General features: G+C 40.6%; 37 protein-coding genes and 2 pseudogenes. 25 read left to right on the top strand and 14 right to left on the bottom strand.

Going from position 1 to position 52,191, the window contains the following annotated elements; genetic code table 11:
* Positions 1–750 precede the first annotated feature (750 nt).
* The 3 genes from HMPREF2794_RS11125 to HMPREF2794_RS11115 all read left to right on the top strand — a co-directional run bounded on the left by HMPREF2794_RS11125 (position 751) and on the right by HMPREF2794_RS11115 (position 6,650).
* Complete coding sequence (locus HMPREF2794_RS11125; RefSeq protein ID WP_010536082.1) at positions 751–1,953, top strand: glycoside hydrolase family 88 protein; 1,203 nt, start codon at positions 751–753, stop codon at positions 1,951–1,953.
* A gap of 256 nt (positions 1,954–2,209) precedes the next feature.
* A complete protein-coding gene (locus tag HMPREF2794_RS11120) occupies positions 2,210–3,736 on the top strand; it encodes a sulfatase family protein (RefSeq protein ID WP_083312061.1) in 1,527 nt (508 codons plus the stop codon).
* A 52-nt stretch (positions 3,737–3,788) separates the two neighbouring features.
* On the top strand, positions 3,789–6,650 hold the full coding sequence (locus tag HMPREF2794_RS11115) for a chondroitinase family polysaccharide lyase (protein ID WP_070751524.1): 2,862 nt from the start codon (positions 3,789–3,791) through the stop codon (positions 6,648–6,650).
* A gap of 98 nt (positions 6,651–6,748) precedes the next feature.
* Here the strand turns inward: HMPREF2794_RS11115 and cysS are convergent, their stop codons facing one another.
* Both cysS and HMPREF2794_RS11105 read right to left on the bottom strand, forming a co-directional pair.
* Positions 6,749–8,230, bottom strand: coding sequence for a cysteine--tRNA ligase (cysS, locus tag HMPREF2794_RS11110; RefSeq protein ID WP_010536085.1), 1,482 nt, complete (start codon positions 8,228–8,230; stop codon positions 6,749–6,751).
* Between the two features lie 89 nt (positions 8,231–8,319).
* A complete protein-coding gene (locus HMPREF2794_RS11105) occupies positions 8,320–9,141 on the bottom strand; it encodes a Cof-type HAD-IIB family hydrolase (RefSeq protein WP_010536086.1) in 822 nt (273 codons plus the stop codon).
* A gap of 146 nt (positions 9,142–9,287) precedes the next feature.
* Between HMPREF2794_RS11105 and HMPREF2794_RS11100 the strand changes: the two genes are divergently transcribed.
* The 3 genes from HMPREF2794_RS11100 (at position 9,288) to HMPREF2794_RS11090 (ending at position 13,965) form a co-directional block, all read left to right on the top strand.
* Positions 9,288–10,457: an ATP-binding protein gene (locus HMPREF2794_RS11100; RefSeq protein WP_010536087.1), complete on the top strand. Its 1,170-nt coding sequence runs from the start codon at positions 9,288–9,290 to the stop codon at positions 10,455–10,457.
* 437 nt (positions 10,458–10,894) lie between these two features.
* A complete protein-coding gene (locus HMPREF2794_RS11095) occupies positions 10,895–12,667 on the top strand; it encodes a hypothetical protein (protein ID WP_010536088.1) in 1,773 nt (590 codons plus the stop codon).
* Positions 12,668–12,684: 17 nt separating this feature from the next.
* Positions 12,685–13,965 (top strand): OmpA family protein, encoded by a 1,281-nt coding sequence (locus tag HMPREF2794_RS11090; protein WP_010536089.1) that lies wholly within the window; start codon positions 12,685–12,687, stop codon positions 13,963–13,965.
* A 136-nt stretch (positions 13,966–14,101) separates the two neighbouring features.
* Here HMPREF2794_RS11090 and HMPREF2794_RS11085 read toward each other — a convergent pair whose 3' ends face one another.
* Positions 14,102–17,185 (bottom strand): DEAD/DEAH box helicase, encoded by a 3,084-nt coding sequence (locus tag HMPREF2794_RS11085; protein ID WP_022300749.1) that lies wholly within the window; start codon positions 17,183–17,185, stop codon positions 14,102–14,104.
* A 52-nt stretch (positions 17,186–17,237) separates the two neighbouring features.
* Here HMPREF2794_RS11085 and mnmA point away from each other — a divergent pair, with 52 nt between their 5' ends.
* Positions 17,238–18,368 carry a tRNA 2-thiouridine(34) synthase MnmA gene (gene mnmA, locus HMPREF2794_RS11080; protein ID WP_010536091.1) on the top strand — a complete coding sequence of 377 codons (1,131 nt, stop codon included), beginning with the start codon at positions 17,238–17,240 and terminating at the stop codon, positions 18,366–18,368.
* A 283-nt stretch (positions 18,369–18,651) separates the two neighbouring features.
* Here the strand turns inward: mnmA and HMPREF2794_RS11075 are convergent, their stop codons facing one another.
* Positions 18,652–20,163: a GH3 auxin-responsive promoter family protein gene (locus tag HMPREF2794_RS11075; RefSeq protein ID WP_010536092.1), complete on the bottom strand. Its 1,512-nt coding sequence runs from the start codon at positions 20,161–20,163 to the stop codon at positions 18,652–18,654.
* 137 nt (positions 20,164–20,300) lie between these two features.
* On the opposite strand from HMPREF2794_RS11075, the gene HMPREF2794_RS11070 reads away from it, so the two are divergent.
* Positions 20,301–21,311: an ATP-dependent 6-phosphofructokinase gene (locus HMPREF2794_RS11070; RefSeq protein ID WP_022300747.1), complete on the top strand. Its 1,011-nt coding sequence runs from the start codon at positions 20,301–20,303 to the stop codon at positions 21,309–21,311.
* A gap of 96 nt (positions 21,312–21,407) precedes the next feature.
* On the opposite strand, the pseudogene rnc reads toward HMPREF2794_RS11070, so the two are convergent.
* From rnc to HMPREF2794_RS11055, 3 genes and pseudogenes are all read right to left on the bottom strand, one after another.
* Positions 21,408–22,411 (bottom strand): annotated as a pseudogene (gene rnc / locus HMPREF2794_RS11065) (ribonuclease III).
* Positions 22,377–23,639 carry a beta-ketoacyl-ACP synthase II gene (gene fabF, locus HMPREF2794_RS11060; RefSeq protein ID WP_010536095.1) on the bottom strand — a complete coding sequence of 421 codons (1,263 nt, stop codon included), beginning with the start codon at positions 23,637–23,639 and terminating at the stop codon, positions 22,377–22,379. The pseudogene rnc and the gene fabF overlap by 35 nt, the downstream one beginning before the upstream one ends.
* Before the next feature lie 18 nt (positions 23,640–23,657).
* Positions 23,658–23,894 carry an acyl carrier protein gene (locus HMPREF2794_RS11055; protein ID WP_004291965.1) on the bottom strand — a complete coding sequence of 79 codons (237 nt, stop codon included), beginning with the start codon at positions 23,892–23,894 and terminating at the stop codon, positions 23,658–23,660.
* 98 nt (positions 23,895–23,992) lie between these two features.
* Between HMPREF2794_RS11055 and purN the strand changes: the two genes are divergently transcribed.
* On the top strand, positions 23,993–24,610 hold the full coding sequence (purN, locus tag HMPREF2794_RS11050; RefSeq protein WP_010536096.1) for a phosphoribosylglycinamide formyltransferase: 618 nt from the start codon (positions 23,993–23,995) through the stop codon (positions 24,608–24,610).
* Positions 24,611–24,616: 6 nt separating this feature from the next.
* Here the strand turns inward: purN and pdxB are convergent, their stop codons facing one another.
* Complete coding sequence (pdxB, locus tag HMPREF2794_RS11045) at positions 24,617–25,666, bottom strand: 4-phosphoerythronate dehydrogenase PdxB (RefSeq protein WP_010536097.1); 1,050 nt, start codon at positions 25,664–25,666, stop codon at positions 24,617–24,619.
* A gap of 117 nt (positions 25,667–25,783) precedes the next feature.
* Between pdxB and HMPREF2794_RS11040 the strand changes: the two genes are divergently transcribed.
* The 8 genes from HMPREF2794_RS11040 to HMPREF2794_RS11005 all read left to right on the top strand — a co-directional run bounded on the left by HMPREF2794_RS11040 (position 25,784) and on the right by HMPREF2794_RS11005 (position 34,959).
* Positions 25,784–26,389 carry a DUF4254 domain-containing protein gene (locus tag HMPREF2794_RS11040; protein WP_055269332.1) on the top strand — a complete coding sequence of 202 codons (606 nt, stop codon included), beginning with the start codon at positions 25,784–25,786 and terminating at the stop codon, positions 26,387–26,389.
* A 3-nt stretch (positions 26,390–26,392) separates the two neighbouring features.
* Positions 26,393–27,424 (top strand): glycosyltransferase family 9 protein, encoded by a 1,032-nt coding sequence (locus tag HMPREF2794_RS11035; RefSeq protein WP_010536099.1) that lies wholly within the window; start codon positions 26,393–26,395, stop codon positions 27,422–27,424.
* Between the two features lie 31 nt (positions 27,425–27,455).
* The gene (locus tag HMPREF2794_RS11030) at positions 27,456–28,430 is read left to right on the top strand and encodes a glycosyl transferase family 90 (protein WP_010536100.1); all 975 of its coding nucleotides are present in this window, start codon (positions 27,456–27,458) and stop codon (positions 28,428–28,430) included.
* 40 nt (positions 28,431–28,470) lie between these two features.
* A complete protein-coding gene (locus HMPREF2794_RS11025) occupies positions 28,471–29,214 on the top strand; it encodes a BUD32 family EKC/KEOPS complex subunit (protein ID WP_029425198.1) in 744 nt (247 codons plus the stop codon).
* Positions 29,215–29,234: 20 nt separating this feature from the next.
* Entirely contained in the window at positions 29,235–31,277 is a 2,043-nt protein-coding gene (locus tag HMPREF2794_RS11020) for a glycosyltransferase family 2 protein (protein WP_070751522.1), read from the top strand.
* 162 nt (positions 31,278–31,439) lie between these two features.
* Complete coding sequence (locus HMPREF2794_RS11015; protein WP_070751521.1) at positions 31,440–32,450, top strand: glycosyltransferase family 2 protein; 1,011 nt, start codon at positions 31,440–31,442, stop codon at positions 32,448–32,450.
* Position 32,451: 1 nt separating this feature from the next.
* Positions 32,452–33,693 carry a glycosyltransferase family 4 protein gene (locus HMPREF2794_RS11010; protein WP_010536104.1) on the top strand — a complete coding sequence of 414 codons (1,242 nt, stop codon included), beginning with the start codon at positions 32,452–32,454 and terminating at the stop codon, positions 33,691–33,693.
* A 24-nt stretch (positions 33,694–33,717) separates the two neighbouring features.
* Positions 33,718–34,959 carry a glycosyltransferase family 4 protein gene (locus HMPREF2794_RS11005; RefSeq protein WP_029425200.1) on the top strand — a complete coding sequence of 414 codons (1,242 nt, stop codon included), beginning with the start codon at positions 33,718–33,720 and terminating at the stop codon, positions 34,957–34,959.
* 4 nt (positions 34,960–34,963) lie between these two features.
* On the opposite strand, the gene HMPREF2794_RS11000 is transcribed toward HMPREF2794_RS11005, so the two are convergent.
* On the bottom strand, positions 34,964–36,205 hold the full coding sequence (locus HMPREF2794_RS11000; protein WP_010536106.1) for a glycosyltransferase: 1,242 nt from the start codon (positions 36,203–36,205) through the stop codon (positions 34,964–34,966).
* A gap of 132 nt (positions 36,206–36,337) precedes the next feature.
* Between HMPREF2794_RS11000 and HMPREF2794_RS10995 the strand changes: the two genes are divergently transcribed.
* Positions 36,338–37,327: a glycosyltransferase family 2 protein gene (locus HMPREF2794_RS10995; protein WP_010536107.1), complete on the top strand. Its 990-nt coding sequence runs from the start codon at positions 36,338–36,340 to the stop codon at positions 37,325–37,327.
* Positions 37,317–38,306 carry a glycosyltransferase family 2 protein gene (locus tag HMPREF2794_RS10990; RefSeq protein WP_010536108.1) on the top strand — a complete coding sequence of 330 codons (990 nt, stop codon included), beginning with the start codon at positions 37,317–37,319 and terminating at the stop codon, positions 38,304–38,306. The genes HMPREF2794_RS10995 and HMPREF2794_RS10990 overlap by 11 nt, the downstream gene beginning before the upstream one ends.
* Before the next feature lie 51 nt (positions 38,307–38,357).
* On the opposite strand, the gene HMPREF2794_RS10985 is transcribed toward HMPREF2794_RS10990, so the two are convergent.
* Genes HMPREF2794_RS10985 through HMPREF2794_RS10965 form a run of 5 tightly spaced genes read right to left on the bottom strand, consistent with a single transcriptional unit; the run spans position 38,358 to position 43,264 of the window.
* Positions 38,358–39,338, bottom strand: a complete 981-nt coding sequence (locus tag HMPREF2794_RS10985) for a glycosyltransferase (protein WP_010536109.1) — start codon at positions 39,336–39,338, stop codon at positions 38,358–38,360.
* Between the two features lie 6 nt (positions 39,339–39,344).
* Positions 39,345–39,788 carry a GNAT family N-acetyltransferase gene (locus tag HMPREF2794_RS10980; protein ID WP_010536110.1) on the bottom strand — a complete coding sequence of 148 codons (444 nt, stop codon included), beginning with the start codon at positions 39,786–39,788 and terminating at the stop codon, positions 39,345–39,347.
* A gap of 3 nt (positions 39,789–39,791) precedes the next feature.
* The gene (locus HMPREF2794_RS10975) at positions 39,792–40,991 is read right to left on the bottom strand and encodes an ATP-grasp domain-containing protein (RefSeq protein WP_029425202.1); all 1,200 of its coding nucleotides are present in this window, start codon (positions 40,989–40,991) and stop codon (positions 39,792–39,794) included.
* 1 nt (position 40,992) lies between these two features.
* Positions 40,993–42,153 carry a pyridoxal phosphate-dependent aminotransferase gene (locus tag HMPREF2794_RS10970; protein ID WP_010536112.1) on the bottom strand — a complete coding sequence of 387 codons (1,161 nt, stop codon included), beginning with the start codon at positions 42,151–42,153 and terminating at the stop codon, positions 40,993–40,995.
* Between the two features lies 1 nt (position 42,154).
* A complete protein-coding gene (locus HMPREF2794_RS10965; protein ID WP_010536113.1) occupies positions 42,155–43,264 on the bottom strand; it encodes a DegT/DnrJ/EryC1/StrS family aminotransferase in 1,110 nt (369 codons plus the stop codon).
* Positions 43,265–43,474: 210 nt separating this feature from the next.
* Between HMPREF2794_RS10965 and HMPREF2794_RS10960 the strand changes: the two genes are divergently transcribed.
* The 6 genes and pseudogenes from HMPREF2794_RS10960 (at position 43,475) to HMPREF2794_RS10935 (ending at position 51,371) form a co-directional block, all read left to right on the top strand.
* On the top strand, positions 43,475–44,386 hold the full coding sequence (locus tag HMPREF2794_RS10960) for a beta-1,6-N-acetylglucosaminyltransferase (RefSeq protein ID WP_074759599.1): 912 nt from the start codon (positions 43,475–43,477) through the stop codon (positions 44,384–44,386).
* Positions 44,387–44,605: 219 nt separating this feature from the next.
* Positions 44,606–44,986, top strand: a complete 381-nt coding sequence (locus HMPREF2794_RS10955) for a GtrA family protein (RefSeq protein ID WP_029425205.1) — start codon at positions 44,606–44,608, stop codon at positions 44,984–44,986.
* Positions 44,983–45,918: a glycosyltransferase family 2 protein gene (locus tag HMPREF2794_RS10950; protein WP_070751520.1), complete on the top strand. Its 936-nt coding sequence runs from the start codon at positions 44,983–44,985 to the stop codon at positions 45,916–45,918. Before HMPREF2794_RS10955 ends, HMPREF2794_RS10950 begins: the two co-directional genes overlap by 4 nt.
* 8 nt (positions 45,919–45,926) lie before the next feature.
* Complete coding sequence (locus HMPREF2794_RS10945; RefSeq protein WP_010536117.1) at positions 45,927–47,258, top strand: DUF6056 family protein; 1,332 nt, start codon at positions 45,927–45,929, stop codon at positions 47,256–47,258.
* Between the two features lie 192 nt (positions 47,259–47,450).
* Complete coding sequence (locus HMPREF2794_RS10940; protein ID WP_010536118.1) at positions 47,451–49,148, top strand: DUF5722 domain-containing protein; 1,698 nt, start codon at positions 47,451–47,453, stop codon at positions 49,146–49,148.
* A gap of 30 nt (positions 49,149–49,178) precedes the next feature.
* A pseudogene (locus HMPREF2794_RS10935) lies at positions 49,179–51,371 on the top strand (DUF5722 domain-containing protein).
* Positions 51,372–52,191: the final 820 nt, after the last annotated feature.

Below are 52,191 nucleotides of genomic sequence, written 5' to 3'. Positions count from 1 at the left end.
TTCTGCCAAAACCGATGAGACCAACTTTAATCTTGGTATCTACAGAAATATGTGTTTTCATAAATATAGAAAATTTAAATACAAATAATTAATGTGTAACAGCCTTTCATTAAGGAAGAAAATGACTGAAAACAAGACATGGCAAAGCTAGATAAATAAGTAATGCTGTATTAGCTTTACATGTTTTTTTGTAGGGGTAGCAATCGTAATTAATATTAACAAACAATTAGTTAGTTACAAATAAATATAATAAAAATGTAGAAGAGTTAGAATGCTTTTTTTCTTGAAATGGCAAGAATCTATTATATATTAGTCAGATTATTATAATTATACTTTCAGGTTCATCATAATCAACAATCGCTTTATTGTTTATTTGAGTATAGTAATTATGTACAATACTTGCAGAATCGTGAGGGCAATTAGCTATCTGCCCTTTTGTAGTTACTGGATTTTTATTATGTTTCTTATTTTTATAGTTATGTATAATGATTATGTGGATACTTTTGTGGTGTTCTTTAGTACTTATCTTTTTAAAATTAGATTTTAGAATCCCTCTTTTGAGGGGTGAATATCAATTTGCTCTGTAAGTAATCAGACTAGTTTTTCAGGAATACTTGTACAAATATGATGTTTTAGTGGGAAATGTACCAAAATTGTCCTTGAATTGGATTATTTGGGAGGGTCTATTCTGTTTGAATGTGCTATTTTTGCCACCAGATAATTATTAACTTAACAAATAATCCATGTATTATGAAAACAATTCTTAGCGCATTGGGGCTTTCGCTTCTGATCTTTACGAGTTGCGGTGGACAAAAAAAGGTTGAAATAGATTTTATTCAAGACAACATCGACAACGCTGTGGCACAAAACACAATTCAAACAGACGTTATCGAGAAATCCGGTAAAATTCTGAATCCAAGAACAATTAATGCGGATGGGAGTATCTCGTATATACCTATTGAGGACTGGTGTTCCGGCTTTTTCCCTGGTAGTATGTGGTTGACTTATAACCTGACAGGAGATAAGAAATGGCTGCCTTTGGCTGAAAAGTACACAGAAGCCCTCGATTCTGTGAAATACCTGAAGTGGCACCATGATGTCGGCTTTATGATTGGATGCAGTTATCTTAACGGTTACCGTTTTGCAGATAAAAAAGAATATAAAGATGTGATTGTAGAAGCCGCAAAATCATTGTCTACCCGTTTCCGTCCCGGAGCTGGTGTTATCCAGTCATGGGATGCTGATAAGGGCTGGCAAGGTACACGCGGATGGAAATGTCCGGTAATTATCGATAATATGATGAATCTAGAATTGTTGTTTGAGGCTACGGCTTTTTCCGGTGACTCTGCCTTTTATAATATAGCAGTGAAACATGCGGATACAACGATGGCTCATCATTTCCGTCCGGACAATAGCTGCTATCATGTAGTAGACTATGATCCCGAAACAGGAGAGGTAAGGAAGAGACAAACAGCACAAGGATATGCGGACGAATCAGCATGGGCTCGCGGACAGGCTTGGGCATTATACGGTTATACAACTTGCTATCGTTATACTAAAGACAAGAAGTATCTCGATCAGGCACAGAAAGTATATAACTTCATCTTTACTAATAAAAATCTGCCGGAAGACCTCGTTCCTTACTGGGATTATGATGCTCCTAATATCCCGAATGAACCTCGTGATGCCTCCGCTGCAGCATGTACGGCTTCTGCTTTGTATGAACTCGACGGCTATCTGCCGGGTAATCATTATAAAGAAACTGCTGATAAAATTATGGAAAGCCTCGGTTCACCGGCTTATCGCGCCAAAGTGGGTACAAACGGAAACTTCATACTGATGCACTCTGTTGGCAGTATTCCTCACGGTCAGGAAATCGATGTTCCGTTGAACTATGCTGACTATTACTTCCTGGAAGGATTGATGCGTAAGAGAGATCTGGAAAAAAAGTAAGCCCTGTCTTACTTATACTTTAGCCGGCTATGTGCATGCATTAATGCCTTCCGGTATATAAATTAGTTCGTCCGGCTATAGGCAATGTTGCGTTTGCCTATAGGTAACGTATCGTTTGACTATAGGCGATCTTTCGTTTGCCTATAGCCGGACGGATAAAGCGATGAACCGGAAAGAATTATTTGTTGCGCCGAAACAGGTTGGTGCATTAACTGTTATTCCTTGTATCATGACAATCAAATCAGTAAACTTTTTAATGGGTGGTCTGGCCCTCTTTGCGGCACAAGGCTGTAAGTCTCCTAAGCAGGTGGCAGAACAGGCGGAACATCCAAACATTATCTATGTATTTCCCGACCAATATCGCAATCAGGCGATGGGATTCTGGAATCAGGAAGATTTCAGAGATAAAGTAAACTTTCGGGCAGATCCGGTGCATACTCCTAATCTGGATGCTTTCGCACGTGAGTCTGTGGTACTGACTTCTGCTCAAAGCAACTGTCCGTTGAGTAGTCCTCATCGTGGGATGTTGCTGACCGGCATGTATCCGAATCGCAGTGGTGTACCTTTAAATTGTAATTCTACACGCCCTATCAGTTCTTTGCGCGATGATGCGGAATGCATAGGAGACGTATTCAGCAAGGCAGGTTATGATTGTGCTTATTTCGGCAAACTTCACGCTGATTTCCCGACTCCGAATGATCCGGAAAATCCGGGACAATATGTAGAAACACAACGTCCGGTTTGGGATGCTTATACTCCGAAAGAACGGCGTCACGGATTTAATTATTGGTATTCTTATGGTACGTTCGACGAGCATAAGAATCCGCATTATTGGGATACGGACGGTAAGAGACATGATCCGAAAGAATGGTCGCCTCTCCATGAATCAGGCAAAGTTGTTTCTTATCTCAGGAATGAGGGTAATGTGCGTGATACGAAGAAGCCTTTCTTCATTATGGTAGGCATGAATCCCCCGCATAGTCCGTACCGTTCGTTGAATGATTGCGAAGAGCAGGATTTTAATCTTTATAAAGATCAGCCGTTGGATAGTCTGTTGATCCGCCCGAATGTAGACTTGAAAATGAAGAAGGCGGAGTCTGTCCGTTATTACTTTGCTTCCGTGACCGGAGTGGACCGTGCATTCGGACAAATTTTGGAAACGCTGAAAGAACTGGGATTAGATAAAAATACAGTGGTTATCTTTGCGTCCGACCATGGTGAAACAATGTGCAGCCAGCGTACGGACGATCCTAAGAACTCTCCTTATTCCGAATCGATGAATATACCGTTTCTAGTCCGTTTTCCCGGTAAGATTCAGCCTCGGGTGGATGATCTGCTGCTTTCTGCTCCTGATATTATGCCTACTGTACTGGGATTGTGCGGACTGGGTGATTCTATTCCTTCCGAAGTACAGGGACGTAACTTTGCACCTCTTTTCTTCGATGAAAAGGCGGAAATTGTTCGTCCGGCAGGTGCCTTATATATACAGAACCTAGATGGAGAAAAGGATGAAAAAGGATTGGTACAATCTTATTTCCCTTCTTCGCGTGGAATTAAAACTGCACAGTATACATTAGCTTTATATATCGACCGCGATACGAGACAACTGAAAAAGAGTCTTCTGTTTGATGATCTGAAGGACCCTTATCAGTTGAATAATCTCCCTCTGGAAGAAAATAAGGAAGTGGTGGAACAACTCTACCGTGAAATGGGAGCGATGCTAAAGGAAATTGATGATCCTTGGTATACGGAGAAGATTCTTTCCGATCGTATCCCTTACTAATTTTTAGTCTGTATATGATTAAATGATCATCTGCTGTAAATAATCTGTAATGATGAAAGATATTTGTTTTATATTCTTATTCCTGTTTAGCTCTTTATCTTCTTCTTATGCCCAACTGGTCGGTTTTGAAGAGAGTGTTCCCCAGACTTTTAAAGTTGCGGGGAAAGGTGAATTGAAGACATCTTCCCTTTTTTATAAAGAGGGAAAAAGTAGTCTGGAATGGGACTTTCAGCCGGGGTCAACATTGGACGTTCAAGTGTCCCCTTTATCTCTGAATGCCAAGAAGGAGCAACAGTTTGGCATCACTCTATGGATATACAATGAAAAGCCGCAGCAAGACTCTGTTCGTTTTGAATTTCTGAATGAGGCTGGGGAGGTTTCCTATTGGTTTTCTTATCATTTACAGGCTGCTGGCTGGCGCGCTTGCTGGATTTCTTTCGCCTATATGAATGGAAATAAGAAAGATAAAAATATCGTAGGCTATCGTCTGGTTGCTCCCCAACGGGAAGGACGTATTTTTCTTGACCGCCTGACTTTTCCGGAAAAGAAGATGAACTTGCGGACAACTCCCGACCAGCAATTACCCACTAATAACGGGCTTTCCAATCGTGACCTCTGGCACTGGTGTCTCGTCTGGAAATGGGAAAAGCAATCTTATGATATCCCTTTGCTCAGCAAACTGACTAGCCGGCAGAAGAAAGACTTGAAAACCATCGAACAGCGTCTGACTGACTTTCTGGATGTGAAGAAGGCTCCGCAAGGACAGGTCAATGCTGCCTACAAGACTTTTGAAAAGGCTGCCATTACTCCTTCCGCAGCCGGAACCGGATTCACAGGAATGCCTGTTGTCGCTCCCGACGAACAGGATAAAAAGAAAGGAGAAATGTCATGGAATGATATTGAAACGATGCTCGCCGGTTTTGCCTATGATGCCTGTTACAATCAGAATGAGACATCAAAGAAGAACTATTTTACGGTATTCGACTATGCGATAGACCAAGGCTTTGCCTTTGGCAGCGGGATGGGTACTAATCATCATTATGGTTATCAGATACGTAAGATCTATACTACAGCCTGGTTGATGCGTAATGAAATCTACAAACATCCTCATCGGGATGTGTATCTTTCTACTTTGCGTTTTTGGGCAGCTTTGCAGGAAACCCGCCAGCCGTGTTCGCCCGGGCGGGATGAATTACTGGATTCCTGGCATACTCTTTTGATGGCAAAGCTAATTTCTGCCATGATGTTTCCCGATGCAAACAGACAGGAGCAGGCCTTGAATGGCTTATCTCGTTGGTTGTCTTCATCATTGCGCTATACTCCGGGGACGATTGGCGGAATTAAAGTAGATGGAACGACTTTTCATCACGGTGGGTTCTATCCCGGCTATACAACCGGCGTATTGGCCACTATCGGACAGTTTATCGCCTTCACGAATGGAACCGAATTTGAACTGACCGAAGAAGCCCGCCAGCATATCAAGTCCGCTTTTATTGCGATGCGTAATTATTGTAACTTTTACGAATGGGGGATCGGAATTAGCGGTCGCCATCCGTTTGGTGGAAAGATGGGTAGTGAAGATATTGAAGCATTTGCCAACATTGCGCTGTCCGGTGATCTTTCCGGTCGGGGAGACGCGTTCGATCATGGATTGGCTGCCGATTATTTGCGTCTGATACGCAATGGAGACACTCCCAATGCACGTTTCTTTAAGAAAGAAGGCATTCAGCCGGCTCAGGCTCCTCAGGGTTTCTTTGTTTACAACTATGGTTCGGCAGGTATTTTCCGCCGGGCAGACTGGATGGTGACGCTGAAAGGATATACAACAGATGTCTGGGGAGCCGAGATTTATGCGAAAGATAACCGGTACGGACGATATCAAAGTTATGGATCGGTTCAGATCATGGGAAAGGGGAATCCGGTTTCCCGTGCTGGAAGTGGCTTTGTACAAGAAGGATGGGACTGGAACCGCTTGCCTGGAACGACTACCATTCATCTTCCTTTCGAACTTTTGGATAGTCCTTTGAAAGGTACGACTATGGCGCGTTCCGAAGAGAATTTTTCCGGAAGCAGTTCTTTGGGTGGTATGAACGGAATGTTTGCCATAAAACTGATGGAACGGGATTATGATAACTTTACTTCTGACTTCGTTGCCCGTAAATCGGTATTCTGTTTCGATAATCGGATGATTTGTCTGGGGACAGGTATTACGAACAGCAATGCTGACTATCCTACGGAGACGACTCTTTTCCAGACTAAGTTTAATGGTAAGGAACCGAAGGCAGATAATGATGACTACTGGCTGCACGATGGCTATGATAATTATTATCATGTGGTAGATGGAACGGTACGTTCGCAAGTGGCAGACCAGGAATCGCGTCACGAAAAAACTCGTGAAAAGACTGCCGGTAAATTTTCATCTGCCTGGATTGAACATGGAAAGGCTCCGAAAGACGGAACTTATGAATATATGGTATTGATACAACCGTCTGCTGCTGAACTGGATGAATTACAGAAACCCCCTGCTTACGAAGTATTGCAACGTGATCAGATGGCTCATGTGGTATATGATAAGAAAACAGGAATCACAGGGTATGCTACCTTCGAAGCGTATCAGCCTGTAAATGATCAATTCATCGTTTCCATTCCGGCAGAAACGATGGTGATGTATGACAAAGAAAGCGATAACCGGATTCGTCTGAGCGTGTGTGATCCGAATCTGAATCTGGCGGAGAAGACCTATACAACTAAGGAGCCCAGCCGTCCGATTCGTAAGAAGATCGTTGTAAAGGGCATTTGGATGTTACCGAGTCCGCAAGAGGGGGTACAGCTTGAGTATGAAGGTAACAATACCCTTCTGAATGTAACCTGTCAGCACGGGCAACCGGTGGAAATGCTCTTGACAAATAAATGATTAAGGAAGAGAGAATTTAATGGGTATTGGTTAATTATGTTTCTATGAAAGAAGAAGGGTCAGTTCATTGTGAACTGACCCTTTATTCTTATTTGCAATTACTTATTCAGTCTCCATTCAAAGCCATCTTTCGTATCTTTAACTTCGAATCCGAGTGCAGTCAATGTATTACGGATTTCGTCCGAAGTAGCCCAGTCTTTATTGGCTTTTGCTTTCATTCGTTGCTCCAATAACATATCCACTACCTTACCGTAGGCAGCCTCGCGACCGTCCGAGGAACCTTTCTCTTCTTTCAGTCCCATAATATCGAAGCTGAAGAGCCGGAACGTTTCTTTCAGGTTATCCAGGTCTTCTGCAGAAATGGCAGCATTTCCGGCGATGATGTTATTAATGATGCGGGCACCTTCGAAGAGTTGTGCAATAACGATAGGTGTATTCAAGTCGTCATTCATAGCTTCATAACATTTTGCGCGGAGCTCTTTCACATTGATGCCTTCTGAAGTCGTTGCAGAAGGAGTGATCTTATCCAATGCGTCGATTGCTTCCATCAGGCGTTGCAATCCCTTCTCCGAGGCTTGCAGTGCCTCATTGCTGAAGTCAACTGTGCTGCGATAGTGAGCTTGCAGAATGAAGAAACGGATCGTCATCGGAGTATAAGCCTGTGCCAGCAGTTTGTGGGTGCCGTTGAAGAACTCATCCAGTGTGATAAAGTTTCCGAGTGATTTACCCATCTTCGTTCCGTTGATGGTAATCATGTTGTTGTGCATCCAGTAATGAACCATGTCGTCCCCTTGTGAAGCTACCGACTGTGCAATTTCGCACTCGTGGTGCGGGAAAATCAGGTCCATTCCTCCTCCGTGAATGTCGAAATGCTCACCCAGATACTTACGTCCCATAGCAGTACATTCGGCATGCCATCCCGGGAAACCGTCACTCCATGGCGAAGGCCAGCGCATGATATGCTCCGGTTGTGCTTTCTTCCAGAGGGCGAAATCGGCAGGATTGCGTTTTTCGCTTTGTCCGTCGAGGTCGCGGGTTGTATTCAGTACGTCGTCGAGGTTGCGACCGGAAAGTTTTCCGTAGTGATAATCCTTGTTATATTTGGCTACGTCGAAGTAAACAGAGCCTTCGCTTTCGTAAGCGTATCCGGCGTCCAGAATCTTCTGTACCAGCTGAATCTGTTCGATGATATGTCCCGAAGCATGCGGTTCGATGCTTGGTGATAATACGTTGAGTGCTTCCATTGCCTTGTGGTAACGGTTCAGGAAATACTGAACGACTTCCATGGGTTCCAGCTCTTCCAGACGTGCTTTTTTGGCAATCTTATCTTCTCCGTCGTCGGCATCATGTTCCAGATGGCCTACATCGGTAATATTGCGTACATAACGTACTTTGTATCCTAAATGAGTCAGATAACGGAAGAGTACGTCAAATGTGATGGAAGGACGGGCATGTCCCAGATGAGCGTCACCGTAGACTGTCGGTCCGCAGACATACATGCCTACATGAGGCGCGTGAAGCGGTACAAACAGTTCTTTTTTTCTATCTAGAGTGTTGTAAATGGTTAGTTGATGTTCCATAACGTTTACTATTTGATTCTTTTTAGGAGCCACAAAGGTAGAATAATTCTTTGATATATGCTGTAAATCAGCTTGAAATCTGCTCGTTTTTACATGGGGCAGGATAGCTGAATATGTTTTTCTATGGCTACCGCTACTCCGTCTTCATCATTGCTCAGTGTGATCTCATTGGCCGCTTTCTTCACGGGTTCCTGTGCATTTCCCATTGCAATGCCCATGCCTGCAAACTTGATCATTGACAGGTCATTGTATCCGTCGCCTATGGCTATGACTTCTTCCCGTGATACTCCTGTCGCTTCCAGCAGGACAGTGAGAGACAAGGCTTTATCAATTCCCTGTGGAACTAATTCCAGGAAATAGGGTTCCGAACGGAAAACATTGATCTTTCCTTGCAGGCGGATACACAGCTCAGACTCGACAGGAATCAATTGGTCGGCATCTCCTACGATAAGGCATTTGGCTACCGGAAGAGTGATGTCGGTCAGGAAGTCATTTGTTTCCCGTACTGCCATTTTATTGAGGAAGGCTTCTTTCTGTACATATGGGTCTTGCGAGTTTTCGGTCACTATCTCTGCCCCGTCATAGGTCAGTATGCTTAGATGATTGGTACGGGCACATTCGTAGAGCACCGGAATCACTTCATTGGGAAGCACATTCTCGTACATCATTTCCTTGCTTTCCCAGTTGATGATCTCGCCGCCGTTATAGGACAGGATAAATCCGCCGAACTCATTTATACGCAGCTCATTGGCGAGCGGCACGATGCCATAGGTTGGCCGTCCCGAAGCGAGTACCAGACGGACTCCTTGTTCTTGTATGCGTATCAGTGTTTCCCGGTTGCGGGCAGTTATTTCTTTCTTAGAGTTGGTAAGCGTACCGTCAAGGTCGAGGACTACGAGTTTATATTTCATGTGATGTTGTTTTTAGGCTGCAAAGATAGGAGAAAAACAGGTTGCTGCAAGGAATATGGAACTATTTGCACTCTCTCAGTGCAAATCTTCTTAAATAATGCACTCCTATAGTGCAAATTTTATATCTTTGTCTAAAAAGAAGGCATATGGAGAAGTTATTCGAGTATTATCGGAAATTAGTGCGGGAAACTGATATTGAGTTTTATCGTTATATTTATTCCAAAATAAATTGGAATAGCCGTATGATAGGGCTCACCGGACCGAGAGGGGTTGGAAAGACGACCTTGGTACTTCAGCATATCAAGGAGAAACTGAATTTGAATGAGGCTTTATATGTTACGGCAGAAGACTTTTATTTTGCCAGCCATCGCCTCCTTGATTTGGCCGATGCGTTTGTGAAGATGGGAGGGAAATATCTGTTTATCGACGAAATTCATAAATACAAGGATTGGTCGAAAGAACTTAAATTGGTTTATGACTATCACCCTGAATTGAATATTGTATTTACCGGTTCGTCCGTATTGGATATCAATAAGGGAGCGTCTGACCTTAGTCGTCGTGCAGTTATGTATCAGATGCAGGGGCTTTCTTTCCGTGAATATTTACAGTTATTTCATCATATATCTTCCGAAGTGTATACTTTACAGGATATGGTGACGCACAAGGTTGATATTCCGGGTTTAGAACATCCGCTTCCGCTTTTTCATGAATACCTGCAAACAGGCTATTATCCGTTTGCTTTGGAAGATGACTACGATATCCGTTTGCGGCAAATCATTAACTTGACTTTAGAATCAGATATTCCTCAATTTGCAGATATGAATGTATCTACAGGACGGAAGCTCAAACAGCTTCTTGCCATTATTGCTAAAAGTGTACCGTTTAAACCGAACTTTAGCAGTATCGCTAAAGTGCTGGAGATAAGCCGCAATAATATTTCAGATTACTGCCTTTATATTGAGGAGGCGGGACTTATAGCACAATTGCGGGATGCCACCGGTGGAGTTCGGGGATTGGGAAAGGTGGATAAAATCTATTTGGATAATACGAATCTTATCTATAATTTGGCTCAGGAAAACTCTAATATCGGGAATGTCCGGGAAACTTTCTTCTTGAATCAGACCAGAGCGTTTTCGGATGTCGTGACTTCTCCCGTTTCTGACTTTTTGATTGATAAGATGACTTTTGAAATAGGAGGTAAGAAGAAGGGGCAGAAGCAAATACAGGGAATAGAAAAGGGTTTCATCGTAAAAGATGACATTGAACAAGGTTTTATGAATGTGATCCCTTTGTGGCAGTTTGGTATGGGATATTAGGGTATACTTTATTAATCACTATTGCAGCAAGTCCGCCCACTGTTCATTGCTCAGTGCCGGCAGTGCGAAGAACAAAAAATAAATAAGCATTAATTTCTTGTTATTTAAAATAGTTTCTATAATTTTGTACCTAATTTCTAATGCCTAGTAAGTAGAGGCATTGAAAGGACATATTAGTAAACGAAGAGCGTTTGACATATTATCTCATCATGGAATCTCGACAATTTCACGGTCAGGAGGTAATAGGCAAGAACGCTCACGTCAGTGGTATATATTTCTGCTTTGCGGTAGACTATATAACATTCTGGCGTGGGCTATTGTTTTATTATCCTGATCGGGCAGTCGAGAGCCTCATGGTGGTAATAATTCAGTAGTTCCCACGCTTTTTACATTTAACCGCTAACGAGGGGGCTGTTAGCACTTCCAATGAACAAAACATGAAAAAGGTGTTAATTCCTTTCTTAGTTGCGGGTATGTTATGTACTACCTCGTGTACAGAATTATTTGAACCATCAGTTGATTATGGTGACCAGACCTATATCAATGATTATTCAGCTCTTGTGTCGGTTATAAATGACCTTAATAAGTCTATTAGTGAAAGATTTGAAGCGTTGAATAAGCTTCTGGATAAGAATTTGGCTGATATTAAATTGTCGGTAGACGAAAATACCGGTGCTATTAAAATTCTTGGAGAAAATGTGGAGAATGGTTTGTCGTCTATCAACAAAACTCTGTTCGATGGTTTCTCTGCATTGAGTACACAGATAGATGAAACAGGGAAGCAGATTGTATATGCAATCAATGAAAACGGAGAACTATTACGCCTTGAAATAGATGAAACAGGTAAGCTTATTTCTGCACAAATAGAGAAGTCAGCAACTAAATTGGTTGAAACTATCAATAGTTTGACAGCGACTTTATCAGAGAAGTTTGATGCGTTGACGATTATTACTAAAGCAGGGTTTGCTGAAGTATCTGTTAAAATTGACGATTTGGACAAAACGCTGGATGCACAACTTACCAATGTAAATACTAATCTTGGAACGCTTAATACAACAATGTTTGATGGATTCAAAGCGCTCAATACAACGCTTGATGCGAATGGCAACAAGATTGTTACGGCTATGAACGAAAATGGTGAACTACTGCGTCTTGAGATAGATGAAACAGGTAAACTTATTTCTGCGGAAATAAAGAAAACGGCAGATGCTCTTGTTGCAGTTATCAATAGCCAGACTGCGACTATCAGCGAGAAATTTGACGCATTAACTGCGATGATAAATACTGGATTTGCTAATGTGACTACTCAGATAGGTAAGGTTGGTGACCAGTTGCATTTGGATATTCAAGGCGTTAATGAAAGTCTTGGAGCACTTAATACTACTATGACTAATGGTTTCACAACGCTGGGTACCAAGATTGATGCGAATGGCAATACGATTGCTACCGCTATCAATGAGCAAGGTGAGAAGCTGGAACTTGTGATAGATAATAATGGTAAGGTTATTTCTGCAGAAATAAAAGATTTCAAAGATGCTTATAATACAGCTGAAGCAGCAGAACTCGCTAAAATGGCAGAGATTATTGGTGCTGTCAATGATTTGACGGCAGCAAATAATACAAATTCTGCGAATCTCCTGGCAAAACTGGAACAGTTGCTCACGGATAAGGGTATTTATTATGATGAAAACAATGCCGAGCAGATGTATATGACACCGGAGAATTTCGCAGCAATTCAGGATGCCGGAGTAAATTCAAATGTTTATAAGCTTTATGCAGATCAGTTGAATGTATTGTCTGTTACATTTACTTCAAAGCAGGTTGTGGATGCTACAGGAAGCACTCATGAACATGCGGTTTTTACTCCTAATACGGCAGCTGATGCTGCACCTGTACTTGTTGCATCGAGAGCTGAAATCGTAGATGGTATTGCTAATGGCAAGAAGGTGGTAAAGGTTGTCAAGACAGCAGTAAATCGTAATTATACCGTTACAATTACGACTGGTTGTAATTATCGCAGTATGTTTGCGATGAGGCTTACTGATGCTAATGGTACCAAGGATGTCACATTCACACCTACATTATCACATAGTTTTGAGTTGATAGTTTATAATGCTTCAACTAGTGTTATCAAGAATGGTATTAATGCAATTGTTTATTGTTGTGAAACAGGCACTAATAATACTTACTCATTAGTTGACCCCAAATAACTAATCTTTTCTCAAATATGATGAAATTAAAAAATATACTTGGTATAACCGTAGTCCTCATGGCTACGGTTACCCTCCAAGCCCAAACCTACAATGATAGTGTACGAGTCCGCACTTGGTCTGTATATATGCAAGGCGGTATCAGTAGTTATCACGGGGTGAGGAGTGAACTGTTCGATAATTCGAAGAGAACCATGGCGCCTGATTTAAATTTAGGCGTGAAGTACAATATTCAACCTTGGGTGAGATTAGGTGTAAATGCGGGATATACCATGTTGAAATCTAGCGGTAATCATAGCTTATCGATCACTACTACGGATCATAATTTTCTGATAGGTGATCGTACCGGTACGCTTGAATTGAAATCCGACCGATTGCAAAATCTCAATAACACGTATTTGGCGGGGGTGGATGCCAATGCGGATTTTAATATTCTTGAAATCTGGCCTAAGCGGAAAGCGCAATGGCTGAGTTTGTACGCTGGTGCGGGAGTGGGCTATATGCGTGGCTGGAATCGGAACTCACAGACATGGTCTTACAACGAAAGAGCGACAGCTACAGGTGACGCCTATTTTAATGGGTATAGCCACTCTTATTTGAAATCATCCGAAGATAAGAAACACTTCAATGCTTTGTATATACCTCTCTCCTTGTCATTAGAGTTTGACATACAGCGTCAGTTGACATTAGGCGTTATCGGTCAATATAAATGCATACCTACGAAATCGGATTTTAGTCCCAAAGGTATTTATAGTGCAGGCGTTGTCATACGATATAATTTTGTAAAGAGCAAAAGCAAGTTACAGAGGAAGCAGATTGCCGATTTATATAGTGAATTGGATGCCAGTCAAGTAGACTGTGCCAGTGCAAAAGCCACTCTTCAGCGTCAGTCCAGAGAAGAAATGGAGCGGCTGAAAAAAGAAGCGGATGAATTGAAACGCCAAATAGAAAGCATAAACAGTACTGCTGCCGGAAAAGGTGAAGAAACGAGTGCGATAATCTATTTCGAAAACGATTCATGGGAACTATCCTCAAAAGGTGGTGAACAATTGCAAGTGTTGGCGGAAAAGTTGAAGACCCATCCTGAAAAGAAGATTATGCTTATCAGTTCCGCCAATACGGTGGGGCATGAGAACAGAAATAAAAAGCTATCGTCCAATCGTTTGAATACTGTGAAGCAGTTTTTGCTTAGCCAAGGTGTCAGTGACACTCAGTTTAAGACTGAAGTAAGCCTTGGCGATTATGGAATGACAACTTCTTCAGATTGTCGACGTGTTATAGTTATCACCCAGCCGTAGGGTAATTAGTCTTTTTCAAAAGAAAAGGAACTTAAATCCCGGAATAACGTCGCAGAAGAGATTATAAGACGTTTGGAGTTTAAGTTCCTTATTTTAATGTTTGGTGTCTATTGTTCGATTTGGCGTTATTAGAGCATTATTCCAGCAAGTCTGCCCACTGTTCATTGCTCAGTGCAGGCAGTGCGTCGCTGTCAGTGATGAATGTTTCCGCCAGTCTCCTTTTATCTTCCTGTAGTTGGAGAATTTTTTCTTCAATGCTGTTCTGGGTAATAAAGCGATAGGCGATAACCTGTTTATCCTGGCCGATGCGGTGTGCACGGGCAATGGCTTGTGCTTCGGCGGCAGGATTCCACCAAGGGTCGATGATAAATACATAATCGGCTTGGGTAAGGTTAAGTCCTACGCCTCCGGCTTTTAAAGAAATCAGAAAGGCCTGCACGTCCTTTTGTTCGGTGAAATGGGCGATTTCTGACGGACGGTTATTGGTGGAACCTGTCAGTAATGCATACTTCCAGCCTTGTTGGCGGAAGACATCGGCAAGGATTTCCAGATGCTTCACGAAAGAGGAAAAGATAAGTACTTTATGTCCTTCACTTCTCAATGTATCGAATGTTTCGATGATTTGCTCGGTTTTCCCGGATATCCCGTTGAAATCGGGAAAAATGAGCTGTGGGTGACAGGATAGCTGGCGAAGACGCAAGATACCGTTCAGGATACTGAACGTATGGAACCTGTCTCTGTTTTCGGGTTGTTGGAGCAATATGTTGCGCAGACTGTTTTTCTCCTGTTCGTAGCTCTCGCTTTGTTCTTCGGACATATCACAATAAATCGTTTCTTCAGTAAGCGGAGGAAGTTCCGGTGCTACCTCACTTTTGCTTCTGCGAAGAATAAACGGAGCGATTAACTGTTGCAGCCTTTTCTCCATGCGGGTGTTTCCTTGCTTGATTGGAATGATGAACTGCTTTTGGAAAGTGCTTTCTTCCCCCAACAGGTCCGGTTGCAGAAAACGGAACTGCGCCCACAGATCTTTAAGGGAGTTCTCGATAGGCGTTCCGGTCAGTGCGATCCGGTATTTGCTCTGCAACTGGATGACTGAACGGAAAGTGAGAGAATCATTGTTTTTGATATTCTGGCTTTCGTCGAGTACGATATATTCGAATGTGTAGGAGCGAAGAATATCAATATTATTTCTCATCATCCCATAGGTCGTGAATATCAGATGAAAACGCCTGAAGAACTTCTCGGGATGCCCTTTGGGGAATACCGTGCTGCTATTATATTCTGCTATCGATAGAGTGGTGAAACGTTTCGCCTCTTGCCTCCAGTTGTGGAGCAGGGAAGTGGGGACCACAATCAGAGTGGCGGGTTTACGGGAATTTTTTCCGTATTCTGCTCTTGGGGCGTCTTCTTTGGGTATGTTTTTCTCCCTGATTTTCCGCGCCTCCGGCAGTAACTCATCTTCGGAAGAGAATGAAAATAAGGAGAATTGTCCTTCGGCGTCTGCCGCTTGCTCTCTGGCAGGCGGAGTTCCGGTAGTACATTCCTTATCCGGCTGACTGTCAGATGCCGGGATTTCTGTAGATACAGACCCCATAGGAGCAGTAGCTGTATCGGTGGAAAACGGTTTGTATATATATTGTAGCAGGGTAAGCGTCTGGAGTGTCTTCCCAAGCCCCATGTCATCTGCCAGACAACCGCCGAATCCTTGTTTGTTCAACTGTACCATCCACGAGAATCCTTTCTGCTGATAGGGGCGTAGCTGTGCTTTCACTCCTTGGGGAACGGGGATATTGTGTATCTCTCTCCTGAAAGGCAGGTTTTGGGGACTGCTTTCTTCTAAAGCCGATTGTACGGCACCGACAAAAGTGGGCTTCAGGCGAATCCCTGTTTCTGTTTGCGTTCCTAATTCCAGCAGGTTTCCATATTTGCTGAACCATTCTTCCGGCAAGAGAATCATGCGTCCGTCCGGTAGCAGAAATTCTCTTTTCTCTTCGAGGATATGCTTGCGGAAACGTGAGAAAGGGATACGCAGCTGCCCGATGACAACTGTGATATGCAGTTCAAACCAGTCCGGTTCGTCATCACAGCTTTGTTCGATGTGGATTTCGTCCAGACAGTAGGGAGTATTCCCCATATTTCCGGTCAGCAGGAAGGATTGTTGGAGCATTGCCCGATAGGTGCCGATCCATTCGGTAATTGTCTTTTCGGAGGCATCGGGCGACAGCTTGAAGTGGACGTCGCTGACCTGTTGCAAACCGGAATCCGTTAACATTCGGAGTTTCTCTTTTTCGGCATTACTATCCCGGCGGAAGAAAAATATCTCGCCGAAGTCGTTCCGGTAAATGATCTTCTTCATTTCGGTCACGGTGTCGGGAGTAAACGTCTGGTCGCCATAACGGAAACTGAGTCGCAACATTTGTTCGTCGTAAATGGTATCTTCGAGAGACAGGACGGCTTCGCATGCGTACGTCTTTTCAACGATATTCAGTCCCTGAGTTGTAATCTCATGATAGCGTGCTATCGGAATCACGATGTTATCGATATATTTCTCAATTTGGGAGGCTGGAACGCTGATCTTCTTTTTCTTGGTGAAAGGCAGGATGCGTACACTCTCGATATGGGGGAAAAAGTATAGTTCCATCCCCAATAAGAGAGCAGACGGCGAGGAAGTCAGCACGATGACAGGTTTCTGCTCACTCAGTGAGAGTGGCTGTCCGTCATAATAACATTGCAGCTGATAACGGAAAGTTGTCTCGTCAGCAAGAAACATGAAGTGAATTTCCACATCGTGAGGATGAACACGGTAGGCGTGATGGGCATATAGCAGTTTGCTCCCGACCTGTTTTTGGTACAGAGGAAGGTTGTGATAGCGTATCAATGCCAGCATCTCCTGTAGCTTTTTCTCGATGAATGGGCGGATATTGTTCTTTATCCGTTCCGGATCTTCGGACAATTTACGCAGAAAACGGGATACTGTTTTCTCTCGTGAGTAGACTCCCATCAGATATTTTTCTGTATAATGAGAGGCGATGTCGATGGCCTGCCGTTCAGCCTCGTTCATCCGGCTGATTGCTTCGGGAGAAGCGTGAAAAGCCTGCTCTATGAGTTGCCATGTGCCGTCGTCAGATTGCTCCGCCATGTAAGGTATCAGCAGTGTGCCGAACGTCAGATGCTCGGTTAAAACGATGATAACTTGTCCGGTAATTGCTTTCTCTTCCATTCTCTTCAGGCTTTAACAAACAAAGATACGGGAAAATCCTTAATTTTGCAGCATGATGGAAGAAAACAAACGAGTATTGTTGGGAATGAGCGGTGGTACGGATAGTTCCGTAGCTGCCATGCGATTGCTGGAAGCCGGATATGAGGTGACCGGAGTTACTTTCCGTTTCTATGAGTTGAATGACTCGACCGAGTATCTGGAGGATGCCCGTCACCTGGCAGGGCGTTTGGGTATTCGTCATATTACGTATGATGCCCGTGAGATATTTCGTGAACAGATTATTGAATATTTTGTACGTGAATATATGGTGGGGCATACTCCTGTGCCCTGCACGTTGTGCAATAACTATCTCAAATGGCCTCTTCTTTCCAAAATAGCCGATGAAATGGGGATTTTTTATATTGCTACCGGGCATTATGTCCGGAAAGTAAAGGTGGATGATACTTATTATATCACTTATGCTGCAGATTCGGACAAAGATCAGACCTTTTTCTTATGGGGACTCAAACAGGATATTCTTCAGAGAATGTTGCTGCCGATGGGGGATATTACTAAAGTGGAGGCACGTGCTTTTGCTGCCGGACGGGGATTTCAGAAAGTAGCGGTGAAAAGGGACAGTTTGGGCGTTTGTTTTTGTCCGATGGATTATCGGAGCTTTCTGAAAAAGTGGTTGGTCAGCTTTGGTCAGCACCAGGTCAGCTTTGGTCAGTTTTGGTCAGCGCAGGTCAGCCGTGGAAGATTTGTCGATGAAAAGGGGGATTTTATAGCTTGGCACGAAGGCTATCCTTTTTATACCATCGGACAGCGGCGTGGCTTGGGGATTCATCTGAATCGGCCTGTCTTTGTGAAGGAAATCCGTCCCGAGAAGAATGAGGTAGTGCTCTCTTCCCTTCAGGCGCTGGAAAAAACGGAGATGCTGCTTAAAGATTGGAACATCGTTAGTCGGGAACGTTTGTTGGGACATCCCGATGTGATTGTGAAAATACGCTATCGGAAACAGGAAAACCATTGCACGGTAACGATCACACCTGATAATCTCCTGCATGTACAGCTTCACGAACCATTGACGGCCATTGCTTCCGGGCAAGCTGCTGCCTTCTATAAAGATGGTTTGTTATTGGGTGGTGGAATCATTACGGAGGCACTGTCTGCAACACATCAGCTTCATCAACAGAAGGAATAATATCGAAAAGCATTCTCTTATAGGACGGAGAAATGCGGCCGGTAGTTTCACGACTTGTTTCAACCGTTGAAACAATGTGTTTCATGCCTTGAAACAAAGTGTTCCAAGCAATGAAACAGAGTGTTTCACCGCATGAAACAAAGTGTTTCAAGCATTTGAAATTGTTTGAAACACTTTGGTGCCTGTTTTCAAGCCGGCACATTAGATTGCCCTGCGGTGAATACTTTGCGTAACACCGTAGGGAACCTCCTGTAAAATAATGATTTGATTACTCGAATAAGGTTTATTCGTTATTCAGCGTAAGCATTGCTTCGATATAATTGCGTGTATTGCTTAGTCTGGGTACCTTATGCTGTCCGCCTAACTTGCCTTTCTGTGCCAGCCAGTCATGAAACAGTCCCGGACGGGCTACGATCACTTCCAATGGCTGCAGGGCAATATCTTTCCAGCGTTTCGCCTCATAGTCCGAATTGACCTCTTTCAAGGTGGCGTCGAGTATGGCGGCAAATTTCTCTACGGAATCCGGCATCTTGGCAAATTCTATTAACCATTGGTGACGGCATTTGGCATGTTCGTCCATAAATACCGGTGCGGCAGAATATTCGCAAATCTGCGCTCCTGTTTCGGCGCAAGCCTTAGCCAGCCCTTTCTCGGCATTATCCACAATCAATTCTTCACCAAAAGCATTGATGAAGTGCTTCGTCCGTCCTGTGATGACGAACTTATACGGATTTTTGCTGGTAAACTTCACCGTATCGCCGATCATGTATCGCCATAATCCGCACGACGTAGAAATCACCATCGCATAATTCTTGTTAAGTTCCACCTCTTCGAGGCAGTAAGCATGTGGATTCTCTTCATCGACTTCTTCCAGTGGAACGAACTCGTAGAAGATACCATAATCGATCATCAACAGCATAGACGGGTCCGAAAGGTCATTCTGCGTACCAAAGTATCCTTCGGAAGCATTGTAAGTCTCTACATAATGCATCTTTGGCGAGTGAATGACCTGTTTGTACTGTTCACGGTAAGGAGTGAAAGCCACCCCACCGTGGAAGAATACCTCCAGATTCGGCCATACTTCTTCCAGTGTTTGCTTACCGGTTTTCTCGAGAATACGCTTGATAAGTACCAGCATCCACGAAGGCACGCCGGACAAACTGGTCACATTGACCGGGATGGTACTGTTGGCTATCGCCTCTATTTTAGTCTCCCATTCGCTCATCAAAGCGATTTTCTTGCTCGGTACGCGGATGAAATTGATCAGCGGATTGACATTCTGAATCAGAATGGCTGACAAGTCGCCTACTAAACTATGATTGGAATTGAGGTTCGGACTGTGGCTTCCTCCCAGAATCAACCCTTTTCCCGAGAAAAAGTGGCTGTCCGGATTGATACGAAAATAGAGTGCCGCAGCGTCTTTACCGCCTCTGTAGTGAATGTCTTCCAGTGCTTCTTTGCTGACAGGCAGGAATTTGCTCTTATCATTGGTCGTTCCGGATGATTTGGCAAACCAGCGAATTTCCGAAGGCCAAAGCAGATTCTGTTCCCCTGCCCGCAAACGCTCTACATAAGGTTTGATTTCCTCATAAGTCTGTATTGGAAGGCGCTTTCTGAAATCCTCGTAGCTACGGATGGAGGCGTAGTCGTACTTTTTTCCCCACTCTGTCTGTGCAGCTTGGTTCACTAAGCGACTCAGCACACGATGCTGTATCTCACTAGCCTGACTAGCATAAAGGTCTATCTGTTTTAAACGGGAATCGAAAGTCTTACTAATAATCTTTGTAATATTCATTTCTGCTTTAACATAATAATGTTTAGTCGTGCAAAAGTAACCTTATTTATCTTTTTTTTCTATCTTTACGTCGGAAATAATCGTTAAAAATTGGCGACTTTCCTTGAATCCCGAGTTTCTGACTAAAAAAAACGACAATGAGAATTGGAATCCTGACTTCCGGAGGAGACTGCCCCGGTATAAATGCCACTATTCGTGGCGTGTGCAAAACTGCTATCAATCACTATGGGATGGAAGTAATAGGAATTCATAGTGGTTTTCAAGGTTTGCTGACAAAAGACATAGAGCCCTTTACTGATAAATCCTTATCCGGACTGTTGAACCAGGGCGGAACAATGCTGGGTACTTCGCGCGAGAAACCTTTTAAAAAGGGAGGCGTCGTCTCGGATGTCGACAAACCGGCACTGATTCTTCAGAATATTAAGGAAATGGGGTTGGATTGTGTTGTCTGTATCGGAGGAAACGGAACGCAGAAAACTGCCGCTAAATTTGCTGCAATGGGCGTTAATATCGTGTCAGTCCCCAAAACCATCGATAATGACATCTGGGGAACGGACATTTCCTTTGGATTCGACTCTGCTGTAAGTATCGCTACAGATGCCATCGACCGTTTGCATTCCACCGCCAGTTCTCACAAAAGGGTCATGGTCATTGAGGTGATGGGGCATAAAGCCGGCTGGATTGCTTTGTATTCCGGTATGGCAGGTGGGGGTGATGTCATTCTTGTCCCCGAAATCCCTTACAATATCAAGAATATAGGAAATACAATTCTCGAAAGACTGAAAAAAGGAAAGCCCTATTCCATTGTAGTGGTAGCGGAAGGTATCCTGACGGATGGCAGAAAACGTGCTGCGGAATACATCGCGCAGGAAATAGAGTATGAAACGGGGATCGAGACGCGTGAGACCGTATTGGGATATATTCAGCGTGGCGGTTCGCCTACTCCTTTCGACCGTAACCTTTCCACCCGTATGGGAGGGCATGCGACAGAACTGATTGCCAACGGACAATTCGGGCGTATGATTGCCCTGAAAGGAGATGATATTTCGTCTATTCCTCTCGAAAATGTTGCCGGTAAGTTGAAGTTAGTCACTGAAGATCACGATTTAGTGATCCAGGGTCGCCGTATGGGAATCTGTTTCGGTTAACTTAAGCTTTTATAGTAGCATCTCATCTATGGTCTGTCTGTCGTTTGACTGTTGGTAGACTTTTTACCTGTAGCTTTTTGTTTGTGGCTGCTTCATTTACGAAGCAGTCTTGTCATTTACAGTCCCGGTTTCATCATTAACAGTCTCAGTTTGATCATTAACACTCTCGGTTTCATTTGCAGTCCCGGTTTCATCATTTGCGATTTCATCTGTAACTTCAGGTTCCGCAATCTCAGCTTCCAATGCTTCAGCCTTTGTTTCCAATGCTTCAGCCTCTGCTTCAGGCGGCATCGAATGCTGCGCTTTTGCTTCATTGACTGTATCCATGAAAGCCTGGTCTTTTACCTTCTTTATAGCCATCTGTGCGGCATTCTGCTGAGATTCTTTCTTGGAATATCCCGTACCTGTTCCGGCTGGAAGCCCTTCGATGCGAACTTCTGTCTGGAATACGGGGTTGCTGTCGTGGTCGAGGAACTGCTCAATCAACTCAAAGGAAACCTCCATCTTATTCTTCTGGCTCCATTCGATGAGCTTGGACTTGAAGTTGACCTCTTTACGGGAGATTTTGTCCAGATCGATATAGCGGTTGATGATCCGCTGCTCCATAAACTGTTTGCAACGTTCATATCCCTGGTCCAGATAAATGGCCCCGATAAATGCCTCGAAAGCATTTCCGTACATATAACTATTGTGGGAAGAAGAGCGGGTAGAATATTTGATCAGTTTGTCCAGACCGATTTCCACGGCTAACTTGTTCAAGGTCTCCCGTTGTACGATCTTGGAACGTGTGTTGGTCAGGAAACCTTCCCGTTTCCCTTCGAAACGTTTGTAGACAATATCTCCTACGATGGCGTCAAGAATGGCGTCACCCAAGAACTCCAGTCGCTCATTATTCAACAGACGTCCCATTTCGGAGCGGACGGCAGATGACTTGTGCAGGAGCGCTTGTTCGTAGATCCGGATATCGCGCGGATAAAATCCGAGTATCCGGTAAAAACAAAGATAAGACTCTCTGTCCTTGCGGAACAGGAGCCTTATCTTATTTATTTGGTTACGTAGCACGTTTTATTCAGCGTATTTCTTGAAGATAACGCACGCATTGTGACCACCAAATCCAAAAGTATTGGACAGGGCAACATTAACCTCACGTTTCTGAGCCTTGTTGAACGTGAAATTAAGGTCGTAGTCAATGTTCTCGTCGTTGTCACCTTCTTCATGGTTGATAGTCGGAGGAACAATGCCGTTCTTGATGGCAAGGATACTGGCGATAGATTCTACCGCACCGGCAGCTCCCAGCAAGTGACCCGTCATTGATTTTGTAGAACTGATGTTCAGTTCGTATGCGTGATCACCGAATACTTCTTTAATCGCTTTCGCTTCTGAAATATCACCTACCGGAGTAGATGTTCCGTGAACGTTGATGTAATCTACTTCTTTCGGATCCATTTCTGCATCTTCCAGTGCATTCATCATTACCAGTTTGGCACCAAGACCTTCCGGATGAGAAGCTGTTAAGTGATGAGCATCCGCAGACATACCTACACCGGCAACCTCTGCATAGATTTTCGCACCACGGGCCTTAGCGTGTTCCAGTTCTTCCAGGATCAGGCAACCGCCACCTTCGCCCATGATGAAGCCGTCGCGGCTTGCACTGAATGGACGTGAAGCCTTGCCAGGCTCATCGTTGCGTGTTGACAGAGCGTGCATAGCGTTAAAACCGCCTACACCTGCCGGGAAGATAGCTGCTTCCGAACCACCTGATACGATTACGTTTGCTTTGCCCAGACGAATCAGGTTGAAAGCATCCGCGATAGCATTGGTAGAGGTAGCACATGCTGAACAAGTCGCGTAATTAGGACCATGGAAGCCATACATGATAGAAATCTGTCCGGCAGCGATATCCGAGATCATCTTCGGGATGAAGAACGGATTGAACTTGGGACCTATTTCCTGGTGAGTGTAGTAGTTGCCTACTTCTTCCTCGAATGTATGTATACCACCGATACCGGCGCCAAAAATAACACCGATTCTGTTCAAATCTTCTTTTTCGACGTCAAGACCGGAGTCTGCTACCGCTTCTTTGGCAACGGCGACAGCATACTGGGTGTATAAGTCCATCTTTCTTGCCTCTTTACGGTCGATATATTTAGTTACATCGAAGTTTTTCACTTCGCATGCAAACTGGGTCTTGAATAGCGACGCATCAAAATGAGTAATAGGCCCTGCTCCACTAACCCCGTTCACTAGATTCTCCCAAAATTCGGGAACGTCATTGCCAACAGGAGTAATGGCGCCAAGGCCTGTTACTACCACTCTTTTTAATTCCATATTGATGAAATCGGATAATTACTTAGCGTGTTCTTCGATATAAGATACAGCATCACCTACAGTACCAATCTTTTCTGCTTGGTCATCAGGAATAGAGATACCGAATTCTTTTTCGAATTCCATGATAAGTTCTACAGTGTCAAGAGAATCTGCTCCCAGGTCGTTAGTGAAGCTTGCTTCGTTAGTAACTTCTGATTCTTCTACGCCTAATTTATCAACGATAATCGCTTTTACTCTTGATGCAATTTCAGACATAACTTTAAGTTTTTAATTAATAATTAGTTTTATTTCTTTAAATTTGCGGTGCAAAGGAATGAATATTTATCGTTTTGCGCAAATATTTGACTAAATAAATGCAGTCTTTTGCACATTTTTCACTGTTTTGTGCATTGAATTCGAGTATAATGAAGAAAAACATCGCCATTTTCGCTTCCGGTTCCGGCTCAAATGCCGAGAATATCATCCGGTATTTCCAAAAGAGCGACTCCGCTACGGTGTCGTTAGTACTTTCTAATAAAAGTGACGCCTACGTTTTGGAACGTTCGCATCGCCTGAAAGTGCCCTGTAACGTGTTCCCAAAGGAGGACTGGATTGCCGGAGATGAAATTCTGGCTATTTTGCAGGAATATCGTATTGACTTTATTGTGCTGGCAGGATTCCTTGTTCGTGTGCCGGATTTACTTTTGCATGCTTATCCCGGTAAAATCATAAATATACATCCTGCTCTTTTGCCTAAGTTCGGCGGCAAAGGTATGTACGGAGACAAAGTTCACGAAGCTGTGGTGGCTGCGGGCGAAAAAGAAAGTGGTATTACTATACATTATATTAATGAACACTATGACGAAGGAAGCATTATCTTCCAGGCTACCTGTCCTGTACTTCCCGATGATTCTCCCGAAGAAGTCGCAAAGAAAGTACATGCTTTGGAATATGAGCACTTTCCCCGTATTGTGGAAGAAATATTAGGTTAATAAGTATTAGGTATTACCTAATACCTGTATATATGCCTTTTCCTCTCTCCGCAATGGATAATCTCCCCGTAATGTTTCGAATAGTTCCGGTTGGGATTTTAACCGGTTGCTGTCTTCGGCGGGATTGTACATCTTCAGCAGAGCTTCTTCCCGGTCTTTGGCTTCGATGACAGGTGAGAGTGGGGCGGGAGGGTTAATCTCGTAAGTTGCATTCAGGTGGAAAAAACGGCAGATGGAGTCCAGTGACATTCGGGTTGCATTCGCTTTGCCATCGGCAGAGTATCCGGCAATATGCGGAGTACCTATAAGTACTTTATCCAGTAACTCGCGGTTGATTTCCGGTTCGTGTTCCCATACATCGATCACTGCGTCTGAGATTGTACCGTTGTCAATGGCTTCCAGCAGGGCATTTGTTTCGATCACTTCTCCCCTTGAAGTGTTGATGATAACAGGTTTCCGTTGGAGAGACCGGAAGAATTTCTCGTCTGCCAGATGGAACGTTTTATATTTCCCTTCTTTATATAAAGGTACGTGAAAGGTGATGATGTCACATTCTTTGGCTATTCTCTCTAGTGGAGTGAATGTTGTGCCCCCTTCTTTCTCTTCTCTGGGCAAATCATTCAGCAGTACACGCATGCCGAAATCCTGTGCTGCTTTGGCTACCTTGCTTCCTACATTACCTACACCGATAATGCCGATAGTCAGCTCGTCTAATTTTTTATTTTGAAGAGATTTCCAGACCAGAAGAGATGACTGTATATATTGAGCTACCGAAGCGGAATTGCATCCCGGAGCATTCGCCCACTCGATACCCGCCTGCTTGCAATATTCGGTGTCGATATGGTCGAACCCGATGGTTGCCGTAGCGATGAATTTTACTTTGCTGCCTTCCAGCAATTCCCGGTTGCAGTGAGTGCGGGTCCGGATGATGAGTGCGTCCGCATCCTGTATCAGTTCCCGTGTAAAATCCTTTCCCGGTGCGTAAATTACCTCGTCGGCAATTTTCTCTGCTGCCTCTTTTATATAAGGTATCTTATCGTCTATAATAATTTTCATATACAATTCCATTTTAGCTCAGACAAAGGTAAGAAATAAAAAAGTAAGAAACGGTTGCTTGTCTGAAAAATATTACATAGCTTTGTCCTATTATACATCTATTAGCTAGTTAAGATTATGACATTTAGTAACCTTTGCAATGATATTTTTTGGAAATCGACAACAGATTACCATGTGACGGATAGCGTAGATGCGCCGATGAACAATCCTTACGAGTTGAAGTCGATAGAGTATTACTTGTATCTGAAAAACTGGATTGATGCCGTACAATGGCATTTCGAAGATATTATCCGTGATCCTCAGATAGATCCGGTAGCAGCCGTAGCTTTAAAGAGAAGAATCGATAAATCCAATCAGGACCGTACGGATTTGGTTGAGTTGATCGACAGCTATTTCCTTGATCAATATAAGGATGTAAAGCCTTTGGCAGATGCTACAATCAATACAGAAAGTCCCGCCTGGGCAGTAGACCGTCTCTCTATTCTTGCTTTGAAAATTTACCACATGCAGCAGGAAGTGGAACGTACGGACACTACGGAAGAACATCGTGCACAATGCCAGACGAAACTGAGCATTCTGCTGGAACAACGGAAAGACCTTTCTTCAGCTATCGATCAGTTACTGTCTGATATCGAATCAGGGAAGAAATATATGAAAGTATACAAACAGATGAAGATGTATAATGACCCGGCATTGAATCCGGTGCTTTATGCAAAAAAATAACGAATGGCGCGTATTCTCATTATCCGTTTTTCAGCTCTTGGCGATGTAGCCATGACGATACCGGTAGTACATTCGCTGGCAGTGCAATATCCTCAACTTGAAATTACTGTGTTGAGTCGTGCTGTGTGGCAACCGCTTTTTCAGGGACTTCCTGCTAATGTGAGTTTTATCGGTGCTGATCTGACGGGTAAACATAAAGGACTGTGGGGGTTGAATACCCTTTATTCGGAACTGAAGGCAAAGCGTTTCGACTATGTGGCGGACTTTCATCATGTGCTTCGTACGAAATACTTGTGCCTGAGATTTCGGCTTGCTAATATACCTGTGGCATCTATATGCAAAGGTAGAGCGGGAAAAGAAAAATTGGTTCGCCGTCGGCATAAAGTTCTGGAGAACCAGAAAAGTTCTTTCCGCCGCTATGCCGATGTGCTGGAGAAACTGGGCTTTCCTGTATTACTGAACTTTTCTTCAATTTATGGAGACGGAAAAGGGAATTTTGCAGAGATAGAACCTGTTGCGGGTACAAAAGATAATTTGAAATGGATTGGTATAGCTCCTTTTGCCAAGCACGTAGGTAAGATTTATCCTATTGAGTTGCAGGAGCAGATAGTAGCCCATTTTGCCGCTGATCCGAAGGTGAAGGTTTTCCTTTTCGGAGGTGGTAAGAGTGAACAGGAAGTATTCGATAGTTGGGTGGCGAAATACCCTTCCGTCGTTTCCATGATTGGTAAGCTGAATATGCGTACCGAGCTGAATCTTATGAGCCATCTGGATGTGATGCTCTCGATGGATTCGGCAAATATGCATCTGGCTTCGCTGGTCAATATTCCGGTGATCTCTGTTTGGGGAGCTACTCATCCTTATGCCGGATTTATGGGATGGAAGCAATTGCCGGTCAATACAGTACAACTCGAACTGTCATGCCGCCCTTGCTCCGTATACGGACAGAAACCATGCTGGCGAGGCGATTATGCCTGCCTGAGAGAAATAAAACCCGAACAGGTAATAGCGAAGATTGAAGGAATAATCAATTAGGAGACAAATACTCCTGATATATGAAACAAGAATGAAGAATAAACTTTTATATAAGTTGCGTAGCGGGAAAAATCCTAAGTTCATTTACTATTCGGTAAATGCTCTCAGACTTATCATTCCGAAAGGTATTTTCCGGTTACGGTTACAAGGGAGGTTGTCTTCATTATCCCGTCGGAAGGACAAAGACTATATCGAACGTCGTGTTGACTATTACAATAAACTTTCCGGAACGGTGCCATTACCTTCCTCTGCTCCGCGTCTTTCAGAGCATAAGATGAGCAAGCAAAAAGTGTATTTCTTTGATACTTATCAATATACCCGTTGGTTTTCCGATCAGTTTCAGTGGGGCTTCTGTCCTGGTGATGTGACATTTGTCCCCGACTATCCCTCTATTGTGAAAAGCCGTCCTCTGACAGAGGATAATGCGAATTCGATTGTGATGAAACTGGATAAGGTTCGTCATTTTATATTTGTAGACGATAAGAAGGCTTTTACTGAGAAGAAAAATATGGTAATCTTTCGCGGAAAGGTAAAAGGAAAACCTTCCAGGAAGATGTTTATGGAGATGTATTTTCATCATCCGATGTGCGATTTGGGAGATGTCAGTAAAAATACGACCGACCCGGTAGAGTGGCGCACGGAGAAGAAAACGATTAATGAGCATTTGGATTATAAATTCATAATGGCTCTTGAAGGAATCGATGTGGCCAGCAACCTGAAATGGGTGATGTCATCGAATTCAATAGCAGTGATGCCTCGACCTACCTGTGAGACATGGTTTATGGAAGGCACGCTTATTCCCGATTATCATTATATTGAAATAAAGCCGGATTTCTCTGATTTGGAAGAACGGTTGAATTACTATATAGAGCATGTAGACGAATCATTGGAGATCATCAGACATGCTCATGAATATGTGTCGCAATTTAAAGATAAGAGAAGAGAAAATTTGATATCACTGCTTGTGTTGGATAAATATTTTAAGATGACCGGGCAAAAGAGTTGAGAGATGAAGAGAAGTATGACCATTCTTGTTTTTTCGTAAGATGAAGATAATGATTAACCCCAAATACGAATATCTGAGAGAATATGTAGAACGTATTCCTGAGGACTTTGAGACATTAGGAACGGTAATTCATTCCGGGCGGAATTTGATAAAGATGATCACGGTGGATGGATTGGATATTAACGTGAAACGGTATGCCATACCTCCGCTGATAAATAGGATTGCTTATGCTTTTTTTCGTCCGTCAAAAGGGAAGCGTGCTTTTGTTTATCCCGAGAAACTGCTGGAGAAAGGATTTGAAACCCCTTGTCCTATTGCATATATAGAAGAAACAAAGATGGGATTGATTGGTCATTCATATTTTATGAGCATACAATCTCCCTATCGATATAACTTTTGCCAGTTTGGCAATGCAGATATAGAAAGCTGTGCAGATGTAGTGACCGCTTTTGCGGAATTCACAGCGCGCTTGCATGAAGCCGGAATTTTACATTTGGACTATTCACCGGGAAATATCCTGTATGATAAGATAGGAGAAGAATATCATTTCTCACTGGTGGATATTAACAGAATGCATTTTGGTGAAGTGGATATTAAGAAAGGTTGTGCGAATTTTGCCCGTTTATGGGGGCAGACGCCCTTCTTTATCCTGTTGGGAAAAGAATATGCCCGTTCGAGAAAGATGGATGAGGAAGAATGTGTGCGTTTGATTCTGCATTACAGAAAGAAATTCTGGAACAGATACCGACGCAGACATCAGGTTTGGTTTCAGTTGGATATTTAATGGCTAAAGGAGGATAATTAATGATAGTTGTTTTTGAAAATAATGTTATTTGCCCGGATAGCAAAGTACAGGACTACTTGCTGGCTCATCATGCAGATCTGGAAGAAATGCCGGATGAGGATTATGAATTATGCCTGGTCCGTTTGCATAAGGAGGAAAACGTTCATAACGCTGTTCGTATGGATTTGACCCTTTGGAAGGAAATCTCGAGAGAACTTTATTGGGCTGAGGGAGAGATGGAGTGCAATTATTCTATTATCCGTTTTAGCCGGAAAGCTGCTCCTTTGCAGATGTCAGTCGTGTTGTCAACTTGTAATCAGCCTGCATGGCTGGAGAAGGTGTTGTGGGGATATGAAGCCCAGGATACTAAAAGCTTTGAATTGATTGTGGCCGATGATGGTTCGCGAAAAGAAACCTATGATATGTTACAGAGGGTAACTCCGCAATTGACTTTTCGGGTAAAGCATGTATGGCACGAAGATAAGGGATTCCGTAAATGTGATATCCTGAATAAGGGGATACAGGCTGCACAAACAGATTATCTGCTTTTTAGTGATGGTGATTGTATTCCGCGTAAAGATTTCGTATCAACTCATCTGCGTCTTCGCCGCAAAGGACGTTTCCTGTCCGGCGGATATCATAAGTTGAGTATGGATTTGTCGAAAGATCTTACGAAAGATGATATATTATCCGGCAGATGTTTTGACCTGCAATGGATGAGAGGAAAAGGAATGCCTGCTTCTTTTAAAAATAATAAACTGACTGCTACAGGATTTAAAAGATGGCTGTTAAACACATTTACACCTACCAAAGCAAGCTGGAACGGACATAATGCTTCCGGTTGGCTAAACGATATTCTGGCAGTGAATGGTTTTGACGAGCGCATGCAATACGGTGGACAAGATCGTGAATTTGGAGAGCGTCTGGAGAATTATGGGATTCATGGTATGCAGATACGTTATTCTACCGTATGTCTTCATCTGGACCACGCAAGGGGGTATAAAACGAAAGAATCCATCCAGAAGAACCGTGATATAAGGAAGCATACCCGTAGTGCAAAAGTGAAATGGGCCTCTTTGGGTATTGTGAAGGGTGAGTTACGAGGTAAAACAGTTGAGGCGAACAGTTATTACGACCGCTATACACGGGAAGAGGAGAAACTGGTCTCCTATAAAGAAAAAGGAGGTTTTTATCGGCATATATATTCCTTGCCTTGCAGATGGAGAAGGGCAAAATACCACGATAAGGTCGTTCGTGTCTACCAACAGGGTTTTGATGCTCCGGCATTATTGAATAACTCGGAAGTCATAGTTTCATTGACGACATTTCCTCCTCGTATTTCTCAACTTCACTTGGTGTTGAAGTCAATTCTGTGGCAGACATATGTTCCCGCAGATATAATTGTGTGGTTGTCAGAACAGGAGTTTCCCGGACGGTTGAACGATCTGCCGGAAGAACTCAGAAAACTGACAGCTAATGGAGTGAAATTTAAATTTGTACCTGAGAATTTCCGTTCTCATAAAAAGTATTATTATGTTTTTCGGGAATACCCGGATCATAAAGTGATTACAGTAGATGATGATCTGATTTACCCCCGAAATACGATTGAGCGTTTGCTTTCTTTGTCATATCAGTATCCGGACACGGTTTGCGGAAATGTTATCCGGAAAATTCGTATGGATGGGAATACTTTTTCGGTGTATAGAAAATGGCCGAAGGTGTTTATGATGCCGGTGAATAGCTCTTTGCAGAATGTAGCCATTGGATGCGGAGGAATTTATTATCCTTCCCGTTGGTATGGAGAGGAGCTGTTCGACTGGAAAATAATCAGTGAACATTGCCCGTTTGCGGATGATTTGTGGTTGAAAGCGAATGAATTAAAGAGGCGGATCAATGTGACGGGAGGCGGAGAATTTTATCCCCGACCGATAGAATTGCCGCAAACACAGAATAATAGCTTACAAAAGAAAAATAACGGGAAAATTAACCTGAATGATAAACAGTGGAAATCTTTGAATGAACTTTGGAAACTAGACGAATTATACTGTATAAATGGCAAATAAGAGGTAATTGTTTGATTTGAGAGTGTTTAGATTGTATTATCGAATCACAGAAGAGTGTGAAATTTATTTAAATTTGAGGGTAGTTTTGCAGTATTCCTTGTTATATAGCATTCTATATAGAAGGGGCTGCAGTAAAAATAAAAAGTTGACAAGTAGAATAATATGAATGCTAATATCTCTGGACCATTGATTAGTCTTATAGTGCCTGTTTATAATGTAAAGGACTATTTGAGGACTTGTCTGCAATCTATACTGGAGCAGACCTATAAGAACCTTGAGATTATCTTAGTTGATGATGGTTCTGACGACGGCTCCTCCAGTATTTGTGATGAGTTTGCGCGTATGGATCAGCGCATTAAGACTATTCATTTACCTCATAGTGGGGTGAGTGCTGCCCGTAATGCCGGTTTGGCTGCAGCTACGGGAGAACTCTTGGGCTTTGTAGACAGTGATGACTGGATTGATCATGATATGTATCAGTATCTTTACACATTGATGGTAGAGCATGATGCGGATGTCTCTGCTTGTACTTATCTCCTTGAGCAAGAAGGAAGGCCCTCCAAGATAATCAACAATACCGGTAAGTTGCATATCTTTTCCAAGAAGGAAATTATACGTGCTTTGGTGAAGAATGACTTGGTAAAGAACTATTTATGGGCGAAACTTTTTAAACGTAAATTGTTTGACCGCCTTTCATTCCCTGTCGGACGAGTTTATGAAGACGTGGCGGTATTATATAAAGTATTCTATAGCTCTCAGAAAGTGGTATTGAGTTGTGTCTCTAAATACCATTATATGATTCATAAGAATGAGAGTATTACTCGTGGAGGTTATGACCCGGTAAAGGAATATCATTATTTCCTGAGTCTTTATGAGCAGGATAAGTTTATTCAGAATGCAGAGCTTGGAGACGAATCTTCTGTTGGTGTACTTAAGAGAGGTATTCATTTGGTTAACCACACTTTATTGTGTCCTCCATCACCGGCTTTTGAAGATATAATAGATGAAACAATGCTGAAAATGCGCGAATATCGTCATATTACTCCTTGGCAATTAGGCCCGAGTATGTCAATCAAACGATATTTTATGTGTAAACACTTCGGTTTCTATAGAATGCTATATCGTGGTTATCGTGCTATATTCAAGAGAAAGCACAAATTGTTGATTGACTAGAATGACTAAGGAAAAGATAGCTTTTGTAGTAGTTCGTTATGGAAAAGATATAAACGGGGGTGCTGAATATCATTGTCGTATGCTGGCAGAAAGGCTTGTGAATGATTATGATGTTGAAGTATTAACTACGTGCGTCAAGAATTATGTTACCGGTGAAAATGAATACCCTGAAGGAAAAGAAACTTTGAATGGTGTTTTGGTACGTCGATTCTATTCGGACCCTGTTGAGCCGGACTTACATAAGAGCTATGTGCGACAAGCGGCTCCGGCAAAGAAGTGGAGACACTTTCTGTATAGATGTCGTCTTTTGAAACCATTGTCCTATGTGAAGCCAATTTGGCATTATAAAGAGGAAGAAGAAATAAAAGCTTTGAATAGTCAGGTCTTTTATTCATCCTCGATGTATACCTTTATAAGAGAAAACAAAGCTTTTTATAAAGCATTCATTCCACTTTCTTTTTTTCCTCACACCTATTATACTGCGATGTATGCACCGGAGAAAACGATCCTTATTCCTACCATGCATAATAACGGTTCTTCTTTTCGTTCTATTATTACATCTGTTTTTTCTAAGGTTGCATATATTGGGTTTAATATAGAAGCAGAACAGAAGTTAGTCGAGAATATCGTTGGAAAACCTTTAGCTGCTAATGGTATTATTAGTGTAGGTATAGAGAAGACGAAGGCTGCTGATTGGAAGCAAACAAAGGTAAAATATAATTTGCCGGAGGACTATCTACTGTATGTTGGGAGAATCGATGCTATAAAGTTGAATAATATTGTTGATTACTTTTTAGGCTACAAGAAGAAATATATAGCTTCCCGGTTGAAGCTGGTTTTGGTTGGAGGTATCTTTGGCAAGACAGTTGAACATCCGGATATAATTTATACAGGTTTTGTTGGTGATGCGGAGAAAGTTGCTATCCAGTTGAATGCTAAAGTAATTGTGAATCCTTCGAAGTATGAAAGCTTGTCGCTCATTTTACTTGAAACAATGAGTGAGGGTAAGGCGATGTTAGTCAATGGGCAGTGTAATGTTCTGAAAGAACATTGTGTGAAGAGTGATTATGCGGCTTTATACTATATGAATCGGCGGGATTTTGTGCGAAAGCTACGATGTCTGGAGGAGTCTGAAGTATTGCGTCAACAGATGGGAGAGAAAGGGCGTCGTTATGTTCAGGAAAATTATGATTGGAAGATAATTATAGGACGAATGAGAAGTGCGATTCAAGCGCTCTCGTAGATGGAATATAATATTAGAAAAGCTATGCAGAAAGAAAAGGTTGCTTTTGTTGTTGTCAGGTATGGCAAAAATATAAATGGTGGCGCAGAATATCATTGTCAGATGTTGGCTGAGCGACTGGTGGAAGATTATGACGTGGAAGTGCTTACTACCTGTGTCAGAGATGTTGCAACAGGCGAGAATACATATCCGGAAGGCACGGAAGAATGGAATAAAGTGTTGGTCCGTCGTTTTAGAACAAATCCAATCCAGCACGAAAAAGAGCGTTGTTTCGCGAAAAAGGCTAAACCTGCAAGAAAGTTACGTCAGTTCCTTTTTAAATTAGGAATCTTGAAATATTTGTCTTATTTGTTTCCTGTGTGGTCTTATAAAAATGATCTGGAAGTACAGGCAATGAATAGCGATAAGTTCTATTCATCCGCATTGAACGAGTATATTCGTGAACATGTAGATGAATATAAAGCATTTATAGCGATGTCTTCTGATTATGTCACTTTTTATTATACTGCATTGTATGCAGGTAGAAAAACGATAGCTATTCCTACAATGCATAATATGGGTATTTCTTTCCGTTCAGTATTAACCTCTGCTTTTTCAAAGATAGCTTATGTTGGTTTTAATACTGGAGAGGAACAGAGACTTGCTGAAAATATCTTGGGCAAGGCTCTGGGAGCTCATGGAATATTGAGTGTAGGAATAGAGGAGTCTTTATCCGCAGATTGGGCGCTGACAAAAGAAAAGTTTCAATTACCAGAGAGATATTTGTTATATATTGGCCGTATTACTCCTAAAAAGATTCATCGTTTACTTACCTATTTTGTGAATTATAAGAAGAAATATTCAGATTCAACATTAAGATTAGTATTGGTAGGAGGACTGGCTATGGAGCGATTTGAGCATCCTGATATTATATATACAGGTTTTGTCAGTGATGAAGAGAAAATGTCAATTCTACAGCATGCCGAAATTGTAGTGAATCCTTCTCGTTATGAAAGCCTTTCTTTAATACTTTTAGAGGCTATGAGCCAAAAGAAACCAATGCTTGTAAACGGACATTGTAAGGTATTGAAAGAACATTGTTTAAAAAGTGATTTTGCTTCTTTCTATTATATGAATAAGCGTGGGTTTAATCAAGCGCTTCGACGGATTGAACAATCGGAAGATTTGAGAGAGGAGATGGGAGAAAAAGGTGCATCTTATGTGAAATCGAATTATGATTGGACTTTGATTATGGGGCGCTTAAAGCAAGCTATCAAGAGCATCTAAATCTTTATATATTTTCGATAACTTGCTTTAGTTTATTCATTATTATGTTCCAGTCGTAATTACTGTTAACATAAGAGTATCCTTTTTCTCCCATCTCTAATCTAAGATTGGTAGAAGAGTCTAGCGTATGAAGTTTATCAATAAAACTTTTTTCATTAGTGTAGTATAGAGCAGCATTATTACTTTTATTGCAATGTTCTTTCAATACATTGCAATTGCCATTGACCAACATCGCTTTTTTTAAAGCCATTGCTTCCAGTAATATGAGCGATAGGCTTTCATACAGTGATGGGTTGATTACAATCTTTGCGTGTTGAATGATTGATGTCTTTTCTTGTTCTTCAACAAAATTAGTATATATGATATCCGGATGATTGAAAGGATCACTATATTGTTTGCCTACAAGAACAAACTTTAAGTCAGAATTAGGATATGCCTTTTTGTAGTTGAGGAAATAAGTATACACATTGTTAAGTTTGCCTTGGTCTACTCTCCCTACATAGAGCATATATTCATCCGGAAGATTGTACTTTTCTTGGGTCACTGTCCACTCTGCTGGAGCACTTAGCTCTATCCCTACGCTTACAATACTGTGGGGTGCCATGTGCATGCCAAATATTTTTCTTGCTAGTTTTTGTTCTGCTGTTGTGTTGAAAGCGATGTAGGCTGCCTTTGTAAAGACTTGTGTCAAGGTTGAGCGAAATGCAGTTTTGTGATAATGCATTGTAGGGATTACAATAGTCTTTTCTGGTGCATATAAAGTTGTGTAATATACATGGGAATAATCTATTGTAATAGGGATGATTGCTTTGTAATTATCTTTATTTTCTTTTATGAAATTGAAGAGAGCCGGAGAATGGAAAACTTGGCTGCTGAGTGCTTCTAGTTCTTCTTTTTCTTTGAAATGCCAAACAGGGAAAAAGTAAGAAGCCATAGCTAGAAAGTGACATTTGTATAAAAAACGTCTTAATTTATAAGCCGGTTTGGCTTTCTTTTTATAAAAGTTTTCAAGTTCAGGATGAGTGGGATTAGTTTTAAAACGGCGAACAGTGACTTTATTGATAATCTCTTTTTCCTTAAACTCAATATTCTCTCCAGTTCTATAATTATCTACACAAGTAGTTAGAACCTCAACGTTATAATCATTGGTAAGCCTTTCGGCTAGCATTCTACAATGATACTCTGCTCCTCCATTGATATTTAATCCGTAACGTACAACAACAAATGCTATATTTTCCTTACTCATATTAATATAATAAGCTTTCCGGCAAAGATACGATTATTAATGATAACCTGGGAACTTAAAATCTGGTTTTTATTTTACTGATAATACTATATTCTCTATCTTTGTGCGTAAGTTTATTAATGGAGAGCATGCATGGAGAATAATTATTTGATAAGTGTGATTGTACCTGTACATAATACAGTTAATTATTTGCGAAAATGTATTGAATCTATACGAAATCAATCTTTAGAAAATATAGAGATAATTCTAGTAGATAATTTATCAACTGATGGATCTTCTGAGGTATGTGATGAATATGCAAGTATGGATACTCGGGTAAAAGTAATCCATCTTTCGGTAGCTAATGCATCTGTAGCTCGTAATGCCGGCATTGATGTGGCTTCTGCTCCATATATAGGGTTTATAGACAGTGATGATTATATTGACGCCAATATGTATGAGGAATTGCTTGCTGCAATTAGTTCATATGGTGTTGATTTGGTATATTCCAATTTTCAGATTGAACATGATGACGGGCATATAGACTCTTTTGAACCTAATAGTGGCATGATCTGTGAAAGATCTTCGAAGGAGGTGGTGTATGATATGATGTGTGATCGATTGAATAGTTCTTGTTGTACGAAACTCTTTAAGAAGACACTTTTTTCTTCGTTAAAATTTCCTACACATAACATGTATGAAGATCGTCTTATTTTGCATCAGTGGATATTAGAATCTGAAAAAGTAGTGTGGATTGATAAGGCATTTTATCATTATGTAAAAAGAGACTCTAGTATTTGCCATGTTATTTCACCATTACAACGGTATCATTTCTTTTTAGCACAATTTTGCCGCTTGGAGTTTATTAATAATAATCTATTGTTCGATACGGAAGAACAATATAATATGAAAACATCCCTTGTTAAGAGCTGCTTAAGGACTTTTAAAGAGATGCGTTCTTTTCCTTTTAGCGAAAGTCGTGCCTATGTTGTTGATATGAAGAATAATTTGAAGAAATTAATTCCTCTGCCTAAAAAGGAACTTGATATTAAATGTTATAAACGGCTGAGAAAGATTGTTTATTTTTGGCCTATTTATTATTGGATACATTTTAAACTTAAAAAGACAAATAGTGGAGAATAAGTGTTTGGTTAGTATAATAGTGCCTGTTCATAATACCGCTGATTATTTGCATAAATGTATTGAATCATTACGTAGTCAGACATTACAGCAGATTGAAATAATTTTGGTTGATAATTTATCTGTTGATGGTTCCTCTGAGATATGTGATGAATATGCGAAAATTGACAAACGTATTAAAGTGCTTCATCTTTCTATAGCTGGGCTCTCTATTGCCCGTAATGCTGGCATGCGTATAGCTTCTGCTCCTTACATTGGTTTTGTTGACAGTGACGACTATGTTGAACCTGCAATGTTTGAGAAAATGTTGGATGCAATGGTACAAAGTGATGCGGAAATTGCATATTGTAATTTTCTTCTTGAATATGAATTTAAACCAAACGAGTCTCCTTACCGGAATTCTGGAGATATTGTTATTCGAGATCCAAAGAATGTATTACAAGATATGATGATGGAAAAAGTTAGTTGTTCTGCTTGTACAAAGCTTTATAAGAGTGACTTTTTGACATCATTACAATTCCCGGAGGGGAAAAATTATGAGGACAGGCTTGTAATGTATGAATGGGTTGCTCTATGCAAGAAAGTTGTATGGGTAGATAGTCCTTTTTATCATTATGTAGAACGACAAACAAGTATATGTCACACGATGTCTCCTATGAATCTTTATCATTATTTTTTAGCAGAATATGCCCGTATGAGGTTCATGGAGAAATATTCTCTATTTGAAGAAGAAGATCTTTTTAAAATTAGGACTAGGTTGATAGGGACTTGTCTTACAATATTTAAGGAGATACTTTTGAAGGTGAATTTGAGAGAATTCAAAGAACCTGTCAAGGATATGAGGCAGAAAATGAAAGAGATAGCTGCATTGCCTGAAGGTACATATGAATTGAAGTATCGTAGGAGGGCAAGAAAAATAGCTTATCATTGGCATTTGTACTACTTGACTCATTTCCTACTTAAAAAAGGTGGAGATTCGTGAATAGAAAAAAGGGATATTTACTTAATATCCCACTAAATATTTTTCTCCTTTTTACTTCCTTTTGTTTCCTTTTATATTGAGCCATTTTTCTAGTCTTAATTGAATGAATCTGAGATGGAATCGGCGGACTCTTCTTCGCATACGTGCGGATACATAGCTAGGATTAATGAGTTTTGAATAGTGTCTGGCCTTTTTATACATGCCCAGATACATAAATTTATCGTATAGATCATAATAAAAGCAACTGAGGGATCGTAAGTATGGCTCTGTTAATGGAGTATTAAATTTATGGATATAAAATGCGGTTATATCAATGGTCGATAATATGAACCTTTCATATTTCTGTATATCATTAGAATGACTTGCTGACTCTTCTAAGACACGGTATACGGTAGTGCTTTCCGGAAGATACTTTATTTTGTAATAATATGATATCCATAGCCACATAGGATAGTCTCCCATTAGCCAGTTTTTGCTCTTAGGTTCCACTTCTTTCAAGTACTCCATTACTAAGGAACTGCGTATACAAGTAGTAAGAGTTGGAATACAATTTCCGGATAATAACTCTATATAACCCTTATATTCCCGTCCAATAATATCTTCTTCTATTTTGCCTTCCTTTTGGTTATATACCTTGCTGGTAGTATATATCATGCCGTAGTCAGGATTTTTTTCTAGAAAATCGATTTGTTTCTGAAGTTTTAATGGGTCAATCCAATAATCGTCTCCTTCGCATATTGCAATATACTTTCCTCTGACCCGTGAGCATTGGTATTTGGCAAAGATATCTTCTTTCTTTGAATATTTGTTTTCCTTCTGATATATGGGTCTTATGACTTGAGGGTGATTATGCTCGTACTCGCGAATAATATCAGGAGTATTATCTGTGGATGCATCATCATGGATTAGAATTTCAAATGGAAAATTTGTCTTTTGCATTAGAAAACCATCTAAACACTGGGATATATATAATCCATGATTATATGTACTACAAATTATACTTACTAATGGAGTATTTGCTATATCTTTCATTCAATATTAACTTTTGTGTATTTCTTTCTTCATTAAATACTTTTCATCCCTATCTTCAGTTTCATAAAACCCCATTTTATGATATGCCTGAAGTGCATTGTTGTTGTCTTTTCTAACTTCCAGCAATATCTCCTGAATGTCGGTAGAAAGATGTTCTATGATATAATTAATTATTTTTTGAGAAATCCCATGACCTTGATAGTCGGGGTGTACACAAACATAGGGGATATATAAAAATCTTTCTTCTCTATTGTAATAGCCAACAATTAAAGATATAATGTTAGGTCCGGAAATAGCATAGTATATAGAGCCGTTATGATACATTTTCAATATCCATTCATCCAGATTTGGCATCTGTAGCAGAGAAGGAGCAAACCAGTTTGCAGAGGATATGATAAAACCCCTGAATTTGGTATATGATAAAGGCTCTGTATGGATTGTTATGCTCATATTTTAATCAATAATAATATGTACAAACTGGTCCATATTTTCTATAACACTAAACATCTCTTCTTTCGAAGAATATTTGAGAATGAGTGTCCCCAATGCATCACCAGCATCCCGGAATGCATGAACATTATCTCCACTTTTCAGTTCTGTTACACAATCTACCAGATTGTTTTTTGCAAAGTTCTCATCAAATGATATTTCTTTAAACCGTCCGGTCTGTTTGCTATGTAACATATAATTGGACCAGTACCCCCTTGCCGGTGACATCTCTATTTCAGAGCAATCTTCTCCCAAAGCTGCTTTTATCACATATTTAACCATATTGACCCCTGTTGCCAGCTCTGTAATTTGAGGAATTAAACTGCCACCGCTTCTGGCACCTAACTCCAGTATATACAATTTCCCGTTTTTACCAAGAATAGCTTCAACATTATATGCGGTTGTTCCCATTTTTAGTTCAGAGATCAGGCGCTGTATGTCCTTTTCTAGTTCTGTTATAATTTCAGGTTTCATCTGGAAAGGCCAGCATTCGCCAAGTGGGGCAAAATCTTTGGCAACTGAAGAACTGTAGTATTCGTTTCCAAAACAATGGAACTTTAAAATTCCGTCTACGGAAAAGGCATCTCCTGAGATCTGATATCCATCTTTCTCTATGAATTCTTCAATAATAATGCGTTTTTCACGAGAATATGAGAGGGCATCTTCTATAAAGTCTTTTAGTTGATTTACGTTGGTCAGTTTATTGATACCTTTACTTCCTGATGAATCGACAGGCTTTATCATAACAGGAAGGGTTAAATTCTTGATTTGTTCCAAAGCCTCCGGGTATGAAGAACATCCGACGTACTTGGGAACATTGAAGTTATGTTCTGCCAGATATCGCCTGAATAAGTCTTTCTGAGAAAGAACTTCTACAGAAGCATAGGGGCTGGTAGGCAATCCTAGTTTCTCACAAACATAAGCAGCTGTAGGGGCTGCAGGATCTGAAGCATATGCAACGACGCCATCTACTTGAAGTCTTTTGGCTAACTCGTAAACAGCCTCCTTGTCTGTTGTGCTGACATTATAATATTCGTGGGCATACTGATGTCCTGGGTTATTCGGCAAGTAATCGCAGGTGATTACGTAATGTCCCATTTTTACAGCTTCTTTAATCGCATAGACCTGATATAAAGAGCCTCCTAGCATTAAAATCTTTTTCATTTTATAAACTTTCGACAAATCGCTTAAGTCTTTGAATTCCTTCTTTTATTTTATAAATGTCTAATGTAAAGGCAATCCGGATAAAATCCTCGCAACAATCACCGTAAGTTATTCCAGGAACAACTGCCACCTGTTCTTTTTCTAAAAGGGCATATGCGAATTCCTCAGATTTTAATCCGGTAGATTTTATATTCAACATTGCATAAAAGGTCCCTTGTGGTGCATCGACTGTTATTGTTTTGATTTTGGCAACTTCTTCCAGTAAAACATTTCTGCGGAGAGTGAATTCCTCAATCATACCAGCCGAATATTTCTCCGAATTTCGTAGCGCTTCTATTGCTGCATACTGAGACGGTAATGGAGCACATGCGGCTATGTTCTCTTGAAACATTGTCATGGCTGATATTAATTCTGAAGGTGCAGCTACATAACCCAGACGCCATCCGGTCATACAGAATTCTTTTGACAGACTATTGATAACAACAGTGCGTTCCTTCATCTTGTCGCATGTAACAATACTTTTAAAATGAGCATTGTCATAAAGTAGGGTTTTGTATACCTCATCTGTTATTACTATCAAATCATTGTCAATAGCTATCTGTGCTATTTGTTGGATGGAATCATCAGAGATTATCTTCCCGGAAGGGTTGCTGGGTGTATTTAAAATAATAGCTTTTGTTTTAGGAGTGATTGCCTTCCTTATATTTTCTATAGATATCGATAAGTCATTGGTGCTGACAGGAGCTGTGATAATGGGTTCTCCACTGCACATACATACCATCTGTACATAGTTTATCCAGTATGGAGCTGGTATAATGACTTCATCCCCTCTGTTTAGAATGGCTAGCAGGGTTAAATATAATCCTTCCATTCCCCCAACTGTAACCATAATCTCATTTGTCGGGTTGTATTCTATATTATATTGTAACTTGTATCTGGAAGATATTATTTCTCTTAATTCTAATAATCCGGCATTAGGGGAGTATCTTGTACGACCTTCCAGTATCGCTTTACAACCAGCTTCTTTTATTTTATCGTGTGGATGTATATCCGGGTCTCCCAATGTGAAGTCTATAACATTGTCATAATTTTGAGCCAAGTTAAATAGACGCCTTGTCAGGGAAGGGGATATAGATTTTGTTATTTCTGATAATTTTATCATACTATTTCTTTATAATTTGGAGGATATACTCAACTTCATTTTCACTTAAAGCATGGTGCATTGGCAAGCAGATGACCCTATTAGCCATTTGGGTTGCTATTGGGAGGTTTTCAGGGTTAGCAGATTCTAATCCGCGATAAGTTGAGAATGTACTGATTAATGGGTAGAAATAACGGCGCCCGAATACATTGTGTTCCTTCATTTTAAAATAAAGCTCATCACGTGTCATTCCATATTCTTCAGCATCTATAAAAATCGGGAAATAAGAATAATTGTGGCGTACTCCTGGTATATCATTGAAAAAGGTTATCCCTTTTATGTCTTGAAGTTCTTCTCTATATCTTATAGCTACTTTACGGCGAGAACTTATTGCACTGTCTACTTGCTTGAGGTTAAGCAGACCATATGCAGCGCGCACTTCATCTACTTTACTATTGATACCGGGGGCTACAACTTCCGTTTCACTGGCAAAACCAAAGTTCTTCAGATAGTCGATGCGCTTTTTAGTCTGCTCGTCATGGACAACTAATGCTCCGCCTTCCAGAGTATTGTAGACTTTCGTTGCATGAAAGCTCAAGGTAGCCATATCTCCAAAGTTTAAAACGCTTTCTCCGTTTATTTCTACTCCAAAGGCATGAGCTGCATCATATATGACTTTTAACCCATATTTATTGGCAATTTCTTGAATCTCTTTCGTTTTACAAGGCTTCCCGTAGACATGTACAGGCATGATGGCTGTAGTCCTGGGAGTAATGGCTGCTTCTATTTTAGCAGGATCCAGATTGCATGTTTCTGGTTCAATATCCACAAAAACAGGTTTGATTCCATTCCACCAAAGAGAATGCGTTGTTGCCACGAAGCTAAAAGGAGTAGTTATCACTTCACCGGTAATTCTCATTGCTTGTAAAGCGGTTATTAGAGGTAGAGTACCGTTCGTAAATAAACTGAGATAGGGAACTTTAAGATATTTAGCTAATTCCTCTTCTAGCTTTTGGTGGAAGTTGCCATTATTTGTCAGCATTTTGCTTTCCCATATTTCTTTTAATAAGAAAGTAAAATCTTCCAAAGGAGGCAGTAGGGGGGAAGTCACATATATAGGTTTATCTATCATTGTAATTATGGATATTATTGGTCTATATAATAGTTATTTAGGTTAATGACGTTATTGTCTTTATCTACATTAAAACTGGATGTTAGCTCAAATTTAATGATTTAAGACTTAAATTTCACAAAGATAGATAGATTCCAATATTTATCAAAATATATGTTTGGAATTTATCTAACTATTGTTGTATTGGAATTCTAACTGTCGTATCTTTGCATGAGAATGAACTTATTTAATGATGTGAAGCTAATGAGACATGCTTTTTTGATTCTGGCCCATAATGAATTTCAAATATTGAGGATACTTCTTTCTATGCTTGATGATGAGAGGAATGATATATATCTGCATATTGATAAAAAAGTCGTACTCGGATCTTTAGAACAAGATTTATTTCGGCTTGCAAAAGCTCGTCTTTTTGTACTTGAGCAACGTCTTGACGTAAGATGGGGTGATATTAGTGTGGTAAAGGCTGAACTGTTGTTACTTGAGACAGCCAGTATGAAAGGCCCTTATGATTATTATCATTTGTTGTCAGGAGTCGATTTGCCGATAAAGTCACAGGACTATATCCATCATTTCTTCGAGAAAAATAAGGGGTATGAGTTTGTTCCTTACTCTTGTGGTGAGGCTAATTTAAAAGATCTCGAAAGAAAGGTTTTTAAATATCATTTGTTCTGTCGTTATTATAAGATTCCACCTCGTATTTTAAAAAAGCAGGTACAATCTCTTCGGATAAACTTTTTAAAGTTGCAGGATTTCTTCCATTATAACCGCCCTAAAGAAATTGAATTTAAAAAGGGTTCCAATTGGGTTAGTATTACGCATGAGTTGTTAACTATTATATTAGCCCAAAAGTCTTTTATTTTAAGGCGTTTTAAAAATGTTTGCTGTGGTGACGAAATATTCCTTCAATCTATATTGTGGAACTCAGAAAGGCGGAGTCATATTTATTCTGGTAGTGAGCAGTTGAATGCCGGACTTCGTGCAATTGATTGGGAACGGGGGAATCCTTATGTTTGGAAAATGGAGGATTTGCAATATTTATTAGAAACAGAGCATTTGTTTGCTCGAAAATTTGATTCGCAGAATATGGATGTTGTGATCAAAATAAGGGAGCTTTTTTCTTGAATGTATAAAGTTATGTGTGGTGGTAACTCATGAAGATGAGTGGAGATATTGCAACTTAGATATCATTCTATGATTTAATCTAATGGAGAAGTGATATTGTTTATTTTTGTATATTTAGTTATACTTTTTTGCTGGTCTTATATATTATTTATAATATTGTACCGTTTTATAAGTCTCCTGTGGGTAGTTGGATCAAAATCGATAAAAGAGTATTGGATGATGTCTGTTTTTAATAAACGTAGAGAATTTTTTCGTTTCATATTGGTTGGTGTTCTGGCAACTGCTACTCATTATGGCATTTATTTCTTTTTATGTGTACTGATGTTACCGGCTATTGCATATACTATTGGTTATGCTATTAGTTTCATTCTGAATTTTTACTTGTCTAATATCTTCACCTTTAATACTAAGCCTACTGTTAGGAAAGGAATAGGGTTTGGTATCAGTCATTTTATCAATTATTTGTTGCATATCGGACTATTGTCACTATTTATATGGATCGGAGTTCCGGAGAGATGGGCGCCTCTTCCTGTGTTTGCATTAGTGGTACCGGTTAATTTTCTTCTTGTTCGTTTTGTTCTAAAATCTAAAAAGATATGAGTAAAGTTAGTGTTTTAATACCTGCATACAACGAGGAACTCTCTCTTCCGGAGCTCTATTCGAAGCTAAAAGAAATGATGGATTCTTATGCAGAATATGAGTGGGAGATTTTGTTTGTCAATGATGGCAGTCATGATAAAACATTGGAAGTTATTAAATTTTTGAGGTCACAGGATGAGAGAATTAATTTTGTTGACCTGTCTCGCAATTTTGGAAAAGAAGTAGCAATGCTGGCTGGTTTCGATTATGCTACGGGCGATTGCCTGGTGATTATGGATGCTGACCTGCAGCATCCTCCTCACTTAATTCCTGAAATGTTGAAATATTGGGAAGAAGGGTATGACGATGTATATGCAAAACGAATAACCAGAGGCAAGGAGAGTTTGATGCGTAAGTATCTGTCTTTGCTATTCTATAAGCTATTGCAGAAAACGCCCCGTGTGGAGATTCTCCCGAATGTCGGTGACTTCAGGCTGCTAGATCGTTGTTGTATAAACGCTTTGAAACAGCTGCGTGAGAGCCAGAGATATACTAAAGGTATGTATTGCTGGATTGGATTTCGTAAGAAAGAGATCAAATTCGAGCAAGAAGATCGTATTGCCGGTACATCTTCGTTTAACTTTTTCAGCCTTCTGAGTTTGGCTGTGGAAGGGGTGACCTCCTTTACTGTAGCTCCTTTGCGTATTTCTACTTTTGCTGGAATTATAGTTTCTCTGGTTGCTTTCATATACATGTGTTTCATCATGTTTAAAACATTGATATGGGGTGAAGTAGTACAAGGTTTTCCTACTTTGATGGTTGTGATTCTTTTTTTAGGCGGGATACAATTGTTGTCTTTGGGAGTTATTGGGGAGTATATAGGACGCATTTTCAATGAAACAAAAAATCGTCCTACTTACATTGCAAGAGAATATAATGGTGTGAAACAATAGCTAAGATTATGAATGAAAAAACAGCACAGATCGGTATTGGGGTATTTTTGTTGATAATAGGAGGTTTATTTTACCTGATGAATATGTACACTCCAATATGCGGAGACGATTATCTTTATTCATTCTATTTGACTCCTGTGGCAGCTAAGTCTTTCTTTGAAGGTGCATCGATAGGATTTGAGCAGAAGATATCATCGTTTGCCGATGTTATGTTTTCGCAATATAATCACTATTTTTATGTGAATGGACGTACCATTCCTCATATTCTCGAGCAGTCGTTTGCCGGACTTTGGGGGGAGGATTGCTTTAATTTAATCAATACATTCTTTTTCCTGCTACTTAATATGTTGGTCATATGGATTTCCGGTAAAAGAAATCTGAACAAATACGGCTACTGGGTTGTCGCTGTCTTTTTCATATGGTTTTTGTTACCTTGTCCGGTTGATCTTTTTCTGCTGATGAGTGGTGCTCTCAATTATACTTGGAGCGCTGTTTTTTGCTTGTTTTTTCTTCTAGTTTATAATAAGGTGCGACAAGTGGAAAGGGTGAATTGGGGAGTTGCTTTTCTTCTTTTTTTGCTGGGCGTCATTTCTGGTTGGACACATGAATCTTTGGTTGTGGGCATTTCCGGGGCTTTGTTCATTATTTATTGTGTGCAATATAATAAGAGGAGGCCTAAATCACCTGAAGTGATTTTGGTTGTCGGCTTCTGGCTTGGGACTGTGTTATTGTGTTTATCGCCTGCTGCTCGCGGACGTGCGTCGTTTGATCATCCTTCGATCTGGGAAACCTTCTTATTGATAATTGGTGAGCTTCGGACATTCTATGTTCTTCTGTTTTTGTTGGTATGTACTTTTTTTCGTGAAAAGAGAAACGGTAATCATCATACCCTGAAAAAGTTTTTCTATGATAATCAACTCTATTTTTATATAATCTTTATTGAATTTGTTTTTAGTCTGGTTATAGGATTTCGAAATGTCCGGCAATTATTTGGAATAGAGCTGTTTTCTGTTGTGATTTTAATCAAGCTGATCAGTGAGCAGACTTCTTTTAATACAGTCTGGTGTAGAAGTATATCAATTGTGGCAGCAAGTGTGATCATTTTGCATATGGCATTTGTCATTCCATGCGCAAAACGTTCTCATGCACAATTTCAGGATATAGTGACTACTTATCTTCACTCGGAAGATGGTGTTGTTTCTTTCAAACATGAGGAGTTTCCCTGTTTGGTAGATCCCTATGTTTGGAGATTTGGAGGATATGTGGGCTGGGAAGCTTTTTGTATTTCTGTCTATTATACGGGAGATAAAAAGCCAATGAAAGCTTTGTTGATTGATTAGTATTCATTTGTGGTAATAAATGATTGTCTGTTAAGATGCTTTTAGATAGTAACATTTTTTGCTGTGTATAAAAATTGTAAAAAAAAGTAGGTTTTTGCGTGTGTTCATATCAATAGCTTTATATTTGTACAATTAAACCTAAACCCCTTTACAGTTTTACTTATGGAGCTATTGAAAAGTCATTTTTTTAAAATGAGAAAGGCTTATATTGAGTCGTTTATTATTCTTTTGTTTCTGTCTTGCTGTCCTTTCATTGTTTCCTCATGTCATGAGGAGGAAAAAGAGGAGATATCTGACTCTCCCTTTGATGAAGAAGATATTCAGCATGAACAAGATCTGAATGCTTATCTGGGGAAAACCTATTCATGTAAAATTTCTCAAGTCTCGGCAATGGAATCTTCTGTTCGGATTATTGGTGAATATACAGGTGAAGGCAAATTCTTTTTAGGTGAGATTCCTCCTTATTTGGATATCATAGATGTGCAGAAGGCCCCTTATAAGGTAAAACTGACAGATTCATCTTTTGAAATTGAGTTAGAACGCTATGTAGAAAGGGACGGGACATTATATGACCGTCTTTTGTCAAAGTGGGCTATTTATAAAGAAGGGGTAGAAAGGGACCAGCTGGTTTCTCATGCGCATCAGGTGGATGAAATTCATGCGTTTCAGAATCTTCCGGCTATCAAGCTAACTTCAAAGAAAGGGTTAGGAGGAATTATCCCTAACAAATATATCTCAGACTTTTCTGCATTGGATATAAGCAGTGCTACGATTAATGTTTGTATCACTCAGTTTATGCACCTGACGCCAAGAGCGGGAGATATTGCGCATACTTATGGCGGAAGAACCTATTATATGGATGAAGGTTACCTCAAGAGTTTGCTTGACGTTCCTCTTTTAGAGGCAGCCAAGCGGAATATTGCTGTTGCCGCCATTATTCTTGTCGAACCGGCAGCTAAATGTGCAGATCCTGATTTGGGAGCATTACTGCAACATCCGGATTATGAGAGAGGGGTTTATACAATGCCTAATATGACTACTCTGGAGTCAGTGAATTGTTATGCAGCGGCATTCGATTTTTTGGCTAAAAGATATTGTACACCGGATAATCGCTACGGGCGCATAGCTCATTGGATTATGCATAATGAGGTAGACGGATGTATAGACTGGACAAATATGGGAATAAAACCTCTTACAGTATTTACGGATACCTATATAAAATCGATGCGTATATGTTATAATATTGTACGCCAATATGATAAACAGGCGGAGGTTTTGGGTTCCTTTACTCATTCCTGGACACAGATAGCTAATGTGGGATGGTGGCTCTATACGAGCAAAGAAATCATTGATTTGTTGAATGTTTATAGTCGGGTAGAAGGAGACTTCCAGTGGGGGTTAGCTTATCATAGCTATTCTCAGGATTTGACGAATCCGTGTGTTTGGATTGACCCGAATGCAACGTTTTCTATGGATACTAAATTTATTACGTTTAAGAATCTGGAAGTTCTGAGTAAGTGGGCGCTTACAAAAGAAAATAAATATAAAGGAACTGTGAAGCGCTCTGTCTGGCTTTCTGAGGCTGGAGTAAATTCTCCTACTTATTCGGATGAAGATTTTCAGAAGCAAGCGGCCAGTCTGGCTTTTGCCTGGAAGAAAATCAATGCATTGGAAGGGATTGATGGGTTGCAATGGCATAATTGGTTTGATCATCCGGGAGATGGAGCTTGCTTCGGATTGCGTAAATACTTGGACGAATCTTACAAAGGGGAAGCTAAACCCGTTTGGGAAGTTTATCAAAAAGCAGGCACAAATGAAGAAGATGAATACTTCGAACAATTCTTACCTTTAATTGGAATTCCTGATTGGAATATCATTGAAAATTTTTAATTAACGACATTATTAACTAAAACTGAAATTATGGAAAATTTGAAAGCTTTCTTTATGAGAAGGCCTGAACGCTTGTTAGGGCGATGTGGCATGCTGTTTTTAATGGCATTTTTTGTGATGAACTTATCTTCCTGTAATGATGATTTTATAGAAGACAATGGAGGAGAAATTATTCCGCCTGAAGAGATCGTTATTCCGCCCGTTTATATGTTATTGGATGGACCTTATAAATGGGGAGTGGTGTTAACTCAGAATGAAGACAGTAGTTATACGATAGAAACTACTAATGGTGATCCTTGGGCGACTGCCAGTTTGTTTAAAGAAGATGTTCCCGAAGAATGTAATGTTCTTGAATTTGAATATCAGACGGAAATGGGGATGAGCAATCTTGAACTCTTCTTTGCGGATGCAAAGGATGGGATTGATGCTACCCACAGTATGAGTGCGGGCTCTGTTCCGGCTTCTACAGATTGGGCTTCTTTCAGCGTTCGTCTAAAGAAATATAGACAGGAGTTTGATTGGGGGAAAGTGAAGGATTATCTGCGTCTGGATTTTGGAGACCAGCCTAATAATATCATACAAATGCGTAATATACGTCTGCGTACAATGAATGATGAGGAAAAACAGGAGGAAGAGGATGAGAATAACGAAGCACTTAATAAAGAGAAGTACGAATAAGGAATTAAAGCCTATCTGAATAAAGAATATGATTGCCATGTAACTGATGTGGTGGTAGGAGAGAATACGATCAGTATTCAAGGTAACTGTACGGGAGAAGGTACTTTCTTCTTGGGAGAGATTCCTCCATTTGTGGATATGTTCAAAGTAGAAAAGGTAGAAAATAAAACACCTTTATCAAACGGCTCTTTTAACGTTCAGTTGGATAGATATGTTGCTATAGGTGACTATGAGTATGATCGTTTATTGTCTAAGTGGGCTATATACAGAGAAGGAGCTTCCAAGGATGAGCTTGTTTCTCATGCCCGATATGCGAACGTGGATAAAATGCACGTAAAACAAAGTGTTGAGGCTATTCCTTTAAAATCAAAGAAGGGATTGGGAGGATTGATAAACCATAGATTCCTTGCATCCGATTTGGATGATTTGGGTATTACCAGTGCCACCATCAATATCCCTATTTCTCATTTCATGCATCTTTCTCAGCAGGAAGGAGATATTCCGCATACTTACGGTGGCAGAACATATTATTTTAATGAGGGGTATATGAAGAGTTCATTTGATGCTGTGTTAGAGCAAACGAGTAAACGTGGAATCTCTGTAGCAGGCATTTTGTTGGTTCCTCCTACCGGAGACGCCGGTACTCTTTTGAAACATCCGGATTTTAATGGTATAGCTCCCTATACAATGCCCAATATGACCACAATAGAGTCTACAAATTGTTATGCTGCCGCGCTTGACTTCCTGGCAAAAAGATATAGTGCTTCTAATATGCGCATAGCGCACTGGATTATACATAACGAAGTAGACGGAGGAAGTCATTGGACAAATATGGGTGACAAACCGATTGCTACGTTTATGGATACCTATCTCCGTTCGATGCGTATGTGCTATAATATTGCGCATCAATATGACCAGCACTCAGAAGTCTTTATCTCTTTCTCACATGGCTGGAACATTGCTGCCGGTGGCGGTTGGTATAAAGTAAGAGATATGCTCGACTTTATGAATCAGTTCAGTGAAAGTGAAGGTGATTTCTTCTGGTCATTGGCATGTCATAGTTACCCGGCTCAGTTAGGCAACCCGTGTACTTGGGATGATGAACAGGCGACTTATTCTATGGACACGGAATATGTGACTTTGAAGAATCTTGAAGTGTTGGATAAGTGGGTGAAAACATCCCGAAATCAATATAAAGGAACTGTCAGACGTTCTGTGTGGCTTTCTGAAGCAGGCACATGTTCGCCATCTTATGAAGATGATGATTTGCAAGATCAGGCTGCCGGATTTGCTTATGGTTGGAAGAAGATAAATAATCTGGACGGTATAAATGGTATACAATGGCATAGTTGGTTTGACCATTTGGGAGATGGTGCTTGTTTGGGATTGCGTAAGTATGCCGATGCACCTCATAATGGTGAAATCAAGCCTGTATGGACGACCTATCAAAAGGCTGGTACTGATGAGGAAGATGATTATTTTGAACAGTATTTATCCCGAATTGGAATTAATAGTTGGGAAGGAATAATCCAGAATATTCCATAAGCGATATAAAGTATAAGAGGAAGCTTAAACAAGCTTCCTCTTATAATATTCCAAATACATATCGGATATGCTTGTTCTTTTTTGTAAGTAAATAGATTATTGTATTTTTCCCATTTTATTATTTTATAATAATTATCTTTGCATAATCAACAGGAATAAGAGCTATTACTTTAAACCTTACTTGATTGTTTAATTTAGGTTAGAATGCTTAAGGGCTATGTGAGAGTCACTTTAGTAATCTTCAGTAATTATATTATCAAATATATCTTTTTTAATGGTTTTCTTATTACCTTTATCATCCTCGATAACAGTATTTCCCAAAATGTCTTTCTTGACAGTTTTCTTTTTTTGGGTTGACTTCAATATATTCATGAGAGTTATTTGCGCCAGAGCCCTTTATTATTTGAGGAGCTATAATAAATTGGGCTGCAATTAAGATTAATAAGATTTTTTTTATAACGTGTTGTTTTGGTTTATGACAAAAGTAGTATGGGAAGATTATACAAAATAAGTAAAATTCATAATTTATGATATGCAAAAGCCTATATTGATTAGGAAGAAGGGTAACACTTCTGTTTTTTATAATGTTTAATGGCAATAAGGGATATGAGCATTTTCTTAAGATTTGGCTGATAGAGAATTGCTCAAGCTTCCATTTCTGTACTAAAATGAATAAAATATTTTAGTCTCATACTCTCACTGTTTTTGTGTAATTGCCAAATAATTAATCTGTTATAGGATGAGAGATACTTTTTACAGAGGTATCTCTCATCATTTTTTCACTGGAATTGCGTAAGCGTCTCGGCGATGCCGTCTTTTC

The sequence above is a fragment of the Bacteroides sp. HMSC067B03 genome (genome assembly GCF_001811315.1).
In the GTDB taxonomy this organism is placed as follows: Bacteria; Bacteroidota; Bacteroidia; order Bacteroidales; family Bacteroidaceae; genus Bacteroides; species Bacteroides faecis.
Note: the sequence above shows the minus strand (reverse complement) of the source record. Positions and strands in the feature narration are given on the sequence as shown.

What these genes read in the sequence shown, in the direction of transcription:
- HMPREF2794_RS11125 (WP_010536082.1), top strand. Translation starts at nt 751, where the DNA reads ATGAAAACAATTCTTAGCGCATTGGGGCTTTCGCTTCTGATCTTTACG.
- HMPREF2794_RS11020 (WP_070751522.1), top strand. Translation starts at nt 29,235, where the DNA reads ATGATAGTTGTTTTTGAAAATAATGTTATTTGCCCGGATAGCAAAGTA.
- HMPREF2794_RS10975 (WP_029425202.1), bottom strand. Translation starts at nt 40,991, where the DNA reads ATGAAAAAGATTTTAATGCTAGGAGGCTCTTTATATCAGGTCTATGCG.
- HMPREF2794_RS11115 (WP_070751524.1), top strand. Translation starts at nt 3,789, where the DNA reads ATGAAAGATATTTGTTTTATATTCTTATTCCTGTTTAGCTCTTTATCT.
- HMPREF2794_RS11000 (WP_010536106.1), bottom strand. Translation starts at nt 36,205, where the DNA reads ATGAGTAAGGAAAATATAGCATTTGTTGTTGTACGTTACGGATTAAAT.
- HMPREF2794_RS10980 (WP_010536110.1), bottom strand. Translation starts at nt 39,788, where the DNA reads ATGAGCATAACAATCCATACAGAGCCTTTATCATATACCAAATTCAGG.
- HMPREF2794_RS11005 (WP_029425200.1), top strand. Translation starts at nt 33,718, where the DNA reads ATGCAGAAAGAAAAGGTTGCTTTTGTTGTTGTCAGGTATGGCAAAAAT.
- HMPREF2794_RS11030 (WP_010536100.1), top strand. Translation starts at nt 27,456, where the DNA reads ATGAAGAATAAACTTTTATATAAGTTGCGTAGCGGGAAAAATCCTAAG.
- HMPREF2794_RS11040 (WP_055269332.1), top strand. Translation starts at nt 25,784, where the DNA reads ATGACATTTAGTAACCTTTGCAATGATATTTTTTGGAAATCGACAACA.
- HMPREF2794_RS10985 (WP_010536109.1), bottom strand. Translation starts at nt 39,338, where the DNA reads ATGAAAGATATAGCAAATACTCCATTAGTAAGTATAATTTGTAGTACA.
- HMPREF2794_RS11070 (WP_022300747.1), top strand. Translation starts at nt 20,301, where the DNA reads ATGAGAATTGGAATCCTGACTTCCGGAGGAGACTGCCCCGGTATAAAT.
- HMPREF2794_RS10940 (WP_010536118.1), top strand. Translation starts at nt 47,451, where the DNA reads ATGAGAAAGGCTTATATTGAGTCGTTTATTATTCTTTTGTTTCTGTCT.
- mnmA (WP_010536091.1), top strand. Translation starts at nt 17,238, where the DNA reads ATGATGGAAGAAAACAAACGAGTATTGTTGGGAATGAGCGGTGGTACG.
- purN (WP_010536096.1), top strand. Translation starts at nt 23,993, where the DNA reads ATGCAGTCTTTTGCACATTTTTCACTGTTTTGTGCATTGAATTCGAGT.
- HMPREF2794_RS11120 (WP_083312061.1), top strand. Translation starts at nt 2,210, where the DNA reads ATGGGTGGTCTGGCCCTCTTTGCGGCACAAGGCTGTAAGTCTCCTAAG.
- HMPREF2794_RS10960 (WP_074759599.1), top strand. Translation starts at nt 43,475, where the DNA reads ATGAGAATGAACTTATTTAATGATGTGAAGCTAATGAGACATGCTTTT.
- HMPREF2794_RS10965 (WP_010536113.1), bottom strand. Translation starts at nt 43,264, where the DNA reads ATGATAGATAAACCTATATATGTGACTTCCCCCCTACTGCCTCCTTTG.
- HMPREF2794_RS10995 (WP_010536107.1), top strand. Translation starts at nt 36,338, where the DNA reads ATGGAGAATAATTATTTGATAAGTGTGATTGTACCTGTACATAATACA.
- pdxB (WP_010536097.1), bottom strand. Translation starts at nt 25,666, where the DNA reads ATGAAAATTATTATAGACGATAAGATACCTTATATAAAAGAGGCAGCA.
- HMPREF2794_RS11010 (WP_010536104.1), top strand. Translation starts at nt 32,452, where the DNA reads ATGACTAAGGAAAAGATAGCTTTTGTAGTAGTTCGTTATGGAAAAGAT.
- HMPREF2794_RS11085 (WP_022300749.1), bottom strand. Translation starts at nt 17,185, where the DNA reads ATGGAAGAGAAAGCAATTACCGGACAAGTTATCATCGTTTTAACCGAG.
- HMPREF2794_RS10970 (WP_010536112.1), bottom strand. Translation starts at nt 42,153, where the DNA reads ATGATAAAATTATCAGAAATAACAAAATCTATATCCCCTTCCCTGACA.
- HMPREF2794_RS11100 (WP_010536087.1), top strand. Translation starts at nt 9,288, where the DNA reads ATGGAGAAGTTATTCGAGTATTATCGGAAATTAGTGCGGGAAACTGAT.
- HMPREF2794_RS11105 (WP_010536086.1), bottom strand. Translation starts at nt 9,141, where the DNA reads ATGAAATATAAACTCGTAGTCCTCGACCTTGACGGTACGCTTACCAAC.
- fabF (WP_010536095.1), bottom strand. Translation starts at nt 23,639, where the DNA reads ATGGAATTAAAAAGAGTGGTAGTAACAGGCCTTGGCGCCATTACTCCT.
- HMPREF2794_RS11090 (WP_010536089.1), top strand. Translation starts at nt 12,685, where the DNA reads ATGATGAAATTAAAAAATATACTTGGTATAACCGTAGTCCTCATGGCT.
- HMPREF2794_RS11075 (WP_010536092.1), bottom strand. Translation starts at nt 20,163, where the DNA reads ATGAATATTACAAAGATTATTAGTAAGACTTTCGATTCCCGTTTAAAA.
- HMPREF2794_RS11055 (WP_004291965.1), bottom strand. Translation starts at nt 23,894, where the DNA reads ATGTCTGAAATTGCATCAAGAGTAAAAGCGATTATCGTTGATAAATTA.
- cysS (WP_010536085.1), bottom strand. Translation starts at nt 8,230, where the DNA reads ATGGAACATCAACTAACCATTTACAACACTCTAGATAGAAAAAAAGAA.
- HMPREF2794_RS11095 (WP_010536088.1), top strand. Translation starts at nt 10,895, where the DNA reads ATGAAAAAGGTGTTAATTCCTTTCTTAGTTGCGGGTATGTTATGTACT.
- HMPREF2794_RS11035 (WP_010536099.1), top strand. Translation starts at nt 26,393, where the DNA reads ATGGCGCGTATTCTCATTATCCGTTTTTCAGCTCTTGGCGATGTAGCC.
- HMPREF2794_RS10945 (WP_010536117.1), top strand. Translation starts at nt 45,927, where the DNA reads ATGAATGAAAAAACAGCACAGATCGGTATTGGGGTATTTTTGTTGATA.
- HMPREF2794_RS10950 (WP_070751520.1), top strand. Translation starts at nt 44,983, where the DNA reads ATGAGTAAAGTTAGTGTTTTAATACCTGCATACAACGAGGAACTCTCT.
- HMPREF2794_RS11025 (WP_029425198.1), top strand. Translation starts at nt 28,471, where the DNA reads ATGAAGATAATGATTAACCCCAAATACGAATATCTGAGAGAATATGTA.
- HMPREF2794_RS10955 (WP_029425205.1), top strand. Translation starts at nt 44,606, where the DNA reads ATGTCTGTTTTTAATAAACGTAGAGAATTTTTTCGTTTCATATTGGTT.
- HMPREF2794_RS11015 (WP_070751521.1), top strand. Translation starts at nt 31,440, where the DNA reads ATGAATGCTAATATCTCTGGACCATTGATTAGTCTTATAGTGCCTGTT.